This is a genomic window from Ruegeria sp. HKCCE3926 (genome assembly GCF_017872515.1).
Lineage (GTDB): Bacteria > Pseudomonadota > Alphaproteobacteria > Rhodobacterales > Rhodobacteraceae > Ruegeria.
Window position 1 is genome coordinate 1 of the sequence record NZ_JAEDOU010000001.1, and the last position, 55,988, is coordinate 55,988.

Annotated in this window: 56 protein-coding genes and 1 tRNA gene (1 of these 57 running past the window's edge); 36 read left to right on the forward strand and 21 right to left on the reverse strand. The window is 57.7% G+C overall.

The annotated features are described in order from the left end of the window. Positions 1–52: 52 nt before the first annotated feature. From I9184_RS00005 to I9184_RS00015, 3 genes are read right to left on the reverse strand one after another with little or no spacing between them, the layout of a single operon-like run. Positions 53–1,381, reverse strand: a complete 1,329-nt coding sequence (locus tag I9184_RS00005; RefSeq protein WP_171634614.1) for a HAMP domain-containing sensor histidine kinase — start codon at positions 1,379–1,381, stop codon at positions 53–55. Continuing rightward, positions 1,381–2,040, reverse strand: a complete 660-nt coding sequence (locus I9184_RS00010) for a response regulator transcription factor (RefSeq protein WP_171634612.1) — start codon at positions 2,038–2,040, stop codon at positions 1,381–1,383. Before I9184_RS00010 ends, I9184_RS00005 begins: the two co-directional genes overlap by 1 nt. 38 nt (positions 2,041–2,078) lie before the next feature. Then, a complete protein-coding gene (locus tag I9184_RS00015) occupies positions 2,079–2,738 on the reverse strand; it encodes a hypothetical protein (RefSeq protein ID WP_209832230.1) in 660 nt (219 codons plus the stop codon). Between the two features lie 210 nt (positions 2,739–2,948). On the opposite strand from I9184_RS00015, the gene I9184_RS00020 reads away from it, so the two are divergent. Beyond that, the gene (locus I9184_RS00020; protein WP_209832231.1) at positions 2,949–4,070 is read left to right on the forward strand and encodes a hypothetical protein; all 1,122 of its coding nucleotides are present in this window, start codon (positions 2,949–2,951) and stop codon (positions 4,068–4,070) included. 239 nt (positions 4,071–4,309) lie between these two features. Here the strand turns inward: I9184_RS00020 and I9184_RS00025 are convergent, their stop codons facing one another. Next, complete coding sequence (locus I9184_RS00025) at positions 4,310–4,495, reverse strand: hypothetical protein (RefSeq protein ID WP_171634610.1); 186 nt, start codon at positions 4,493–4,495, stop codon at positions 4,310–4,312. 597 nt (positions 4,496–5,092) lie between these two features. Here I9184_RS00025 and I9184_RS00030 point away from each other — a divergent pair. The 8 genes from I9184_RS00030 to I9184_RS00065 all read left to right on the forward strand — a co-directional run bounded on the left by I9184_RS00030 (position 5,093) and on the right by I9184_RS00065 (position 14,503). Further along, on the forward strand, positions 5,093–5,470 hold the full coding sequence (locus I9184_RS00030) for a nuclear transport factor 2 family protein (RefSeq protein ID WP_209832232.1): 378 nt from the start codon (positions 5,093–5,095) through the stop codon (positions 5,468–5,470). Between the two features lie 186 nt (positions 5,471–5,656). After that, positions 5,657–7,450 (forward strand): alpha/beta fold hydrolase, encoded by a 1,794-nt coding sequence (locus I9184_RS00035; protein WP_209832233.1) that lies wholly within the window; start codon positions 5,657–5,659, stop codon positions 7,448–7,450. A gap of 273 nt (positions 7,451–7,723) precedes the next feature. Beyond that, entirely contained in the window at positions 7,724–8,710 is a 987-nt protein-coding gene (locus tag I9184_RS00040) for a zinc-dependent alcohol dehydrogenase family protein (protein ID WP_209832234.1), read from the forward strand. 569 nt (positions 8,711–9,279) lie between these two features. After that, entirely contained in the window at positions 9,280–10,626 is a 1,347-nt protein-coding gene (locus tag I9184_RS00045) for a substrate-binding protein (protein ID WP_171634601.1), read from the forward strand. A 105-nt stretch (positions 10,627–10,731) separates the two neighbouring features. Continuing rightward, on the forward strand, positions 10,732–11,763 hold the full coding sequence (locus I9184_RS00050) for a branched-chain amino acid ABC transporter permease (RefSeq protein WP_171118891.1): 1,032 nt from the start codon (positions 10,732–10,734) through the stop codon (positions 11,761–11,763). A 3-nt stretch (positions 11,764–11,766) separates the two neighbouring features. Further along, positions 11,767–12,972 carry a branched-chain amino acid ABC transporter permease gene (locus I9184_RS00055; RefSeq protein ID WP_209832235.1) on the forward strand — a complete coding sequence of 402 codons (1,206 nt, stop codon included), beginning with the start codon at positions 11,767–11,769 and terminating at the stop codon, positions 12,970–12,972. A gap of 10 nt (positions 12,973–12,982) precedes the next feature. Continuing rightward, positions 12,983–13,738, forward strand: a complete 756-nt coding sequence (locus tag I9184_RS00060; protein ID WP_152459074.1) for an ABC transporter ATP-binding protein — start codon at positions 12,983–12,985, stop codon at positions 13,736–13,738. A gap of 9 nt (positions 13,739–13,747) precedes the next feature. Next, on the forward strand, positions 13,748–14,503 hold the full coding sequence (locus I9184_RS00065; protein ID WP_171634599.1) for an ABC transporter ATP-binding protein: 756 nt from the start codon (positions 13,748–13,750) through the stop codon (positions 14,501–14,503). A 490-nt stretch (positions 14,504–14,993) separates the two neighbouring features. Here the strand turns inward: I9184_RS00065 and I9184_RS00070 are convergent, their stop codons facing one another. From I9184_RS00070 to I9184_RS00085, 4 genes are read right to left on the reverse strand one after another with little or no spacing between them, the layout of a single operon-like run. Continuing rightward, entirely contained in the window at positions 14,994–15,791 is a 798-nt protein-coding gene (locus I9184_RS00070; RefSeq protein WP_209832236.1) for an ABC transporter permease subunit, read from the reverse strand. Further along, positions 15,788–16,540 carry an ABC transporter permease gene (locus I9184_RS00075; protein ID WP_152459071.1) on the reverse strand — a complete coding sequence of 251 codons (753 nt, stop codon included), beginning with the start codon at positions 16,538–16,540 and terminating at the stop codon, positions 15,788–15,790. Before I9184_RS00075 ends, I9184_RS00070 begins: the two co-directional genes overlap by 4 nt. Positions 16,541–16,549: 9 nt before the next feature. Next, on the reverse strand, positions 16,550–17,314 hold the full coding sequence (locus I9184_RS00080; protein ID WP_171634594.1) for a transporter substrate-binding domain-containing protein: 765 nt from the start codon (positions 17,312–17,314) through the stop codon (positions 16,550–16,552). A gap of 41 nt (positions 17,315–17,355) precedes the next feature. Beyond that, positions 17,356–18,153 (reverse strand): ATP-binding cassette domain-containing protein, encoded by a 798-nt coding sequence (locus I9184_RS00085; protein ID WP_171634592.1) that lies wholly within the window; start codon positions 18,151–18,153, stop codon positions 17,356–17,358. Positions 18,154–18,230: 77 nt separating this feature from the next. Here I9184_RS00085 and I9184_RS00090 point away from each other — a divergent pair, with 77 nt between their 5' ends. From I9184_RS00090 to I9184_RS00105, 4 genes are read left to right on the forward strand one after another with little or no spacing between them, the layout of a single operon-like run. After that, positions 18,231–18,887, forward strand: coding sequence for a TetR family transcriptional regulator C-terminal domain-containing protein (locus tag I9184_RS00090; protein ID WP_216598219.1), 657 nt, complete (start codon positions 18,231–18,233; stop codon positions 18,885–18,887). After that, positions 18,884–20,068: a pyridoxal phosphate-dependent aminotransferase gene (locus tag I9184_RS00095; protein ID WP_209832237.1), complete on the forward strand. Its 1,185-nt coding sequence runs from the start codon at positions 18,884–18,886 to the stop codon at positions 20,066–20,068. Before I9184_RS00090 ends, I9184_RS00095 begins: the two co-directional genes overlap by 4 nt. Further along, positions 20,065–21,669, forward strand: a complete 1,605-nt coding sequence (locus I9184_RS00100; protein ID WP_209832238.1) for a 5-guanidino-2-oxopentanoate decarboxylase — start codon at positions 20,065–20,067, stop codon at positions 21,667–21,669. Before I9184_RS00095 ends, I9184_RS00100 begins: the two co-directional genes overlap by 4 nt. Positions 21,670–21,672: 3 nt before the next feature. Next, complete coding sequence (locus I9184_RS00105) at positions 21,673–22,455, forward strand: arginine deiminase family protein (RefSeq protein WP_171722713.1); 783 nt, start codon at positions 21,673–21,675, stop codon at positions 22,453–22,455. A 265-nt stretch (positions 22,456–22,720) separates the two neighbouring features. On the opposite strand, the gene I9184_RS00110 is transcribed toward I9184_RS00105, so the two are convergent. The 5 genes from I9184_RS00110 to I9184_RS00130 form a co-directional block, all read right to left on the reverse strand. Continuing rightward, positions 22,721–23,554 carry a CopD family protein gene (locus I9184_RS00110; protein WP_348539494.1) on the reverse strand — a complete coding sequence of 278 codons (834 nt, stop codon included), beginning with the start codon at positions 23,552–23,554 and terminating at the stop codon, positions 22,721–22,723. Between the two features lie 44 nt (positions 23,555–23,598). After that, positions 23,599–23,940 (reverse strand): copper resistance CopC family protein, encoded by a 342-nt coding sequence (locus I9184_RS00115; protein WP_171634580.1) that lies wholly within the window; start codon positions 23,938–23,940, stop codon positions 23,599–23,601. Positions 23,941–23,950: 10 nt separating this feature from the next. Next, entirely contained in the window at positions 23,951–24,382 is a 432-nt protein-coding gene (locus I9184_RS00120; RefSeq protein WP_209832240.1) for a cytochrome c, read from the reverse strand. 1,029 nt (positions 24,383–25,411) lie between these two features. Next, positions 25,412–25,487, reverse strand: a tRNA-Ala gene (locus I9184_RS00125). Positions 25,488–25,630: 143 nt separating this feature from the next. Next, a complete protein-coding gene (locus tag I9184_RS00130; RefSeq protein ID WP_171634574.1) occupies positions 25,631–25,957 on the reverse strand; it encodes a TIGR02300 family protein in 327 nt (108 codons plus the stop codon). Positions 25,958–26,057: 100 nt separating this feature from the next. Here I9184_RS00130 and I9184_RS00135 point away from each other — a divergent pair, with 100 nt between their 5' ends. The 3 genes from I9184_RS00135 to I9184_RS00145 all read left to right on the forward strand — a co-directional run bounded on the left by I9184_RS00135 (position 26,058) and on the right by I9184_RS00145 (position 28,675). Further along, on the forward strand, positions 26,058–26,753 hold the full coding sequence (locus I9184_RS00135) for a SprT family zinc-dependent metalloprotease (RefSeq protein WP_245217951.1): 696 nt from the start codon (positions 26,058–26,060) through the stop codon (positions 26,751–26,753). A 30-nt stretch (positions 26,754–26,783) separates the two neighbouring features. Further along, positions 26,784–27,431 (forward strand): GntR family transcriptional regulator, encoded by a 648-nt coding sequence (locus I9184_RS00140; RefSeq protein ID WP_209832241.1) that lies wholly within the window; start codon positions 26,784–26,786, stop codon positions 27,429–27,431. A gap of 113 nt (positions 27,432–27,544) precedes the next feature. Continuing rightward, entirely contained in the window at positions 27,545–28,675 is a 1,131-nt protein-coding gene (locus I9184_RS00145) for a lytic murein transglycosylase (protein ID WP_171634569.1), read from the forward strand. Between the two features lie 3 nt (positions 28,676–28,678). On the opposite strand, the gene I9184_RS00150 is transcribed toward I9184_RS00145, so the two are convergent. Beyond that, on the reverse strand, positions 28,679–29,641 hold the full coding sequence (locus tag I9184_RS00150; protein ID WP_171634566.1) for an acetyl-CoA carboxylase carboxyltransferase subunit alpha: 963 nt from the start codon (positions 29,639–29,641) through the stop codon (positions 28,679–28,681). Positions 29,642–29,751: 110 nt separating this feature from the next. Here I9184_RS00150 and I9184_RS00155 point away from each other — a divergent pair, with 110 nt between their 5' ends. Next, entirely contained in the window at positions 29,752–29,904 is a 153-nt protein-coding gene (locus I9184_RS00155; protein WP_171722719.1) for a hypothetical protein, read from the forward strand. Here the strand turns inward: I9184_RS00155 and I9184_RS00160 are convergent. Next, on the reverse strand, positions 29,880–30,476 hold the full coding sequence (locus I9184_RS00160) for a LysE family translocator (RefSeq protein ID WP_209832242.1): 597 nt from the start codon (positions 30,474–30,476) through the stop codon (positions 29,880–29,882). The genes I9184_RS00155 and I9184_RS00160 overlap by 25 nt on opposite strands. A 73-nt stretch (positions 30,477–30,549) precedes the next feature. Here I9184_RS00160 and I9184_RS00165 point away from each other — a divergent pair, with 73 nt between their 5' ends. Then, a complete protein-coding gene (locus I9184_RS00165; protein WP_171634561.1) occupies positions 30,550–31,002 on the forward strand; it encodes an Lrp/AsnC family transcriptional regulator in 453 nt (150 codons plus the stop codon). 119 nt (positions 31,003–31,121) lie between these two features. Continuing rightward, positions 31,122–31,700, forward strand: a complete 579-nt coding sequence (locus tag I9184_RS00170; RefSeq protein ID WP_171722721.1) for a PA14 domain-containing protein — start codon at positions 31,122–31,124, stop codon at positions 31,698–31,700. Between the two features lie 42 nt (positions 31,701–31,742). On the opposite strand, the gene I9184_RS00175 is transcribed toward I9184_RS00170, so the two are convergent. Beyond that, positions 31,743–32,705: an L-malyl-CoA/beta-methylmalyl-CoA lyase gene (locus I9184_RS00175; RefSeq protein WP_171722722.1), complete on the reverse strand. Its 963-nt coding sequence runs from the start codon at positions 32,703–32,705 to the stop codon at positions 31,743–31,745. A 295-nt stretch (positions 32,706–33,000) separates the two neighbouring features. Here I9184_RS00175 and dgcN point away from each other — a divergent pair, with 295 nt between their 5' ends. The 3 genes from dgcN to I9184_RS00190 all read left to right on the forward strand — a co-directional run bounded on the left by dgcN (position 33,001) and on the right by I9184_RS00190 (position 35,914). Further along, positions 33,001–34,002 carry an N-acetyltransferase DgcN gene (gene dgcN / locus I9184_RS00180; protein WP_209832243.1) on the forward strand — a complete coding sequence of 334 codons (1,002 nt, stop codon included), beginning with the start codon at positions 33,001–33,003 and terminating at the stop codon, positions 34,000–34,002. A 75-nt stretch (positions 34,003–34,077) separates the two neighbouring features. Beyond that, positions 34,078–35,043, forward strand: coding sequence for an N-acetyl-D-Glu racemase DgcA (gene dgcA / locus I9184_RS00185; RefSeq protein ID WP_209832244.1), 966 nt, complete (start codon positions 34,078–34,080; stop codon positions 35,041–35,043). 10 nt (positions 35,044–35,053) lie between these two features. Continuing rightward, complete coding sequence (locus tag I9184_RS00190; RefSeq protein WP_209832245.1) at positions 35,054–35,914, forward strand: D-amino-acid transaminase; 861 nt, start codon at positions 35,054–35,056, stop codon at positions 35,912–35,914. A gap of 223 nt (positions 35,915–36,137) precedes the next feature. Here the strand turns inward: I9184_RS00190 and I9184_RS00195 are convergent, their stop codons facing one another. Continuing rightward, positions 36,138–37,040, reverse strand: coding sequence for a LysR substrate-binding domain-containing protein (locus I9184_RS00195; protein WP_171722725.1), 903 nt, complete (start codon positions 37,038–37,040; stop codon positions 36,138–36,140). A 172-nt stretch (positions 37,041–37,212) separates the two neighbouring features. Between I9184_RS00195 and ugpB the strand changes: the two genes are divergently transcribed. From ugpB to rpsD, 7 genes are all read left to right on the forward strand, one after another. Further along, positions 37,213–38,523, forward strand: coding sequence for a sn-glycerol-3-phosphate ABC transporter substrate-binding protein UgpB (gene ugpB, locus I9184_RS00200; protein WP_209832246.1), 1,311 nt, complete (start codon positions 37,213–37,215; stop codon positions 38,521–38,523). Between the two features lie 61 nt (positions 38,524–38,584). Further along, the gene (gene ugpA / locus I9184_RS00205) at positions 38,585–39,466 is read left to right on the forward strand and encodes a sn-glycerol-3-phosphate ABC transporter permease UgpA (RefSeq protein WP_152459032.1); all 882 of its coding nucleotides are present in this window, start codon (positions 38,585–38,587) and stop codon (positions 39,464–39,466) included. Between the two features lie 20 nt (positions 39,467–39,486). Further along, positions 39,487–40,323 carry a sn-glycerol-3-phosphate ABC transporter permease UgpE gene (gene ugpE / locus I9184_RS00210; protein ID WP_209833663.1) on the forward strand — a complete coding sequence of 279 codons (837 nt, stop codon included), beginning with the start codon at positions 39,487–39,489 and terminating at the stop codon, positions 40,321–40,323. Positions 40,324–40,326: 3 nt separating this feature from the next. Next, positions 40,327–41,382, forward strand: coding sequence for a sn-glycerol-3-phosphate import ATP-binding protein UgpC (locus I9184_RS00215; protein WP_171722727.1), 1,056 nt, complete (start codon positions 40,327–40,329; stop codon positions 41,380–41,382). Then, positions 41,382–42,317, forward strand: coding sequence for a glycerophosphodiester phosphodiesterase family protein (locus I9184_RS00220; RefSeq protein WP_209832247.1), 936 nt, complete (start codon positions 41,382–41,384; stop codon positions 42,315–42,317). The genes I9184_RS00215 and I9184_RS00220 overlap by 1 nt, the downstream gene beginning before the upstream one ends. Before the next feature lie 624 nt (positions 42,318–42,941). After that, the gene (locus tag I9184_RS00225; protein ID WP_209832248.1) at positions 42,942–43,262 is read left to right on the forward strand and encodes a hypothetical protein; all 321 of its coding nucleotides are present in this window, start codon (positions 42,942–42,944) and stop codon (positions 43,260–43,262) included. 240 nt (positions 43,263–43,502) lie between these two features. After that, positions 43,503–44,123 (forward strand): 30S ribosomal protein S4, encoded by a 621-nt coding sequence (rpsD, locus tag I9184_RS00230; protein WP_152459028.1) that lies wholly within the window; start codon positions 43,503–43,505, stop codon positions 44,121–44,123. A 129-nt stretch (positions 44,124–44,252) separates the two neighbouring features. Here the strand turns inward: rpsD and I9184_RS00235 are convergent, their stop codons facing one another. Further along, positions 44,253–44,714 carry an Lrp/AsnC family transcriptional regulator gene (locus I9184_RS00235; protein ID WP_171634539.1) on the reverse strand — a complete coding sequence of 154 codons (462 nt, stop codon included), beginning with the start codon at positions 44,712–44,714 and terminating at the stop codon, positions 44,253–44,255. Positions 44,715–44,816: 102 nt separating this feature from the next. Here I9184_RS00235 and I9184_RS00240 point away from each other — a divergent pair, with 102 nt between their 5' ends. The 4 genes from I9184_RS00240 (at position 44,817) to I9184_RS00255 (ending at position 49,129) form a co-directional block, all read left to right on the forward strand. Then, complete coding sequence (locus tag I9184_RS00240) at positions 44,817–46,232, forward strand: aminotransferase class V-fold PLP-dependent enzyme (RefSeq protein WP_209832249.1); 1,416 nt, start codon at positions 44,817–44,819, stop codon at positions 46,230–46,232. A 64-nt stretch (positions 46,233–46,296) separates the two neighbouring features. Beyond that, on the forward strand, positions 46,297–47,382 hold the full coding sequence (gene hisC, locus I9184_RS00245; protein WP_209832250.1) for a histidinol-phosphate transaminase: 1,086 nt from the start codon (positions 46,297–46,299) through the stop codon (positions 47,380–47,382). Beyond that, entirely contained in the window at positions 47,379–48,299 is a 921-nt protein-coding gene (locus tag I9184_RS00250) for a prephenate/arogenate dehydrogenase family protein (RefSeq protein WP_171634530.1), read from the forward strand. The genes hisC and I9184_RS00250 overlap by 4 nt, the downstream gene beginning before the upstream one ends. Further along, a complete protein-coding gene (locus tag I9184_RS00255) occupies positions 48,296–49,129 on the forward strand; it encodes an extensin family protein (protein WP_171634528.1) in 834 nt (277 codons plus the stop codon). The genes I9184_RS00250 and I9184_RS00255 overlap by 4 nt, the downstream gene beginning before the upstream one ends. Here the strand turns inward: I9184_RS00255 and I9184_RS00260 are convergent. Further along, positions 49,126–50,124, reverse strand: a complete 999-nt coding sequence (locus tag I9184_RS00260) for a DUF2125 domain-containing protein (RefSeq protein WP_209832251.1) — start codon at positions 50,122–50,124, stop codon at positions 49,126–49,128. The two genes, I9184_RS00255 and I9184_RS00260, sit on opposite strands and share 4 nt — an antisense overlap. Before the next feature lie 66 nt (positions 50,125–50,190). On the opposite strand from I9184_RS00260, the gene I9184_RS00265 reads away from it, so the two are divergent. From I9184_RS00265 to I9184_RS00275, 3 genes are all read left to right on the forward strand, one after another. Next, the gene (locus tag I9184_RS00265) at positions 50,191–50,721 is read left to right on the forward strand and encodes a gamma-glutamylcyclotransferase (RefSeq protein WP_209832252.1); all 531 of its coding nucleotides are present in this window, start codon (positions 50,191–50,193) and stop codon (positions 50,719–50,721) included. Positions 50,722–50,790: 69 nt separating this feature from the next. After that, positions 50,791–51,969: a biopolymer transporter ExbB gene (locus I9184_RS00270; protein ID WP_152459020.1), complete on the forward strand. Its 1,179-nt coding sequence runs from the start codon at positions 50,791–50,793 to the stop codon at positions 51,967–51,969. Between the two features lie 3 nt (positions 51,970–51,972). Further along, positions 51,973–53,715, forward strand: coding sequence for a peptidoglycan -binding protein (locus tag I9184_RS00275; RefSeq protein WP_209832253.1), 1,743 nt, complete (start codon positions 51,973–51,975; stop codon positions 53,713–53,715). Positions 53,716–53,763: 48 nt separating this feature from the next. Here the strand turns inward: I9184_RS00275 and I9184_RS20830 are convergent, their stop codons facing one another. Both I9184_RS20830 and clpA read right to left on the reverse strand, forming a co-directional pair. After that, positions 53,764–54,651 (reverse strand): YHYH protein, encoded by an 888-nt coding sequence (locus I9184_RS20830; RefSeq protein ID WP_209832254.1) that lies wholly within the window; start codon positions 54,649–54,651, stop codon positions 53,764–53,766. Positions 54,652–54,789: 138 nt separating this feature from the next. After that, on the reverse strand, positions 54,790–55,988 hold the 3' portion of the coding sequence (gene clpA / locus I9184_RS00285; RefSeq protein WP_171168952.1) for an ATP-dependent Clp protease ATP-binding subunit ClpA. Its footprint extends 1,126 nt past the window's final position; only the last 1,199 of its 2,325 coding nucleotides appear in the window; its start codon lies off the right edge, out of view — the gene reads right to left on this strand; it ends in the stop codon at positions 54,790–54,792.

Genomic DNA, 55,988 nt, shown 5'->3' on the forward strand with positions numbered 1-55,988 from the left:
GTTTTTCGAACCGTGAGTCACGCAACCCCGCTGAAATCAATGGGTCCTGACCCTAGCTCGAGATCTCGACCCGACATTCGAGACCACCGAGGGTACTGGAAGCGCCCAAAATCAGATGGGTGTCATAAGCTTTAAGCAAATCGACTGCTATTGTCAGTCCTAGCCCGCTGCCGGTGACCGATGTGTCCAAACGACCGCCGGACCGAAGTGCATCGCGGCGGGCGTCTTCCGGAATCCCGGGGCCGTCGTCTTCGATGCTGATTTCGATGCAACCGGGGTTGCGCTTGGCCGTCAAGCGTACACTTTTCCGGCACCACTTGACTGCGTTGTCCAGCAAGTTGCCCAACACCTCTTCAATATCTTGTGCATCCATGCGTACCCAGAGACCGGGGTCACGCACGATCTGCAGAGATTTGCCTTCGCGATCCGCTATTGTTGCAAACAGCCGTTCCAGCCTGTCGATAGCGTTTGTCAAATCCGTTCTCGAATGGGTTAAGTCCGCGGTATGCAAGGCTCTCAATCTGGCGAGAGATCGGCTCAATTGAGCATCGATCCGGTCCAACGCCTCCCGCGCGGTGCCCGTTGCAACTCCTGCACCGGAAAGCGTTTCCAGTTCGTTCCGCAAAATTGTGGCAGGAGTTTTCAAAGCGTGGGCCAAGTCGGCTGCCTGACGGCGAGATCCTGACACGATCTCACGATTCCGACGCAGAAGTTTGTTCAGGTCTTCAACCAGTGGAGCGACCTCTTCCGGATAATCAGCTGGTCTGAGATCTTCATCCTGATCCCAGCGATGCGCGACATCGGAACGCAATCTTCTTAAAGGCCCAAGTATGATAGTCATCAATAGAAGAGATCCGGCCACCCCTATCAGACCGACAAGGGCAAATACGGGCAATAGGCTTTGTTGTGCGGCACGGCGTTCGGCGGCAAGTTGAACCCGACTTTCGGCGACACTTACGCCCCAGACAGAGCCGTCTTCGTACGTGATTTTTTGAAAGGCACTGCGCAGGACCTCACCTTCGGGGCCATTCGTAGTCCACAGCGTTGGCGTATCTGGGTTGCCGGAAGGCTCGGCGATAACTTCGTCAAACAGTGACGCAGACGTAAAGATTTCTCCTTCGTCGTTGCTAACTTGCCAGTATCTACCAGAGTATGGAGAACTGTAAGCCGGATCGAACATCAGATCCCGGAGTGAATCGGGGCTTTGGGTGGTGACGCTCAATCCCACTACAAGCTGTGTGTGGCGGTCCAACAAAGCAGTGTCGAAGCGATCTGATACGCGGTTGTTGATGTAAGAAAAGACGGCAAGTGTACCTAATCCAACAGACACGGCTCCGGATGCAAAGCCTCCTAACAATGCCCGTTGACGCAGTGACAACATCAGGCAGAGTCAATCATATATCCGCGGCCCCGTACCGTTGTAATCAAGTCGGAGCCAAGTTTTTTGCGCAGACGGGTTATGAAGACTGCAATGGTATTGGAATCCCGGTCGCCGTCGTATTCATAGATATGTTCAGAAAGCTCGGTTCTTGAAATCATGCGCCCGGCATTGAGGGCCAGATAGGTAAACACAGCGATTTCCTGAGCCGTTAGATCGATCGGAACGCCATCAACCGTCACTCGCCCGTTGCGCGTATCCAGAACGACGTTACCCATCTCGATCACCGGGTTCAACTGGCCACTTTGCCGCCGCAAAATGGCGCGGACCCGGGCCGCCAGTTCTGGCATGTGGAACGGTTTGGTCATGTAGTCGTCCGCACCGGCATCAAGCCCGTCGACACGCTCACTCCAGCCATCGCGGGCGGTAAGTATCAGAACCGGGGTTTGCACGCCCGAACCACGCCACTCGCGCAGCACCGAGATACCGTCCCGTTCCGGCAGGCCGATATCCAGAATGATCACGTCGTACGGTTCGGTCGCGCCCAGATGTAACGCGTCGAGACCGTTGTTTACCACATCCACTACGCGACCTTCGGCATTCAACAGCTTTTTGATCTGATCGCAAAGGTGCGGTTCATCTTCTGCAAGCAAAACTCTCATGCACCAGCACTATATGCGCGTGTCTCGAAGTTTAAACATCATCTTTTTCCGCCGCTGTTTCCCCCGCCATTACCGCCGGAGTTTCCACCACCGTTGCCGCCGCTGTTTCCCCCGCCATTGCCGCCGGAGTTTCCACCACCGTTGCCGCCGCTGTTTCCCCCGCCATTGCCGCCGGAGTTTCCACCACCGTTGCCACCGCCATTACCGCCGGAGTTTCCGCCACCGTTGCCGCCGCTGTTTCCCCCGCCGTTACCGCCGGAGTTTCCGCCACCGTTACCACCGCTGTTACCGTTGCCGCCACGGTTTCCATTGATGCCATTGTTCGCCGACTTCCCTTGCGATGCAGCAGCAGGATTGCCTGGCGCTGTCTTGGCAGCTTCAGTTACCTGCCGCCCAACACTTGACCGATTGGGTACAACAACACCAGTTTTTGCATTGACGATAACGCTGATTATCTTTCCATTCGGCTTTTTGACCAGAATTCGATAATAGACTTCATCTGTCTGAAAGGCACGCGCATTAACTGGGGTGCCGCCAAAAACTCGCTCTACACCCTTGATAACCTTTTTAAGCCGAATGGCTTGTCCCGAACTTGTCGCCTTGCGTAACTCCGCCTGCTTCAGTTCGCGGGCAGCCGCATCGCTTTCTCCGGGCTGGAGAACCGCGAAAAGGCAGGCAAGGATCAAAAGCTTTTTCATCTTCGGTACTTTTTACGGCGCTGACGCCCGATCAACCTAACGAAGGTTACATGAACCGTTGATGAACGACCAGTTTCCCGTGGGTTCAACATCAATGGGGTTAGATGACAAAAACTAGGACAAGAACCCGGCAAGGACATACGGCCTGTCGGAATCAAGTTTGTAATAGCGCTGACGACAGAAACTCAAAATTGAACAACGAGAAACGCCATGAAAAACACAATGACCGGATTGTTGAAAACCTCAGCTGTTGCCATCGCCCTGATGAGTTCCGCCGCGCTCGTTGGGGCGGTCGCCTTTCCTGATTCTGCCTACGCGAAAGGCGGCAACGGAAAAGGCGGCGGCAACGGCGGAGGAAACAGCGGCGGCAACGGTGGCGGCAACGGAGGTGGTAACGGAGGCGGTAACGGTGGCGGTCACGGCGGAGGGAACTCTGGCGGTAATGGCGGTGGGAACGGAAATGGCCATGGTAGCGGAAATGACGGAGCCGGAAACAGTAGTGGCAAAGGTTTAGGAAAGGGCGCATCCAAAAATGCAGGAAAGTCTGCAACTGGCAAGACAAGTAACAAAGCAACTGGAATCTCAGGATCGCGATCCCAATCTTCAAAAGGGAAAAAATTCTCTTTGAAAGAGATATTTGGTGGCAGGAAGTCCAAGGCCAATAAACCCAAATCCAAAGCAACGAAAACCGCGCGAACAATCACGTCATCGCCTACGGTCACCAGTTCAGTGCGCCCGGAAAAGCGTCCGACAGGACACAAAATGGCTTCGTTACTTGGGGCTCATCCGTCAGAGTTGGGCGCGTTGAACGCAGCAAATGCGAGTGAGACGGCCCTACTGAACGCCGCACCCAACTCACGAGTCGGCCGAATTGCTACTTATCGTGAAACGGTATTGGCTGGCGATGATCTGCGGGCGGCGCTGGAGGAGCAGCAGGATCTTCTGGACGGGATGACGCCGCCAGATCGTTCTGTTTCTGAAATCGAACAGGATCTTGAAGCGGCACAAACTGATGTTCAGGAAAAGCAGGATCGTGTGACCGAACTTGAAGAGGCGCTGGAAGACGCTGGTGGCACCGACCCAGACATCGAGGCAGCGCTTGAGGAAGCAAACAACGATCTACAGGACGCCATCGACACGGCTGAAAGTTTGGAAACCGAGAAACAGGATGCTGTCGAATATGAAGAAGCGGTTGCTGAGGTCGAGGACTTGACTGAGGCTGTTGAAGATCAAGGGCTGATTGAACGCGAAGCACTGGAAAACGCGGCAAACAAGCCCGTTACAGACGAGGTTGAGGCGGCAGTAAAATCACTGCTTGGGTTAGATGGCTAACAGTATTGGCTTGTTATTCTGCAAGCCGATGGTGGCCGGGTCGACCATGTCTTTACCACGAGCATGGCCGGCCCGGCGTCGTGTCGACACCACCTGACTAGATGGATGGAGATACGCTTTTAGCGTCGTGAACGCATTGAGGTTTCTCAAAAATAGACCCGCTCCGATACGGAGCGGGCTTTGCAGTATCCTGATTTGGTCGCCGTAACCTGGAAGCGTGATGGCTTGTAATCGTCGTTTCAGGCGTCCTTGTTTGTCTCATCCAGTCGCTTGTTGTTAATGATGTCAGTTAGTGCATTCTCGATAGGAGGGAAGCGATTGGTGCTCGAATTTTCGGCGTTGGAACGCGCGCCGTGAACGGCGACATTTGAGGACTGCATAGTTGCAGGAACACAAGGCTCAACCCCAATGGCAGACTTGATCATTCTTTTCCCCTTCGACAAAGACGGGCTTTTTAAGATAGCCCTGCGGGGAGTAGTATGAGCTAAACACTTTGAACACTCAGAGAATACATTGTTCACGTTCGGTTAATGTTGTCGCCCCGGTGTGAACAAAAGGTTGGGGGTAATCTTGCTGCTTGGAATAACCCGCCAATCAGGCGAACCCATCCAGCAGTGGCATTATTTGAGCAGGACGGTTCAAATAATGCTGTTGTTTTTAATCGGTATTGCGCTTCTTAGCTGGTACCGTTGTTCTGGATTCATGGAAACCGCCTTGCCAGCGGTGACATGTTTATTCGAGATGCTGCGGTATTTTATGTGGTACTCTTAGATTCAGATTATTAAAAATCTAATAAAAACATAAAATTAAGATATAAATTCGAAGACTCCTCGGTCCGCCACTGGTTTCCTCTCGCCCAACGATTGGCGGCGACTTGCTGCGCCCAAATTCACAAGGCGCTGTTCTGCCTGTTCCTAAGCAAGTCCGGTGGCCAATCTTTGCAGGGCCGTCTCATTTTGATCTTTGTCAAGGTTGAACGCGGGCCGCCGAGATACAGTCACCAATGTATCAGGAGGTCTTGCATGGAAAGTCTGGTCGAAATTGGGCGGACATTTGTTCAGGCGATGCGTGATCGCAACGGCTTGGCAAGTGTTGACGAGATGTATGCGGAAAACGCTCAGTCCATAGAAGCGGTTGTGCCTCCGGTGCGGCAATTTCGGATTACAAAGGGTCGCGACGCCATCAAGGCAAAGCGGGAAGATTGGCTGAAAACGCATGAAATCCAAACGCTTACGGCAGATGGCCCTTTTGTTCATCCGCCCAATCGCTTTGGGGTGCGTTTCAATGCCGAGGTCGTGCAGAAAGACACCGGACAACGAATGAACCTTAGCGAAATTGCCATTTATTCAGTTGAGGATGGCAAGATTGTATTGGAAGAGTTCTTTATGTTGCCAAAATAGCGAACGGTACCTGGCAACACGGCTTCCCAAGCGCTCGCTGCCATTTCAGGAAGCCTCGCCAGGTCCGGCGCTGCAATCAAGTACGTCCAATCAAAATGGGCGGTTGACTGGTCGGTCCGGGGCCTGGTGGGCAGATGGAATTAGGTTTGCAGCATTTTAGCACTCTGCCCGGATCGGAGAACCTAGATGACCGAACTCTCACCTGACAAGCTGTCTGCCGAGGTCGGGGTTTGTGCGGCAAATACCGACGAGAATGCCCCGCCACACCCCTATGAGAAACTTGACCGCGCAACGCGCGCGGCCCTTGCCCGTGCCACCGCCGGTGTTTCCCCGCATTCGATAATGGCCACCTGGATCGATTGGACCCTGCACCTGGGTCGTTCCCCCGGCCGCCAGCTTGAACTGACAGAACGCGCGGCACGCGATGCGGCCAAACTCTGGGCCTATGCCAGCGAGATGGCGACCGGCGCGAAGGCCACTCCGCCTTTTCAGCCATGTAAGCAGGATCACCGTTTCAATGCGCCCGGCTGGCAAAAGGCGCCGTTTTCCCTTTGGCAGCAGGCCTTTCTGAGCGCGCAGGATTGGTGGCAGGCCGCAACGGACGAAATGCCCGGCATCGCCCCCCGCGACGCCGAACGCGGGCAATTTCAGGTTCGTCAGGCGCTTGATCTTGTCTCTCCTTCGAACTTCCCGTGGTCAAACCCGGAAATCATCAATCGCACCTTTCAGACCGGCGGTCGCAATTTGATAGAGGGCGCCGCTCACTTTCTTGAGGATGTTGCCCATACCATAACGCAACAGCACGAACCTGCCCCTGAGGGTTATGAAATCGGTAAAGACATTGCCGCGACCCCCGGCAGGGTTGTTTATCGCAACGCGCTGTTCGAGCTGATTCAATACACACCAAGCACCAAGCGCGTGCAGGCGGAACCGATCCTTTTCGTGCCTGCATGGATCATGAAATATTATGTGCTCGATCTGTCCCCGGAAAACTCCATGGTGCGGCATCTGGTCGAGCAGGGCTTTACCGTGTTCATGATTTCCTGGGTCAACCCCACCGCTGATCAGGCTGATCTCAGCCTCGAGGATTATCGCCTGAACGGTGTCATGGCCGCGATCGAGGCCATCGAGAAAATCGTTCCGGGCCAAAAGATCCACGCCAATGGGTATTGCCTTGGCGGCACACTTCTGGCGGTTGCTGCCGCGGTGATGCAACGCGATGGCGATGACAGGCTTGCAAGCGTTACGCTGATGGCGGCGCAGGTTGATTTTGCCGAAGCCGGTGAGCTTTTGCTGTTTATCGATGACAGCCAGGTCGCTTTTGTAGAAGACCTGATGTGGTTGCAGGGCTATCTTGACCGCCCTCAGATGACGCGAACTTTTACGACAATCCGCGCCGAGGATCTGATCTATGCCCGGGCTGTCCGTCGCTATTTTCTGGGTGAAGACGACCTGCCTACGGAGCTGACCGTCTGGAACAATGACACGACCCGGATGCCGGCGCGAATGCATTCCGAATATTTGCGCGGTCTGTTCCTGGAAAACCGGCTGAGCGCTGGGCGCTTTTCTGTCGAAGGTCGGGTCGTTGCGCTCAAGGATATACGCGTACCCATGTTTGTGGTCGGAACGGAATCCGACCATATTGCCCCGTGGCGATCAGTGTACAAAATTCGGCTGTTTACCGACGGAGACCTCACCTTCGTGCTGACCAACGGTGGTCACAATGGCGGCATCCTGAGCGAGCCGGGGCACAAGCACCGCCACTATCGGTTGGGCCACAGGCCGGCGGACGCGCTGTATACCTCGCCGGATGAGTGGTTCGAGTCGGCCGAAGTAAAGCAAGGTTCCTGGTGGCCTGCGATGGTGGATTGGATCAAAGACCGTTCATCGGGCGAAACCGCGCCGCCGCCGATGGGCGGAAAGCGAAGGGGGGCTGAAAACCTGCCCAAAGCGCCGGGCAGCTACATTCTTCAGGCCTGAAACCGGCGGCGAAGGTCAGACCCGTCAGTGCCCTGTCGATCTCCTTTGGACATCCTGCGCAAGCCCTTCAGGTGAAGTTGAGATTTTGGTCGCTCGGTTGGATCTGGGACTTTGCGATGGATCAAGCCTTGCTGCGGCGCAGGTGTGTTATCGTGCAGGTCGTCGAAACCCTGTGCCACATTTGCGGGTTAGTCGAAGGCCAAGCCCGCAATTTGCAACGAAAAGAGGCAATACACAGATGATTTCGGGCGGATGTATCTGGAGAGTTGGACCATGACACGCGCAATGGTTTTGAACGAGCCCGGCCGCGCGCTGAGACTGGAAGACATCGAACTTCCGACGCCGGGCCCTCATGACATCGAAATCCAGATCGAGGCTTGTGGTGTTTGCCGAACGGATCTTCACATCGTCGATGGTGACCTCGAACATCCTGAACTTCCACTGGTTCCGGGCCACGAAATCGTTGGGCGGATCATGCGAAAGGGGGATGCCGTTACAGGGCTGGATGCCGGTCAGCGCGTGGGTGTGCCATGGCTTGGATCCACATGTGGGAAATGTCCGTATTGCCATCGCGCACAGGAAAACCTGTGTGACGCGCCGGTGTTCACGGGATACACGCGAAACGGAGGATTTGCCGAAGCCTGCCTTGCGGATGCACGGTATGTTTTTGCCCTGCCAGAGGTTGCCGATCCGGTTGCACTGGCGCCGTTGTTATGTGCCGGGCTTATCGGGTTTCGCTGTCTGCGAATGGCCCAGGATGCCAAGGAAATCGGCTTTTATGGCTTCGGAGCTGCCGCGCATATCCTTGCACAACTGGCCGTCTGGCAGGGCCGGAATGTATATGCGCTGACCCGGCCCGGCGATATCGAGGCACAGGAGTTTGCGCGTGATCTTGGTGCGGTTTGGTCTGGTGGGTCTGACGAGCGACCACCGGTGGAACTGGATGCTGCAATCATATTCGCACCTGTCGGGGCCCTTGTGCCCAAAGCGCTGCAAGCTGTCCGCAAGGGCGGCCGCGTGGTTTGCGGCGGAATTCACATGAGCGACATTCCGTCCTTTCCCTACAGCGATCTTTGGGGGGAACGCCAAATCCTGTCTGTCGCAAACCTGACGCGCCAGGATGGTGAGGCGTTTTTTGCAATGGCCCAAGCCGCTGGCATCCAGACACGGACCCAAAGATATTCACTGAAGGACGCCAACACAGCCCTCGCGGATCTGAGCGCCGGACGATTGCAAGGGGCAGCGGTATTGGTTCCCTGACCAATGGTCTGTCGCGCCCCGCACCGGCTTGACAAGTCACAGCGGACGTCAGCATCCGAAATTAGGGTGGTGCCTTAGGCAAACGGATCCTGATCGTGGAATGGACGAAACACCGGAACACGAAAGACCGCTCAGCGTACTGGGATGTCGCCCACGCGTGCAGGATATGATCATACCGGCGGACTCGTGGACGATCATGCGCCAACAATCAAACTGGACCGTCAGATGAGCGAAGAGCTTGTTTCCATTCAGCGTGTTGAAAATGCTGGCTTTGTATTGCAAATCGGCTTTTGGTGACGCAGAGAACGAATATTGGTGTCATGCCTGACAACCGTGTCATTGATATTTACATTTAAATATATGAAAAATATGTATTTAAATTAAATCAAACAAAAAAGTTTTTCAAACGATCTTGGTTTTCGTCAATACGTTTACAAAATTTTGTTTCAAATCCAGTAATTTGTTGTGAAATTTTCCACCGCCTTTCCATTATTGAAATGCACATAAGTGCGCTTTCGTCTGCTGGAAGAGGAGCCAGACGACGAGAGAAAGGGAAATGGGAGGAATTAATGACCAATAAATCTGTCACACGCCGCGGCGTGTTGAAGTCTGGTGCCGTTGCAGGCACCGGTCTGGCCCTGCCTACGATCTTCACGGCTTCGTCGGCGGCCGCTTACACCAACGAACCAACCGGAGGGTCCGTGACCCTGGGCTTCAATGTTCCCCAGACCGGGCCGTATGCGGAAGAGGGCAATGACGAGCTGCTGGCGCAACAGCTGGCGGTGGAACACCTGAACGGAGAGGGTGACGGCGGTTGCCTGAACACCTTCACGTCGAAGGCGCTGAAGGGCAATGGCATCCTCGGCAAGAAGGTCGAGTTCGTCACAGGTGACACCCAGACCAAGTCAGACGCCGCACGTGCGTCCGCAAAGTCGATGATCGAAAAAGACGGTGCGATCATGATCAACGGCGGGTCGTCCTCGGGCGTGGCCGTTGCGGTTCAGGGCCTGTGTCAAGAAGCGGGTGTGATCTTTATGGCGGGTCTGACCCACGCCAACGACACGACCGGCAAGGACAAGAAGGCCAATGGTTTCCGCCATTTCTTCAACGCCTACATGTCGGGCGCTGCGCTTGCGCCGGTGCTGGCGGCCGAGATGGGCAACGACCGCCGCGCCTATCACCTGACGGCGGACTACAACTGGGGCTGGACCCAGGAAGAGTCGATCGTCGCCTCGACCGAAGCCCTGGGATGGGAAACGGTCAACACCGTCAAAACGCCGCTCGCGTCAACAGACTTCTCGTCCTACATCACTCCGGTACTGAACTCGGGCGCGGATGTTCTGGTTCTGAACCACTATGGCGGCAATATGGTGAATTCGCTGACCAACGCGATTCAGTTCGGCCTGCTCGACAAAGTTGCCAACGGCAAGGACTTCAAGATCGTCGTGCCGCTGTATTCGGAGCTGATGGCCGCCGGTGCGGGCGAGAACATCAAGGGCGTGCTGGGTTCAATGAACTGGAACTGGCAGTTGCAAGATGAAGGCACAAAAGCCTTCGTGAAATCCTTCGGCGAGAAATACGGCAAGCCGCCGTCCAACTCGGCCCAGACCTGCTATGCCCAGGTTCTGCTGTACGCGGATGCGTGCGAGCGCGCCGGCACCTTCAACCCATGCGGCGTCGTCGAGGCCCTGGAAGGCTTCGAGTTCGACGGGCTGGGCAACGGTCCGACCCTGTACCGCGCCGATGACCACCAGTGCTTCAAAGACGTGCTGGTCGTGCGTGGCAACATGAACCCGACCAACGCCTATGACACGCTGGAGATCGTCGAGATCACCCCACGCGCGCAGGTCGAATACGATCCGGAGCATCCGATGTTTGCCGGTGGCGCACTGGGTGAGTGTAACCCGGGCGCATAAGACCGCGTATCAAAGTCTGGCTGCCAAAATGGTGGCCAGACATCTACAGCAGGGTTGATCCTGTTGTGCCACTCAATTCACACTGACCAACCCTGAGGTGGGCCAATGGACGCCATCCTATTGCAAATTCTGAACGGTCTGGACAAAGGGTCGGCTTATGCGCTGATTGCGCTGGGGCTGACGCTTATTTTTGGGACGCTCGGCGTTGTGAACTTTGCCCATGGGGCCCTGTTCATGATCGGTGCGTTCTGTGCCGTCACTTTGCAAAAGCTCATGAACCTGAGCTTTGTAACCATCGACGAGAGCCAAACCGACTTTCTTGGCAACCCGCTGAAAGTGGAAACACCTTATGTCGAGGCATGGTTCGGCCCGGAGTTTGGTGCGACGATCATCGACTGGTCCGTTCCATTGGCAATCCTATTTGCGATCCCGATCATGCTGGCGGTTGGTTATGTGATGGAACGCGGGCTTATCAAGCATTTCTACAAGCGCCCTCACGCGGACCAGATCCTTGTCACGTTCGGCCTGGCGATCGTGTTGCAGGAAATCGTAAAGTACTTCTTCGGTGCCAACCCCATTCAGACGCCGCCGCCCGACGCGCTGAGTGGCTCTATCGACCTTGGCACGATGATCGGGTTTGATCCCAACGCGATCATCTACCCGATCTGGCGCCTGGTCTATTTTGGCTTTGCGGTTGCCATTATCGGTGCCGTCTTCTCATTCCTGCAATTCACCACCTTCGGCATGGTTGTGCGCGCCGGCATGGCGGATCGCGAAACTGTGGGTTTGCTGGGGATCAATATCGACCGGCGTTTTACGATCATGTTCGGTATCGCTGCCGCGGTGGCCGGTTTGGCGGGCGTCATGTACGGGCCGCTCAACCCACCAAACTATCACATGGGGATGGATTTTCTGGTCCTCAGCTTCGTTGTGGTTGTCGTTGGTGGCATGGGGTCTCTTCCCGGCGCGGTGCTGGCTGGCTTTCTGCTGGGCATTCTCGAAAGCTTCGCCTCTACGACCTGGGCCACGACGACGATCCCGGGCATCAACCAAATCATCATCTACCTTGTTGCCATTATTGTGCTGCTCACACGCCCGCGCGGTTTGATGGGACGCAAAGGCGTGATGGAGGAATAATCGATGTTGGGACTGAACAAAAAAGATACCAGCCTGCTGATCATCGTCGGCATCCTGACGATGCTGGCACCCTTCATCCTGAATCCGTTCCCGGAAGGCAGCGCCATGGCGCAGTTTAACGCGGGCTATCCGGATCTGATGCAGCGTTTTGTGATTTTCGGCATCTTTGCCATCGGCTTCAACATCCTGTTCGGCCTTACCGGATACCTGTCATTCGGACACGCGGCCTTTCTGGGCGTTGGATCCTATTCCGCCGTATGGATGTTCAAGCTGCTGAGTTACAACATCATCCCGGCCATCGCACTCAGCATTGTGGTCGCCGGGGTATTCTCATTGCTGATCGGATTTGTCAGCCTGCGCCGGTCGGGCATCTATTTTTCGATCCTCACGCTGGCCTTCGCCCAGATGAGCTTTGCGTTGGCTTACTCGGTGTTGTCCAACCCCAAGTTCAACTTGACGAACGGGGAAACGGGATTGCAGGTTTACGCGGATGATCCACAGATTCTGCAAGGGGCGAACTCGCCGGACCTGCCGCATCTGTTCGGGTTGCCGATGCGCGCAACCTACACGCTGGACGTGGGCGCATGGAGTTTTGATTTCAACGCGGGATACTATCTGTGTGCGGTGATCATGATGGTGGTATTCTATCTGTCCATCCGAATTTTTCGTTCACCTTTCGGGATGATGCTGCGGGCCGTCAAATCAAACCAGCAGCGGATGAACTACACTGGCCTGAACTCGAAACCGTACACGCTGGCAGCTTTTGTCATCTCGGGCATGTATGCCGGCTTGGCTGGTGGGCTGATGGCCGCAATGGACCCGCTGGCAGGTGCCGAACGTATGCAGTGGACCGCATCGGGCGAGGTCGTTCTGATGACGATCCTGGGCGGCACCGGCACACTGATCGGGCCGGTGCTGGGTGCAGGCTTCATCAAGTACTTCGAAAATATTTTCTCGAAGATCAACGACAACGTGTTGCACAGCTGGTTTGCATTCCTGCCTGACGGGCTGGAGGACGCGGTGGTTTTCTTGATCCATCCGTTCATCGGCAAGGGATGGCATCTGACGCTGGGCATTCTTTTCATGCTTGTCGTTATCTACTTGCCGGGTGGTCTTGTCGAAGGTGGTCAGCGTTTGCTGAACCGGCTCAAGCGCAAGAAATCAAAATCCGACGACGCGACGTCGGGCAAAACGGAACCGGCGGAATAAGGGGCGAGCCATGGCAATTCTAAGAGTCAAAGACGTCAGCAAGCGCTTCGGCGGCCTCAAGGCGCTCACGGATGTGAATCTCAGCGTCGAGGAGAATTCGGTTCACGCTATCATCGGGCCCAATGGTGCGGGCAAGTCGACCTTGCTGAATTGTCTGGTCGGCAAGCTCATGCCAGATACCGGGTCCGTATTGTTCGACAACGCATCGGTCTTGGGGCTTGAACCCTTCCAGATCAACCAGATGGGCATAAGCCGCGTGTTTCAAACACCAGAGATTTTTGGTGAATTGACGGTGATGGAGAACATGTTGATTCCGATCTTCGCCATGCGGGATGGCGCGTTCCGGATGCATGCATACGAGACCATCGCCAACGAAAAAGCTGTTGTTGAACAGGCCGAAGCCATGCTGGAAGAGATGAACATGGCCGACAAGCGTGAGATGCATGCAGCCTCGCTGTCGCGCGGCGACAAGCGCCGACTCGAGATTGGCATGTGCCTCAGCCAGAATCCGAGGCTGTTGCTGCTGGATGAACCGACGGCGGGGATGGCGAGGGCGGATACCAACAACACGATCGACCTGCTGAAACAGATCAAGGAAGAACGCGACATCACCATCGCGATCATCGAGCATGACATGCATGTTGTCTTCAGCCTTGCCGAACGCATCACTGTTCTGGCCCAGGGGACACCCCTGGTTGAAGATACTCCTGAAAACATCCGCGGAAACCCAAAGGTTCGCGAAGCCTATCTGGGCGAGGCTGCGTAAGGAAACGCTATGAACGAGAAACCTGACTTTTCGAAAAACGCCAATCTGGCCAGCACCGCCCCTGCGTTTCTTTCCGTTTGGGATATGCACTCCTATTACGGAGAAAGCTATATCGTGCAGGGTGTCAGCTTCAATGTGCATGAAGGCGAGATTCTTGCTCTTCTTGGGCGAAACGGTGCGGGCAAAACCTCGACACTGCGCTCGATTGCAAGGGTCGCAGAACCCGAAGTAAGACATGGCGAAATCTGGTTGGACCACAAACCGCTGCACAACATGACAAGCTATGAAGCAGCAGCGGCTGGCCTTGGCCTTGTACCGGAAGACAGGCGCATTATTCCCGGCCTGACAGTCGAAGAAAATCTGCAACTTGCACAGATTGCTCCTCCGATCGGATGGTCCCTTGAACGGCTTTACGAGCTGTTTCCGCGTCTCGGTGAGCGCAGGAAGCAGGAAGGGATTACATTGTCGGGTGGCGAACAGCAGATGCTGTCAATCGCCAGAGCGCTTGCCAGGGACATCAAGGTACTGCTTTTGGATGAGCCGTATGAAGGTTTGGCGCCTGTCATCGTCGACGAAATCGAAAAAACCCTCATACATGTCAAGCAGCAGGGTATGACCACGATCATCGTTGAACAGAACGCTGTGCGCGCATTGGAACTGGCGGACCGCGCGATCATTCTTGACACCGGTACCATCGTGTTCGACGGAACGGCAAAAGAAGTGCTTGAGGACACCAGTCTTCGTGAGGAGTATCTGGCGATCTGAGCGTTGTTCTGATTGGCAAACAGACCCGATGGGTATCACCAGTTCGTTGCTCACCATGACCCGCGTTCAGGGCAGATACTGCCCATTCGCGATCAAGGGTGTTTCACCCCGAAAAATGATGGTCGTCGGCTCAAATCCGAATGCGGGTTTGCGGCATTAGGTCCTGTCGGGCCTGCGCTGAATGCGCGCCTCGTGCAACGCGCCCCAAAGGACGAGGGGGCAAGTTTGCAATGCTTCGCGACATCCGCCACTGCGCCGACCAGAAGATTGCGCCGCGGTGTTCCAGGTCGTTGTGCAATGGATAAGAAAGTCAGGCTCTGCCCCTGGGCTGCCAGTGCCTTCGCCGCAGGGGCCTGCAAGCCGAACCTTCCCCAAATCATTTCGGGCAACCGTTTGATCGTGTGCCCATGGTTTCGATCGATCTGCAAACGCGCCGACGAAATCTGTGCCCGGAGTGGGGCAGTGGGTCTCGCTTTACTTCCGGCTTGTACTATCCGGCTGGCCCATTTCGGCTTCCGGTTCCCAGCACCTTCACTTCCAGCCAGTGGAACATCAGGGCAATAATACCGGCAACGAGAATGTAGAATACGGCCAGCAGGATGAGCGGCTCGTAGATGATGAACGTGTCGGACCGCACCCGCGATGACACGGCATAGATATCAACCACCGTAATCGTGGCGACCAAGGGCGTCGCCTTCAACTGGAGGATGGTTTCACCGCCCAGGGTCGGCAGAACGTTGCGGATTGCCTGCGGCAGCCAGATGCGGCGGAACATTGTCAGCCTGGGCATGCCAAACGCCTTTGCCGCCTCCAGCTGACCTTTGGCGACGCCTTTGAAGGCTCCGCGCATTACCTCACCTTCGTAGCCGGCATAGGAAAGCGTTAGTGCCAGCACCGCATAAGGCCAGGCCTGACGCAGATACGGCCAAAGCTCGGACGATCGTATCCAGGGGAATTGAGGGAACAATGAGCCGAGGCCATAATACAGCAACCAAAGCTGCAAAAGCAGGGGTGTGCCCCGAATGATGGTGCAAAACGCCTTGGCGGGGGCCGCAAGGTACCAGGGTCCAACGGCTTGGGCCAACCCGAGTGGTACGGCCAGCAGAAATCCGAGAACGACGGTGACAACAAGCAGCCAGAGCGTGGTCCAGATTCCCTGCAAGGCAAGCGGGGCGTATTTTGGCAACCAGTCCCATCGCAAAGACATGGCACACCAGATTACGATCCCGGCAAAGATCAGCATCATCACGATGCGATGGGGTTGCATCAAAGACCTGAGATCGATCATCTGCCACCTCCTTTCAGAGAAGGTTGACCGCGACGCGCCCATTTTTCGATCCGCGCGAAGATGGCGCCCGAAAACAGGGTGACCATGAGATAGAGAAAACCCGCCGCCAGAAAGAAGGTGAAATAGGCGCGTGTGCTGCTGGCGGCCTGCCGGGTTTCCAGTGTCAGTTCGTTGAATCCCACGACCGCGAGCAGGGCGGTGTCCTTGGTGGCGATCAGCCACAAGTTGGCCAGGCCGGGTACGGCAAAGCTCATCATGGCGGGGATCGTCACGCGGCGCATGGTCATGAAGGCGGGCATCCCGTAGGATTTGGCGGCCTCGATCTGTCCGGGTGGAACCGCCTGTATGGCTCCGCGCAGGATCTCGGTTGCATATGCGCCCTGTACAACGCCCAGAACCCAAATGCCCGCAGCGACGCCATTGACCTCGACCCGACCTCCGCCCATTGCAGCGGAGATTTTGTTGATGATGTCAGATCCCACGTAATACAGGATCAGGATCAGGACCAGTTCCGGCACGGCCCGGATCACGGTCGTGTAGATGGCAAGAAGATCGCGCGTGACCTTCCCGCCATAAAGCTTGCCATAGGCTCCGAACAATCCGATCACGAGGCCGAGCGCATATGCACCAAAAGCGATCTGCAATGAGTGGGACAATCCGCGCAGCAGATTGCCCCCCCAACCCGGTGGCGACAGCGACAGAAGCTCTGCGCTCTGCGCCAATCCAAGCGATTCCAACAGTCCGGTCACGGCAGCCGCTTAGTAGATGCTGGCCGAGAAATAGTTCGAAGTGATCTTCTCGTGCGTTCCATCGGCAAGAATTGCCGCGATGCCCTTGTTCAGCGCTGCAAGCAGGTCATCGTCGCCCTTGCGAACACCCGCACCAACACCCCGGCCCAGGATGGCCGGATCATCTGCGACGGCGCCTTTGATTTCACAACATGCCCCGGCATCCGAGTTCACGAAGTCCGCCATGGCGATACTGTCGGCCTGAGTGGCGTCAATACGACCTGCGAACAGGTCCTGGTTGGCCTCATCCTGAGTTTGATAAACCTTCAGTTCGGAATCCTTGAAATATTCCTGCGCGTAAGCCTGGTGGATGGTCGACGCCTGAACGCCGACAACCTTACCGGCCAGCGACTCGGGGGTCGCTTCGATATCCATCGATTTGTCCGCGACGATGACGGCAGGTGTGTTGTAGTAAGGATCGCTGAAATCAATGGTTTTCAGCCGCTCTTCGGTGATCGACATAGACGCCATGATGGCGTCGATCTGCTGTCCGGTCAGCGACGGGATGATACCATCCCAGGCGACCGGCGTGATAACACAGTCAAGTTCCGCAGCAGCGCAGACCGCATTGATGACATCGATTTCCCAGCCGACCCAATTGCCTGAACTGTCCAGCGACGCGAATGGCGGGTAAGGTTCGGCTGCGATGCCGATCTTGACCTCTTCTGCACTGGCGATACCAGCCGAAAGGACAGCGGCGGCAAGGCCGGACGCGAGCAGTTTCTTGACGTTCATTTTGATACTCCCTTTTGGTTTATTTGTTTTGTTATTCCGATTCAGGCGACCGAGCTGAGGAACTGCTTAAGGCGCTCTGATTTTGGGTTTCCGAAGACCTCGGCAGGTGGGCCCTGCTCTTCGATGCGGCCCTCGAAGAGATAGACAACGTGGTCTGCGACTTCGCGTGCGAATTTCATTTCATGGGTGACAAGCAGCATTGTGCGCCCTTCGGCGGCAAGATCGCGGATCACGGTCAGAACTTCGCCAACAAGCTCGGGATCAAGCGCCGACGTCGGTTCATCGAAAAGCATCACCGAAGGATCGACCGCAAGCGCCCGGGCAATGGCGGCGCGCTGTTGCTGACCACCCGAAAGATAGGCCGGATAGGTGTCAGCCTTGTCGCCAAGGCCCACCCGCGTCAGCAATTCATGCGCCCGTGCGATCGCCTGGGCCTTTGGCACCCTGAGCACATGCACTGGCACTTCGATCACGTTTTCCAGAAGCGTGCGGTGTGTCCACAGATTGAACTGCTGGAAAACCATGGCCAGACGCGTGCGGATACGTTCGATCTGGCGGCGGTTGGAGGGGCTGCCATCGGTGTGCATTTCAACGGGTTCCCCGCCGATGGTTATCTTTCCGGAACTCGGCGTTTCCAAAAAGTTGATGCAGCGCAGCATGGTGGATTTTCCAGAGCCTGACCCCCCGATAATGGCAACAACATCCCCCTTGTTTGCGGTCAGGGATACGCCTTTCAAAACCTCCAGCGTGCCAAAGGACTTGTGCAGATCCTCAACCTTGATCGCTTCGTCGGGCGTGGTTGTTTCGGGTGCGGGTGAAACTGCTTTGGCTGTGTCCATATCCAAGAATCTTCTGATTTCAGCTTGCAGTAAGCCCCGAATCTCGCAATTATGCAAGTGTATAATAACTCCGTGCCATGGATGACACTGACGTGCAGGACGAAAGCCGCAAATTCAAACGTGAGTCTGCCGAGGTTCGCCGCGAGGCGCTGATTCTGGCGACTTTGGACCTGATCGCCGAGATGGGCGTTCGGGGTGCCACGGTGCGCGAGATCGCAGCCCGTGCGAATGTGACCCAAGGTTTGATCCGGCACTATTTCTCATCCAAGGACGAACTGGTTCAGGCGGCGTATGAGCACCACATGAATACGCTGACGGACCAGACAGCGGCGTCATCAGGAACCGGAAGCGCGGTTTCTCAGTTGACCAACTTCGTCGACGCGTCACTGCGACAGCCGATCGTCGATCCAAGCGCCGTGGCGTTGTGGGCGGGTTTCCTGAACAAGGTGCAGCATGACCCGAAAATGCAGCGCATTCACCAGCGAACCTATGACTATTTCCGGGATCACCTCGAGAAGCTGATCGTCGCGGCATTGCAGGAAGCCGGGCGTTCGGTTGACGCGTCAGAGGCAATGCAACTGGCCATCGCCTGCAACGCGGTGATCGACGGCCTGTGGCTGGAAGGGGGCGCGCTTCCGGATGCGTTTTCCGAAGGCCAGCTGGCGCGGATCGGTTTGGATTCCGTCAGCGCCATCGTCGGGATTCCATTGACCAAAGGGGTGGAGCAGTCATGAAGACCACATCGGTGACAGAACGGTTGGCGGGCTTGGGTGGCGCCAAATGGGGCGTACATCTGAAAGCCCGCGACCTTATCAAGGCCGGAGCGGACATCGTCGAAATGACGATAGGAGAACCGGATGTTCCGGTGCCGGACGTGCTGGTCGAAGCCACCGTTGCATCATTGCGGGCGCAGCGGACAGGGTACTCCAACGGGCGCGGTGAAGCAGGGCTGCTTGACGCTCTGGCTGCGCGCTATTCTGCCTCTCGCGGGCGGGCTTTCGAGCCCGGGAATTTTCTGTGCTTTCCCGGCACGCAAACCGCCCTTTTCGCAGCCATGGCCGGGGTCGCCGAGGCGGGCGACGAAGTTCTGGTCGGCGATCCGATGTACGCGACCTATGAAGGTGTCATTCGTGCATCCGGGGCCGAGATGGTACCCGTACCGCTGCGGCCCGAGAAAGGGTTTCGCATGCAGGCCGCAGATATCGCGGCCCGCATCACTCCGCGCAGCCGCGCCATTCTTCTGACAACTCCGCATAACCCGACTGGCGCGATCCTGACCGCCGCGGACATTGCCGAGATCGGGCAGCTGGTGATTGCGCGTGATTTGTGGATCATCTCGGACGAGGTCTATGAAGAACTGATCTTTGACAGTGCACGATTTGTTTCACCATTGGCAGATCCGGAACTGGCGGATCGTGTCATTGGCGTATCATCCATCTCGAAGTCTCATGCCGCTCCGGGGTTCCGCAGTGGCTGGTGTGTCGGGCCCGCCGCGTTCTGCGAAGCGCTGCTGCCCTATTCCGAGACCATGCTTTTTGGCAATCAGCCGTTCATCGCGGACATGACCGAAAAAGCGATCCGTGACGGGTCCGAGGTTGCCCCTGGGATGGCCGCCCGCTTTTCTGGCCGCGCCACCCTGTTGGCCGATCGTCTTGAAGCTGAAACGGATCTGATTGTTCACCGGCCCGAAGCGGGAATGTTCGCACTCATCAATGTCTCTGCCACCGGGCTGGATGGCGAAGCCTATGCCTGGGATCTGCTACAGGCCGGGGTGGCCGTCATGCCGGGATCCGCCTTTGGTGACAGCCTGAAGGACTGGGTGCGGGTCGCTTTGACGATCAATGACACGGATTTTGGTACTGCGGTTTCCCGTATCATCGATCACGCCAACAGCAAATCACGCGAGGTCGCATGAGCAGTATGACAGTTGGCGAAGCTCTGGTTGCCGGGCTGCGCCAGCGGGATGTGACCTGCGTCTTCGGAATTCCGGGCGTTCACACGGTGGAACTGTACCGAGGGCTTGCGGCTTCGGGCATACGACATGTGACGCCCAGACACGAACAGGGGGCGGGTTTCATGGCCGATGGCTATGCCCGTGTGTCGGGCAAACCGGGTGTTGCCTTTGTGATCACCGGCCCCGGATTGACCAATACGCTGACGCCGATGGCGCAGGCGCGGGCCGATTCAATACCGATGCTGGTGGTGTCCGGCGTCAACAAAACCGGATCGCTTGGCAAGGGCTTGGGGCATCTGCACGAATTGCCGGACCAAATCGGGCTGGCGAAAACGGTTGCGTTGGTGTCCGAACAGGTCACCGGCCCCAGCGCTCTGGCCCCGGTTTTGGACCGCGTTTTTCACGGCCTCAGCAATGGTCGCTGCGGGCCGACGCATATCGAGGTTCCGTTGGATGTCGCAGCGGCGGACTATCAGGAAACAGCAGTCGAGACGCCTGACCCTGATCCTCCGGTCAGCCCGGCATTGATTAGACAGGCCGCAGGGCAACTGGCTGAGGCAAAGAAAGTCGTCATTCTGGCGGGCGGCGGCGCGAAACGTGCCGAGGCGGGATTGCAAGCACTGGCCGAAGCTCTGGGTGCCCCTGTTGTGCAAACCGTCAACGCGCGCGGCTTGATGCACGGACATGCCCTGACCGTTCCGGCCAGCCCCAGCCTGAACGCGGTGCGCGCATTGCTGGAAAGCGCCGATTGCGTTCTGGCCTTGGGAACCGAGCTGGGGCCAACTGATTATGACATGTATGCCACCGGCCAGTTTGCGAAACTGCCAAAACTGATACGGGTTGATCGGTGCAGCGATCAGCTTTCGCGGCATGATGCAGCGATTGCCATTCAAGGTGACGTAGGCTTGGTTGTGCCAGCGCTGTGTGAGGCCCTGCCGCAGAGGGCACGGCAAAGCGACGGTGCGGACCGTGCCAGAAAAACGCGCGATGCGGCCTGGCAGGAGATTGGTCCGGATTATCGCAAACAGGTGGAGATACTGAATGCGATGCGCTCGGCGTCTCCGGATGCTCTGATGGTCGGGGATTCCACCCAGCCAATTTATGCCGGCAATCTTTACTATGACCACGACCGGGCTGGCGGCTGGTTCAATGCGGCAACGGGCTATGGTGCGCTTGGTTATGGCATACCAGCAGCCATCGGTGCGTCGATTGCCGATCCAACGGCGCGGGTAATATGCATCGTCGGCGATGGCGGGGCGCAGTTTTCTATGCCGGAAGCAATGGCCGCAGTAGACGAAAACCTGCCGGTCACGTTCGTGATCTGGAACAATCGCGGGTACCGGGAAATCGCCACATCGATGCAGGATGCAGGCGTGACGGTCATTGGATGTGACCCCACACCCCCCGATTTTGCAGCAACGGCCAGATCCTTTGGCATTCCACACACCAGGGTTCCCGATAAGCCGCAGTCCATCGCGCAAGCGTTACGCGAAACGGCGTCCATGGGCGGGCCCGCGATGATCGAAGTCACCGCCCGAAAATTCGAACCTCAGAGAGATTAAAGCATGTCAGACCCAACTTTTGAGTTTTCCCGCGCCATCACCCGCCGCCCGGCCCCGACCATCGCTGACGGATTGCGCGCAGAAGATATCGGAAACCCGGATTTCGATGGGATGACGGCCGCGCATGGGGCATACGTGGCAGCACTGAAAAGCACCGGGGCCGAGGTGATCGAGCTTGATCCCCTGGATGCGTTCCCTGACGCGCAGTTTGTGGAAGATACGGCCCTGTGCCTGCCGCAAGGTGCTGTGCTGATGCGGCCGGGCGCGCCTTCGCGGATGGGGGAAGTGGCCGAGATCGCCCCGGCACTGCGGACCTGCTATGAAACGGTCACACAGATCAATGGTCCCGGCCATATCGAGGGTGGAGACATCCTTGTAACCGGCCGCGAAATTCTTGTGGGCCGGTCAGACCGCACTGACGCGGAAGGTGTTGAAGAACTGGCGAAAATCACCTCGGAATGGGGTCACAAACTGCGGGAAGTGTTCACACCCGAGGGCGTTTTGCACTTCAAAACGGATTGTTCGCTGATGGATGCCGAGACAATTCTAGCGACCCGGCGATTGGACGCTTCGGGCTGTTTTGAAGGCTACCGGGTGCTGCATGTAGCTGACGGAGAGGAAGCAGCGGCAAACGCGATTAGGTTCAACAATCTGGTGCTGATGGCCGCTGGGTTTCCGCGCACCGCAGAGATGCTGGACCGCGAAGGCTATGAGGTCGTTGAAATTGACAATACCGATTGCGCAAAGCTTGATGGTGGCATGTCCTGTCTTTCATTAAGGTTCTGAGGGGCAGCTGCAGGGTTCAGACCCCAGTGAATTCGGCAGGTCACGTGTTGATGGTTCGAAAGACGGGCGGTGAACAAGCTTGATTTCTTCCGGTTGACCAGCGCTCGGATAACACTGCTTGAGCCCTGTTTGCCAAAGCCCAATGGCTAGGCCCCGCGGCAAGGGTCGGCGGGCCCTGAGTGGGATTGTCTTCCTTGTTCGCATCGGATCGTGCACCGCCGCTGCCGTTGCTGCACACTGCGCGCGCACCGGTGTCTGGCCCGCTCTAATGGCCCGAATTCGGAAGCGCCAGAACACTCGTGAGTGTTGCCGTTGTTGCCAGCACCACCAACACCATCAATGCCTCAACCTGGATGGAGCGGGCGAGGCGTTGCGCTGCCTTGACCTCTCCACCTTGCATGGCCGGAACAAATCGGAGCTTGTTTGCGGCGGCAAGAAACAACAGCAGCGCCACAAAAAACACTTTGAGCAACAACGCCTGCCCGTAGCCAGTGAACAGCAGCTCTTGGAGATTGCCGACAAGCAACCAGGCCATCCAAAGGCCCGCCACGATCAACGCCGGCACAAGCCAAGTGGCAGCTTGCCCAAAGACATGACCGAGTTCAGCAGCATCCTTCAGGTGTTCAGGAGCAAGGGCCATATTCCGCAGCGGGCTGAAGATGCCCACCCAGAAAGCTACACACAACAGGTGCAGCAGGAGCAGGAGCTGGATACAAAAGCTCTCCAGTTCCGGCACGTGCCCGATCTGCGCAAACGACCACAGAGCGATCGTGCCACCCAACAGCGCGATCCACTGACCAAAGCGAGGAACGGACAGCCCCACAAGGATCAACACTGCGCCAGAAAGGCGATAAACAAGTGCGTCGCCCACGGATGTCTGCCACAGCAGGCCAAGCATCTTCGGATCGACCATGCCGTCAACCCCGCCTGTCAAGGCGGCCCCACGAAGCAAGAAGCCAACTGCTGTCGCGACAAGAGCAAGCCATGCCAAGGCCCTGGCATGGCGCGTCATCGCAAGGTTCACCGGCGCGACAAGGCCGGAATAGAGGCATCCAACAATCACAAGCCCGGCGGAGCCCGCAAAGCCGATGTAGAGCACCAGCTTTGCGAGGATCGCGCCAATCGCCCAGATGTCTGGCATGCTCAATCCACGGTAAAGGAAAACGCGCCCTGCATCGCATGGCCGTCTTCACCCAAACCGCGCCATTCGATGACATAGGTGCCCGTTCCATTGCTCGGCAGTGGGATCGTGAACGCCTGACCAAAATTTGTCTGGTCACCCAAATCCAAGCTTACTGCCGAGTGTTCTTCATGGGCCATCTCTATCCGTGTCAGCCGGATGTTTTTTGAGAAGTTGAGGCCAATTTCAGCAGGCACATCCGTTATTCTGGAGCCGTTGGCAGGGGTTGTTTCTTCGACCTTGGAATGCGCCAGTGCGCCGTTGGCAAGCGCAACCATAAGCGCAAATGTCATGATCTTCTTCATTGGGTTACCCTCAGTTTATTCCGTTGGCACGCTGGATTTCGCGAATGTAGGCGATCACCATGGCAACGTCACCTCGTGTCAGCCCCTCCACGGGCGGCATGTCGCCAAATTGCCAATGGTGGCTTCTTACACCTTGTGAAACCGCCCTCTGAAAGGCTTCATCCGCATGGTGACTGGGTTCGTATATTTTGTGGATCAGGGGCGGCCCCGCACCCTCTACACCGACCGCGTTGGCGCCGTGGCATGACGCGCAGGAGACCTCAAAAACACGCTGGCCGATTGCGGCATTGCCTTCGATGGTCGGCATCCGAATTGCGACCATGGCGGCGCCTATGCGTGTTTCATGCGGTGTGGCTTCTTCGATTCCACCGGGGCGAAGAGTTATGAAAGCGGCGACCGCAGCGACAGTGCATGCGCCGATTAGAAAGTGACTTTTATTCATGGATTGGTCCTGACATTTTGGAAGCTAGTAACGCTGCGGCACATCGCGAACAGCCGCACGTGCTGGTCGCGTACATCCGCAGGGAATTGCGCTGCTTCAAAGGTCAGGGGGCCTGTAGATTGCGCCCGGTTCACTCAGCTTGACTTGGGTTCCAGCATGGAGCTCCGGGTCAGTATCACGCCGACCCTTGGCATCTTCACTGACTTGGAACGGCAATGCAACGGCTTGGCAGATAAAGGGATTGCACTCTCCGGTTTCGGAACTCTCCGGATCATGATGATGACCTGAAGCCAAGACGTCTTCGCTCGTTGCCAATGCAGAGTGTTCGGAAGGTTGCGTATGGTGCTCACAGTGAAGGCCCACGCAGCCCTTCGACAGCGCGTGCGCAACACCGCCAATGCCGGTCAGGATGACCAGAACGCCAACCAATAGAACAAGTGAATATCGCCGGATGACCATGGTGCAGGACGCTAATGCACGGGAGCGCCCGTGACAACGCCATACAGTTCATCCCCCGGAACAAGATCGCTTACTGGTGGTCTGAGATGCAAAAAAGCAAACCGTGTCTGCGATGCGGTTTTGTGCGCTGCATTCTCACCTTAGTCTTCATGGCCCAATTCGCAGTATCGAATGGTATCAATCATGCGCTCCCTCTGAGTCTCATTGAAAAGGCTGAATTTATCCCACGCGCCTTTGTCCTTGCCAAAGCACTCTTGAGACCCCGGGCATCATTGTGCGTAGTTCATGCCCGACTGTTATTTGTGCTTTTTTATTGCGTCGCCGCACGCTGCAAGACGCCGTGCCAGAGTACCAGCCTCTTTAGGGCATCTTGTACGCAAAGACATACGAAGGGTCCTACGTGTGGTGTTTGGTCTAGTGTGGGGTTTTGGTTTTGTGTCGGGCAGGGGGCCAACGGAAGTAATAGATCCCATGTCTGGACAGTGAGAGATACGCACGCAGCTTCATTTTGCGTCACACCTGTGTGTCACACCGCCCTAATGCTTGCTATCTAGTTGTATTGTTAGGTTTTGGTGGAGCCTAGGGGAGTCGAACCCCTGACCTCTTGCATGCCATGCAAGCGCTCTCCCAACTGAGCTAAGGCCCCATCTAAGTACCGCTGATGCGGTGGACGGACGTTTAGGAGACAGTGACGACGAGTGCAAGTCCAAAAATGGAATCGAACGCGAATTTCCGCACTAAGCTGTCCGTGGAACGAAAAAGGCGACCCTGTGGTCGCCTTTGACTTGATCAGTTTTCGTCTTCCGAAGACATGTCGGTGATATCATCCAGCGACACGTCATCACTGGTGTCATCATCGTCATCCAGCAGATCGTCATCCAGTTCGACGTCGACAGAGTCGTCGTCATCCAGAACCAGATCCTCTTCCGACGCGTTTTCACGCGCTTTGACCGAGGCGGCATCTTCTGCATCCGCCGCGATCATGCGGCTTTTGGATGTTTCAAGCTCCACGATCTCGCCAGTGTAGGGGCTGATGATCGGGTCCTTGTTCAGGTCGTAGAATCGCTTACCGGTGGTCGGGCAAACGCGCTTTACGCCCCATTCTTCCTTGGGCATGTCAAATCCCCTTGATATCAGGTGAGTCGTCTAAATGATTCAGCTCACCTGCCACAGGCAGAGAGCACTGTCAAAGTCTTTGCGCAAGAGAGGTCGCGATATGGGAGAGCATGCACTGCCAGGGACACCACCGGTGCCGCTGAGGCTGCGCAAATCCGCCCGGGCGCGGCGCATCAGTTTGCGAATTTCTCAACTGGATGGCAGGGTTACGCTGACCTATCCGGTCGGTGTGCCTGAATCCGAGGCGCTGAGTTTCGCACGTACCAAAGAAGAGTGGATTCGCCAGCATTTGCAGGACAGGCCGGAAACGGCCGTGGTGCAGTTCGGACAGAAGATACCGATTGAAGGCGTTGTCCGGCGAATCGTGCCCGCCAAGGGTCGGCGTGTTCAGTTGATGGCGGATGAGGTCGCAGTGCCCGAAGGGGCCGAGGCACGCAGATTGGCCCGGTTTCTGAAGGAATTGGCGCGGGACCGATTGATTGGCGCGTGTGATGATTACGCGGCAATGCTGGGGCGGTCGTACAGCACGCTCGGCCTGCGCGACACGCGGTCACGTTGGGGATCATGCAGTTCACAGGGTGGATTGATGTTCTCGTGGCGGCTCATTCTCGCGCCGTCCGAGGTGCTGCACTATGTGGCCGCGCATGAAGTGGCGCATCTTGTCGAGATGAACCACTCGCCCGCGTTCTGGGAACAGGTGGAAAGCATTTTCGGCCCCTGCCAGCAACCCCGCCGCTGGTTGCGTGACAATGGGGCAGAGCTGCATCGTTACAGGTTTGACGCAAAGCCGAGTTGACCTTGCACTGTTTTGTGATCACATAAGCGGATGTTGAGCACACGCCCGTCTGACACCCAAACTGCCACTCATGACTGGGTATACCGAGCCCTGAGGTCTCGAATCATGCATGGTGAGATGGCGCCGGGACAGGCGCTGACCTTGCGTGGCATCGGCAAGGAATTCGGCGTCTCGATGACCCCGGCGCGAGAGGCCGTGCGCCGTCTGGCCGCCGAGGGGGCTTTGTTCTTGTCCAATTCCGGCCGGGTCTCGACACCTGAGTTGACCAACGACCGGATAGAAGAATTGGCGGCGTTGCGCGCGTTGCTGGAAGTCGAGCTGGCCAGCCGGGCTTTGCCCCGGGCGCATATTGCGCTGATCGACCGCTTGCAGACCATCAACATGACCGTTGCCGAGATGGTGACCAAGCGGGACGCGGTTGGGTACATCCGTTCAAATCTGGAATTTCACCGCACCCTTTACCTGCGCGCTCAGGCGCCCGCGATGTTGGCCATTGCCGAAACGGTCTGGCTGCAACTCGGGCCGACGATGAGGGCGCTTTACGGGCGTCTCAGGCGCACTGAGCCACCGCATTATCACAAGCTGATCATTGCGGCCCTCAAGGCCGGGGACGAACCGGGCTTGCGCCTGGCGGTCCGTTCGGACGTGACGCAGGGATTGCGCTTGCTGGTGAGCTGAGCGGCATCCCGCCGACATTCCCGCGCCTACTGCTCAAGGTTTCACCGTTCTGGCCTGTTCAGTCCGACTGGGTTACTCTTGAGGCAAATCACAAACAAGAGCAGACCACAGCCATGATCACTCGACGGACTTTTTCCATTTGCCTTGGATCAACATTGTTGGCCGCCTGCACGGGTGGCGGTGCGCCATCCAGCGCGCCTGCATCGCGTATGCGGGCTGTTCCCAATGCGGGTTGGGATGCCTGGGTTGCCGGGTTCAAGGGCAGGGCGGCATCGCAAGGTATTTCACAATCCACGATTGACCGCGCCTTTCAGGGGGCAGGGTATCTGCCCGATGTGATCGAGCGCGACCGCAATCAGGTAGAGTTCAAACGCTCGCTTGAAGACTACCTGGCCATTGCCGCCTCGGACGAGCGGATCAGCACCGGCCAGAAGATGCTGCGGCAATACAACGGGACGCTGTCGCAGATCGAGGCGCAGTACGGGGTGGACAAGGAAATCGTCGTTGCAGTGTGGGGGCTGGAAAGCCGCTATGGCGCGCGTCGCGGCGATGTGCCCGTTGTGTCAGCCCTGTCGACGCTGGCCTATGACGGGCGGCGTGGTCAGTTCTTTGAAAGCCAGTTGATCGCGGCGCTCAAGATCCTTCAGAATGGTGACACCACGCCAGACAGGATGACCGGCAGCTGGGCCGGTGCGATGGGGCACACGCAGTTCATTCCAACCTCTTACCTGGCCTATGCCGTGGATTTCACCGGCGACGGGCGGCGCGATATCTGGTCGGACGATCCGACGGATTCGCTGGCTTCGACCGCTGCTTACCTGTCGCGCGCAGGCTGGGTGCGGGGGCAACCCTGGGGGGGCGAGGTCGGAACCGTTTCCGGCACGCCGGTCGCCGTGCTGCAACCGCAGAAACCCGGGCCGCGCATTGCCGTCTTCCGCAATTTTCAGGTCATCAAGCGCTATAACAATTCGGACAGTTACGCGATCGGGGTCGGTCATCTGGCGGACAGAATCGCCGGTGGCGCGCCGTTTCAGGCCTCGTTCGGGCCAGATGCAAACGGTCTGACATTGGACGACCGCAAGGAATTGCAACGGCGGCTGACATCCCAAGGGTATGATACGAAAGGCGCGGATGGGGTGATCGGCAAAAACACGACGTCTGCCATCAGCGCGTATCAAAGCGCCAATGGCCTGGCGGTCACCGGAGAACCCTCGGTTGCGTTGTTGCGCAGGTTGGGCGGCTGACGGTTACGCCGCCAACCCTTTCGAGCCGATATCGAGGAATTTTTGACGGCGGTCCTGTATCAGGGTCGCCGCGTCTTTGCCGTCCAGTTCCGCCAGCATATCGGTGAGAGCCGTGCGTACAGCCTCGACAGCGGCCGGACGATCGCGATGCGCGCCGCCCTTGGGTTCAGGGATGATCCGGTCGCAAACGCCAAGCTTGTGAAGATCCTGAGCGGTCAGACGCAGCGCCTCGGCCGCTTCACGCATCTTTTCTGCATCTTTCCAAAGAATCGATGCGCAACCTTCCGGCGAGATCACCGAATAGACCGAGTGTTCCAGCATTGCCACGCGGTTGGCGGAGGCAAAGGCCACGGCCCCGCCCGAGCCGCCTTCGCCGATGATGACCGACACCAGGGGCACGCCGATCTTCAGACACATCTGGGTCGAGCGGGCAATCGCTTCGGACTGACCGCGTTCCTCGGCGCCTTTGCCGGGATAGGCGCCCGCGGTGTCGATCAGGGTGATCACTGGCAGGCCGAACCGCCCGGCCATCTCCATCAGTCGGACCGCCTTGCGATAGCCTTCGGGACGGGCCATGCCGAAATTTCGTTCGATCCGCGATTTGGTGTCGCTGCCTTTTTCATGGCCGATCACCATGACGGGTTGATCGTTGAAACGTGCAAGCCCGCCGATCACGGCCAGATCATCGGCAAAATTGCGATCTCCGGCCAGAGGGGTGAATTCGGTGAACAGGGCATTGACGTAATCGTTGCAATGCGGGCGTTCCGGGTGTCGGGCGACCTGGCATTTCCGCCATGGGGTCAGGTCGGCATAAAGCTCATCCAGAAGCTTGGCGGCTTTGGCGTCCAACGCGGCGGCTTCTTCGGTTACGTCCATCTCTTCGTTGGTGCGGGCCAACGCACGCAGTTCTTCAGCCTTGCCTTCAATTTCAGCCAGCGGTTTTTCGAAATCCAGATACTGGGTCATGACGCCTCTCAACGCGAAAGTTCCCTGCTATATGGCCTGACGGTGCTCCGGATGCAACTCGGCAAGGAAGATGTTCGATTTCAGATGGGCGACTGGAAAAACGGATACTGATGGCCACCGCCAAGAAAGACCCCGCGCTGCGCGCTCTGGCCTGCACCCACGACAAACTAACGCGGCGTCTGACCCTGTACCCACCCGACACCGCGCCCGAGGATGTGCTGGCCGAAACCTGTCTGGGTCAACTGGGCCAGAGAACGGGATAGAGCGAGGCCACAAGCAGCACCGCCATTGTCCAGTTGAACGCAACCAGCCTGCGCGGGTTCGTCAGCACCCGCGACATCTGCTGCCCGAGAAAGGTCCATGTGCTCACCGATGGCAGGTTGACCGCCCCGAAAACCAACGCCACAAGCGCAATCGCATGCAGGGTCTGATTGGGCGTGTAAGCGGTTGTGGCGGTCAGGGCCATGGCCCAGGCTTTGGGGTTCACCCACTGAAAGGCGGCGGCTTGCAAAAACGTCATGGGTGTCCCCGCTGCCAAATCGCCTGCGGCTGGCGCGGCATGCGCGATCTTCCATGCCAGATAAAGCAGATAGATCACCGATACGACCTTCAGCACTGAATAGCTGACCGGGTACTGGTCAAAGACCTGAACCAGCCCTGCACCGACCAGCAGCACCATGAGCGTGAAGCCAAGGCCAATGCCCAGCATATGCGGGATCGAACGCCGAAAGCCGAAATTCGCACCCGATGCCATCAGCATCAGATTGTTCGGCCCGGGCGTAATGGATGTCACGAAGGCAAAAGCGATGAGCGCCAGAAGGATGTCGTAAGTCATGCTGCGAAGTATCGTCTGACCGGCAGCAAATGAAATTGCTTTTTCGTGCGCATTTCCGCTATTTCTGCAACTTATGATGAAGAATGATCGGATAAATCGCCAGATATTGCACGAACTGACCCGTGATGGGCGCATCAGCAATCTGGAGTTGGCCGAACGGGTCGGACTGTCTCCGTCCGCCTGCCTGCGTCGCGTTCAAGAGCTCGAGAAGGCCGGCGTAATCACAGGCTATCGTGCGGTTCTGAAACCGGCCGCGATGGGTGTCGGCTTTGTCGCCTATATCGGGGTCGGTCTTGGTGAACACACGAAAGCGGCGCAAGAGGGGTTCGAGCGGGCCCTGCAACAAGCCCCCGAAGTGGTCGAATGCCACAACATAACCGGTACAATCGAATACCTGCTGCGTGTCGAATGCGCTGATCTGCCGTCCTACAAGACCTTCCATACCGAGGTGCTGGGAACGCTGCCTCATGTCACGTCGATCACATCCTATGTGGTCATGGGGTCACCCAAGGATCTGCGTGCTTAACCACTGGAAATGTGAAGCCACACTCTCTTGCAGCGCAAATTTTCAGGGCCTAGTGTCATTGTAATGACGTTGCCAGGGGAAACGCCCAGCCAAAACGGTACGCAAACAGGGAGATTACGATGAAACTCGTTCGAACAGTGGCGACCGCAGTTGCCATCTCGGTCATTGCCGGGGCTGCTTTGTCTGCCCCGTTGAAACTGCAACCTGCCAATCCACAGCCATCTCCGAAGGCGGGGTTGAATGTCAAATACTCTGGTACAGGCAATCAACACAAGAAGATCCGGGATCTGAGTCAGGCAAAAAGCATGCTGTCTAAGGCAAAGCCCGGAAAGCCGTTGCGCGGGTTGGACTACAGGGACACCAGCAAGGGTGAGGATGTCTTGACCTTCGACCAAGCCTACAACGTTGCCGCCGAGGTCACAGGCTATATGCGCTTTGACTCACCTGGCGTTTACGAGCTGGAAACCTGGTCGAATGACGGGATAGAGGCTTGGGTTGGCGGTCAGCAGATTGGCCGGGTAAATGGCATTCAGGGCTGTGAAGCCAATCAACGCACCGAAGTGGAAGTGCCCAAGGCGGGCTGGTATCCATTGAAGATCGTCTATTTCCAGAAACTGGGAACCTCTTGCCTGATGATGAAGTCAGGAAAGAAGGGGGAACGCTTCACATGGACGCCCAATGACGTTTTTGGCCGTTGAAGAATTTGAAAGGGGCGCTCGATGGAGCGCCCTTTTTATGGCTTAGCAGCCCGCCGCAATCAGTTCGGCCTGCGCCACGATGACTTCGGCCTGCTTGATTGAGGCGATGTCGACAAGGCGGCCTTTATAGACGGTTGCACCCTCACCGTTGGCTTTGGCCTGTTCCATTGCGGCCAGGATTTCGCGCGCCTCGGAAACGGCCTCATCCGACGGGGTAAAGACCTGATTGGCCAGTGCAATCTGCTTGGGGTGGATCGCCCATTTGCCGACCATGCCCAGCGTGGCCGAGCGTTTCGCCTGAGCGATGTATCCCTCATCATCGCTGAAATCCCCGAATGGCCCATCCACTGGCAGCACCCCATGGGTGCGGCAGGCGGCAACGATGGCGGCTTGGGCCCAGTGCCACGGATCGGACCAGTGTTTTTCACCCTCGCGCAGCATGTAATAGTTTTCCTGTGTGCCGCCGATGCCCGTGGTCTGCATTCCCATCGAGGCCGCAAAATCTGCGGCTCCAAGGCTCATGGCCTGCAAGCGGGGAGAGGAGGCTGCGATCTCTTCCACATGCGCGATACCGGCTGCGGATTCGATAATGACCTCGAAGCTGATCGGTTTGGTCCGGCCCCTGGCGCGTTCAATGGCGGTGACAAGGGCATCCACGGCATAGACATCCGATGCGCAGCCGACTTTGGGAATCATGATCTGGTCCAGACGGTCGCCTGCCTGCTCCAACACGTCGACAACGTCACGATACCAATAGGGGGTATCCAATCCGTTGATGCGAACGGACATGTATTTGTTGCCCCAATCAACAGTGTTCAGGGCTTCGATGACATTGGCGCGGGCTATGTCCTTGTCCGAAGGAGCAACCGAATCCTCAAGGTCAAGGTTGATCACATCCGCAGCAGAAGCTGCCATTTTCGGGAACAGTTTGGTATTCGATCCCGGACCAAACAGTTGGCAGCGATTGGGTCGTGCAGGCGCGGCGGGTTGGATGCGAAAGCTCATCTGGACCTCGTGTGGGTAATGAAATTGCGATATTCTCGCCCAATGAGGTATTAAATTGCGCAACCTGGCGCAAGGGAGATTGTGCATCTGCGGCAATGCGGGTGCAGAATGCTGCGTGTCAGCAGCTGGGAAGTGGTGATTAAAGTTTAATCATTTTAAAAACTTCGAAGAATTTTGCGTCTTTTGTGTCCGTGGCGCAAGAATGTCGCGTACCTGCCGTGTTTGGCGGACCAAAACGCGAAACGCTCGTTAAAACGCTTCTCTAGCTTAGGCCGGAATCAAAGGAGTGACCGCAATGATCGAGACACCGTACCTGCTGTTTTTGGGCGATGCGCCCGACCAATTGGCGGCCAAAGTGGCTGTGGGCATCAAGGATTGGCGCCCGGAAAACGCCGTCGGCCAATATCGTATGGACGGCTGCAAGGCTGATCTGGGTCTGAAGGATATGACCCTGACCGAGGCCAAAGCGGCCGGCGCTAAAACGCTGGTTATCGGTGTCGCCAACCGTGGCGGTGTGATCAGCAACGCCTGGAAAGAAGTTTTGATTGAAGCGCTGGAAATGGGCTTTGATCTGGCTTCGGGCTTGCACAACCTGCTGCGCGATGAAGGTGATCTTGTTGCCGCGGCACAAACGCATGGTTGCACCTTGCATGACGTGCGTGTGCCGACTGTCGGATACCCGATCGCAAATGGCCGCAAGCGCACTGGCAAGCGTTGCCTCGCAGTCGGAACCGATTGCTCGGCAGGCAAGATGTACACGGCGATGTCGATGGATGCCGAGATGCGCAAGCGCGGCATGAAATCCACATTCCGTGCCACAGGCCAGACAGGCATCCTGATCACCGGGCAGGGTGTTCCGCTGGACGCGGTCATTGCAGACTTCATGGCTGGCTCGGTCGAATATCTGACACCGGACAATGACGAGGATCACTGGGACCACATTGAAGGGCAGGGGTCGCTGTTCCATGTCTCTTATTCGGGTGTGACCATGGCGCTGATCCATGGCGGGCAGCCCGACGCACTGATCCTGTGCCACGAACCGACCCGGACCCATATGCGTGGTCTGCCCGAGTATTCCCTGCCGACACTGGCGCAATTGCGTGACACGGCCCTGCCGCTGGCGCGGATTGCAAATCCGGCCTGTCAGGTTGCGGGTGTGTCGGTCAACACGCAGAACCTGAGCGAAGACGACGCCAAGGCTTATCTGGCCAAGGTCGAGGAAGAGCTGGGTCTGCCCGCAACCGACCCGTTCCGCTTCGGTTCCGGTAAGCTGGTGGACGCGCTGGCCGCAATGTGATCTGAACAATGCGCCGGTGGCGGGGGTGTTTCGCCTCCGGCGTGAGTATTCCGGAAAAGATGAAGGAGCGGGTGCGTGCAGATAGAGGTCTCTCGCGATGTGTTTCAGTTGGCGCAGGTGTTTACCATCTCGCGCGGGTCACGGACCGAAGCAAAGGTGCTGACGGTGCAGGTGTCGGACGGAACGCATCAGGGCTGGGGCGAATGCGTCCCTTATGCGCGTTATGACGAAACGCTCGAGTCGGTCGAGGCCGAGATCGCCGGTCTGCCTGCTGAGTTTAGCCGTCGGTCGCTGATGGACCTGCTGCCTGCCGGTGCCGCTCGGAACGCCGTGGATTGTGCTTTGTGGGATCTGGAAAGCAAGCGCGCAGGAAAACGCGCCTGGGATTTGGCGGGCCTGCCGGTGCCCGGACCCGAGATCACGGCCTATACTTTGTCGTTGGATACTCCGGAGGCAATGCAGTCTCAGGCGGCCGAGAACGCGCACCGCCCGCTTCTGAAGATCAAGCTGGGCACGCCAGATGACATGCCCCGGCTCGAGGCCGTGCGCGCAGGTGCTCCGAACGCCAGGATCATCGTGGATGCGAACGAAGGCTGGTCGGCCGAGGTTTACGCCGACCTCGCCCCGCATCTTGTGCGTTTGGGCGTGGCACTGGTCGAGCAGCCATTGCCGGCCGGTGACGACGACGCTTTGATCGGAATGGACCGCCCGGTGCACGTCTGCGCCGACGAGTCCTGCCATGATCGCGCCAGCCTGCCCGGGCTTAAGGGGAAATACGATGTCATCAACATCAAACTCGACAAGACCGGTGGCCTGACCGAGGCGCTTGAACTGCGCAAAGCCGCAATCGCGGAAGGGTATGACATCATGGTCGGCTGCATGGTTGGCAGTTCGCTTGCCATGGCACCCGCGACACTGTTGGCGCAGGGTGCGGTGGTGACGGACCTTGACGGCCCGCTTCTGTTGGCCGAAGACCGCGACACCCCGCTGATTTTTGACGACGCCGGAGTTCACCCGCCCGAAGCGGCGCTCTGGGGCTGAGGAGACAAACATGACCCGAACCGTTTATGTAAATGGCGAATACCTGCCCGAGACCGAGGCCAAGGTATCCATCTTTGACCGTGGCTTCCTGTTTGCAGACGCGGTTTACGAAGTGACCAGTGTGCTGGATGGCAAGCTGATCGATTTCGAGGGCCACGCGGTGCGCCTGAAGCGGTCTCTGGACGAGCTGGAGATGGCCGAGCCCTGCACCAAGGAAGAGCTGCTGGAAATCCACCGCAAGCTGGTTGATCTGAATGGCGTCGAAGAGGGCCTGGTCTACCTTCAGGTTTCGCGCGGCAGTGACGGCGACCGGGATTTTGTCTTCCCTTCGGCCGATACCAAGCCAAGCCTTGTTCTGTTCACCCAGAACAAGCCCGGGCTGGCTGACAGCCCGGCGGCACGGAAAGGTGCTAAGATCATCTCTATCGAGGACATCCGTTGGGGCCGCCGCGACATCAAAACCGTGCAACTGCTTTACCCTTCGATGGGCAAGATGATGGCCAAGAAAGCGGGGTGCGACGATGCATGGCTGGTCGAGGACGGCTTTGTAACCGAGGGCACCAGCAACAACGCCTATTTCGTCAAGAACGGCAAGATCGTGACTCGCCCGCTGTCCAACGACATCCTGCACGGGATCACTCGCAAGGCCGTGCTGCGCATGGCAGCCGAAGCACAGATGGAAGTTGAAGAGCGGCTGTTTACCATCGACGAAGCCAAAGAGGCTGATGAGGCCTTCACGACCTCGGCCAGTGCTTTCGTGATGCCGGTGGTGGAAATTGACGGAGTCACGCTGGGTGATGGTACACCCGGTCCGATTGCCAAACGCCTTCGTGAAATTTACCTGGATGAAAGCCGAAAGGCCGCGATCTGAAGAAACACCATGTTGGACGGCGTTGCAGCAGACTGCAGCGGCGCCGTGTCGACATCAATCGGGTCCAAGGGGCCGTGAATTTCGCTGTAAATCCCGCCAAGCATGAACAGTTCACATACGGCTTTCGGCCGAAAGGCAGGTCACTTACAAGGTTGAGCCGGAACACTGGTATTATCGTCGGACCAGTTCCTGCTGTGTCACAGGAATATGGTTGAAGGCGGGGTTACCCGACCTTGAAAGGGCTCAGGCTTTCCTGAAACTGTTCGATGAATTCCAGCGTTACCAATGACGGTTGCTTCAAAATTGGACGCACTAACGAGAGGGTATGCGTCAAAGACGGCTTGAATGGCCGATAACTCAATCCCCTCGACGTGTATTGGACAGCATCCAGTTCGCTAACGACCGAGACACCGACACCTTCCAGCGCCAATTCACATGCTGCCGTGAACTGCCTGACCTCGATATGCGAGTTCAATTCGACATTGGCATGTTGAAACACTTTTGAAAGCCGCCCGAAAAAGTCGCTGTCGCGTCGGGTGTGGATGATTTTGCTGTGTGCAAGATCCGCCGGAGTAATTTCGGACAGGCCTTCCAACTCGTGCCCAGTGGGGAACACGCACACCGTGCGAACGTCGATGTTCCTGCTTTCTACGGCCGGATGACCGTGAAAGCTGTCAGTGATTCCGAAATCATACTGCTCGCCGATCATCCATTCCAGAATGCGTTCAGGTCTGTCAGGTTCGATCGTCAGGGTGACACCGGGCCGATCCTTCAGGAAACCGGCAACGACTTTGGGCAAATGGCTGGTGGCAAATCCCGGCAGGCACGCGACACGGATGTGCCCTGCTTTGCGTTGCGTGATATCCTGGCTGACATCCGAAATCTGTCTCATTAATTCGAGAACGCGCTCGACACTTGGCAAGAGATAGCGAACCTCCTGCGTTGGCACCAATCGGCCTTCCCGGCGGTCAAAAAGCTGAAACCCAAGCGATTTTTCAAGATCGGACAGCAATCTGCTGACAGCTGGCTGGGTCACGCCCAGATCAGCCGCTGCGGCCGTGACAGACCCGTTGGTGGTCACGGCCATCAGGGCCTCCAACTGCCGAACTCTCAGAATTTGACTCATTGCTGATCCCGATCTGCTGTGCCATTTCATAACACTATGTTATTTTTTCACCAAGTAGATAGGCCTTGAATTATATTTTTGTAACGTTAACGTCGTGAAATCGTCATGTGGGCCGTTTACGCGTTGCGGTCGGTATTCAACGAAGCATCAACCCTGATGCATGGGAGGAATCATGAAAAAGAATCTGCTTGGCGCTCTTGCCATCACCACGGCCTTGTCCCCCTTGGCGGCAATGGCGCAAACCGAAGTCCAGTTCTGGCATGCCTTCACCGGTCGCCTTGGGGAACTTGTCAAAGGACAAGTTGAAGAATTCAACGCCAGTCAGGATGAGTTCGTCGTGGTCGAAAGCCACAAGGGCAACTACTCGGAAACCCTGAATGCCGGGATTGCTGCATTCCGGGCCGGTGAACAACCACATATTCTGATGGTGTTCGAAGTCGGCACGGCGACAATGATGTCAGCCAAAGGGGCGATCAAGCCGGTCTATGAGGTGATGGCCGAAAGCGGCGCGTCTTTTGATCCCGACGCGTATATTGGCGCCGTAAAAGGCTACTACACAACCACAGACGGAGAGATGCTGTCGCTTCCCTTCAACTCCTCGACGCCGGTCCTGTGGGTTAACCGCGATGCCATGCAAGCAGCAGGCGTTGATCCGGACACGGATCTGTCCACTTGGGAAAAAGTCGGCGAAGTGCTCGAGCAACTGAAGGCAGGTGGCGAGGATTGCCCGCTGGTGACAGCATGGCAAAGCTGGATTCACCTTGAAAACCTTTCAGCCTATCACGATGTTCCCTTTGCCTCACGGGACAACGGATTTGCCGGTCTGGATACCGAGCTGATGCTGAACGGTCCGGTGCAGGTCGCACACCTGACCGCGATGGGTGACTGGGCCAAGGATGGCAAGTTCATCTATACCGGCCGCAGAAACGAAGGTGGTGCGAACTTCCGGTCAGGCGAGTGCGCATTGTTCACCGAAAGTTCGGCCGGATACGCCGGCATCAAGGCAGAGGCTGAGTTCGATTTCGACGTGCGTCCGCTGCCCTATTGGGAATCCGTAACCAGTGAGCCGCAAAACACCATCATCGGTGGCGCGTCTCTTTGGGTAATGGAGGGTCATGAGCCGGAAGAGTACAAGGGCGTCGGAGAGTTCCTGAGCTTCCTGTCATCACCTGATGTACAAGCGGCCTGGCACCAGAACACCGGTTACCTTCCAATCACGACAGAAGCGGGTGAGGTTACGCGTGCCGCCGGTTTTTATGACGAAAACCCGGGCACCGACGTCGCAGTGATCCAGATGACCACGAAAGAGCCGACCGCAAATTCGAAAGGCTTGCGCTTGGGATCGTTCGACCAGATCCGGGGCATCATCGACGAAGAGCTTGAGGCGATCTGGTCCGGTGAGAAGACCGCTCAGGAAGCGATGGACAGCGCGAAGGAGCGCGGCGATGCGTTGCTGCGCCGGTTCGAATCCGCCAATCAATAAGTCGTAACGTCATGCGGGCCCTTTCGGGGCCCGCATTTTCTTTCTTCGGTGGGTTTTCAGGATGGAAAAACGCGTCACCTTTCGCGGCTGGCTGTTGCCATTGGCGTTGATCGCCCCTCAGGTCATCATTTCCGCTGTTTTCTTTTTCTATCCCGCCGGTCAGGCCATCTGGCAGTCGCTGTTCATACCTGACCCGTTCGGGCTGTCGTCCCAGTTCGTGGGGCTCGGCAACTTTGAATTCCTGCTGAGTGACAAGTTTTATCGCGCCTCCTTCGTGACGACGGCGGTGTTTTCCACGCTGGTCACGTTGTGCTCGATGATCCCTGCCTTGTTTCTTGCGGTCATTGCGGATCGATTGATCAAAGGGTCCGGGGTCTATCGGACGTTGCTGATCTGGCCCTACGCTGTTGCCCCTGCGGTTGCGGGCGTTCTGTGGCTGTTCATGTTCAACACGCGCGTCGGCGTCGTGTCATGGTATCTTGGCCAGCTTGGATATGACTGGAACCACGTTCTGAACGGCACCGAGGCCATGGGGCTGGTGGTCGTTGCCTCTGCCTGGGGGCGCATAAGCTATAACTTCCTGTTCTTTTTCGCTGCCCTGCAATCCGTTCCAAGATCCGTGATCGAGGCGGCGGCGATTGACGGCGCGCATTTCTGGCGCCGATTCTTCACGATCGTGCTGCCGCTGCTGTCGCCGACGGCGTTCTTCTTGCTGGTGGTGAACGTCGTTTATGCCTTCTTCGAGACCTTTGGCGTGATCCACACGATCACCGGCGGCGGGCCGCAACAGTCGACAACAATTCTTGTCTACAAGGTATTCTCGGACGGGTTTGTGGGGCAGGACCTCGGCTCGTCTTCGGCGCAATCGGTCATCTTGCTGATCGTCGTGGGCCTGTTGACGGTCATCCAGTTCAAATACGTGGAAAAGAGGGTGCATTACTGATGGCGGCCCAACAACACGGAATGGTCGAAAAAAGCGGCGCGGGCATCTGGTTGTCCCATGCCCTCATGATCCTCGGTGTCCTGATCATATTTTTCCCGATATGGCTTGCCTTCGTGGCTTCGACCGTGACCCAGGCCGAGATCGTCTCGCCACCGATGCCTGTCGTGCCCGGCGATCAGTTCTGGGTGAACTACAAGGCGGCGCTGTTCTCGGGGGTAAATGTGCCCGTTGCCACGATGCTGTTCAACAGTCTGGTGATGGCAATCGGAATTGCAGTCGGCAAAATCATCATCTCACTGCTGTCCGCTTTCGCGATTGTCTATTTCCGCTTTCCCGGACGAACGACGTTCTTCTGGCTGATCTTCCTGACCCTGATGCTGCCGGTCGAAGTCCGCATCGTTCCGACGTTCGAAGTTGTCGCCGGGTTCGGCATGCTCAACAGCTATTACGGGCTGATCTTTCCCCTGATTGCCTCGGCCACGGCAACCTTCCTGTTCCGTCAGTTCTTTCTGACCATCCCCGATGAGCTTGCCGAGGCAGCCCGGGTCGACGGCGCGCGACCGATGCGGTTTTTCATCGATATCGTCGTCCCCATGAGCCGGACCAACATCGCCGCACTGTTCGTGATCCTGTTCATCTATGGGTGGAACCAATATCTTTGGCCGCTGCTGATCACGACCGATCCCGAAATGAATACCATCGTGATGGGTATCAAGCAGATGTTCCCGTCCGGTGACGACTTTGCGCATTGGCCGACGATCATGGCGACGTCCATTCTGGCGATGATCCCACCGGTCATCGTGGTGGTGTCGATGCAAAAGCTCTTTGTCCGTGGCCTTGTCGATAGCGAGAAGTAAGAAATGGCAACAGTTACCCTAGAGAATGTCAAAAAGAGCTTTGGCCCGACGGATGTGATCCACGGCGTTGATGTCGATATCGCCGATGGAGAGTTCATCGTGATCGTCGGCCCGTCAGGCTGCGGCAAGTCCACATTGTTGCGGATGGTGGCGGGGCTGGAAACGGTCACGTCCGGGGAAATCCGGATCGGCGGTGAACGCGCCAATGACAAAGAGCCCATGGATCGCGACATCGCCATGGTGTTCCAGAACTACGCGCTCTATCCACATATGTCCGTGCGTCAGAACATGGGGTATGGCCTGAAGATCGCGGGGCTGCCCAAGGCTCAGATCGATCAAAAGGTGACCCAGGCGGCTAAGCTGTTGCAGCTTGAACCTTTGCTGGATCGCAAGCCCAGGCAATTGTCCGGCGGTCAGCGCCAGAGGGTCGCGATGGGCCGGGCCATTGTCCGCGAGCCCGCTGTTTTCCTGTTTGACGAGCCGCTCTCGAACCTGGATGCCAAGCTTCGTGTTCAGATGCGTCTGGAAATACGCGAACTTCAGGAAAAACTTGGGATCACGTCACTTTACGTCACGCATGACCAGGTCGAAGCAATGACGATGGCGGACAGGATGATCGTGATGAACGGCGGCATCGCCGAACAGATCGGCACGCCGCTCGAGGTCTATGAAACTCCACAAACGCTGTTTGCCGCGCAATTCATCGGCAGCCCGGCAATGAACATATTCGAAGCACGGCGCCAAAACGGGGCGGTCAAGATCGGAGAAATCGAAGTCGGCCCCTCTGGGGGTCCGGACTGCGCCGTGAAGCTTGGCATAAGACCGGAGCACCTGTTGTCGGATGACAACGGCCCGCTTGAAGCCGCGATTCAGATGGCTGAACCGCTTGGGGCCAACACGTTGCTGCACGGTCACCTGTCGGGCTCTGAAAGCGCGATCACGGCAAGCCTTCCCGGTGTCCACCCGATCGAAGGACGCCATCCGATTATGCGGTTCTCGGTGGCACCTGAGAACATGCATTTGTTTGACCACGCGACAGGCAAAAGGCTGGAAGGCTGATGGCGTCTCAACAGGTTGAGGCCTTTCGCGGCGGGGAGAACCTGATCCGGGTCGTGGGGCATCGAGGGGCACGGGGCGTGTTGCCTGAAAACAGCATGATCGGCTTCGACTTTTCACTTTCCATCGGCGTCCCGCTTCTTGAATTTGACGTTGTCCTGACAGCCGATGATGTGCCGGTCATTACGCACAATCATCGTCTGCATTCGGCCAGTTTCCGTGATTGCAATGGCCTGTTTCTGACCGGGGAAGAGCCAAAAGTTTCCTCGCTGACTTACGAACAGATCCGACAATTCGATATTGGGCGTCTGGACGGCCATTCCGCCTATGGCCAACGCTTCCCGGATCAGGCGCAAATAGACGATGTTCGTGTTCCAAGGCTGTTGGATCTGCTCGATTTGGTCAATGACCCGAATTACAGTGATGCCCATTTGATGCTCGAGCTGAAGTCGGACCCCGACGTGGCCCATGATGCGCTTTACCGGGAAAACTTTGTCCGCAGAGTACTTCGGGATGTTCGCGGCAAGGGTTTATCTTCGCGCGCGGTGCTTCACAGTTTTGATTGGAACCTGTTGGCGGAGTGTCAGAGGCAAGCTCCGGAAATACCTTCATCCTACCTAACGCAACTTCCGGATAATGCCGACGATGTTGGCGAGGATTCCTCAAAATCCGTTTGCCCGGACTTTCGTGGCCGTCGCGACGAAATTCCAAACTTGGTAAAGCAGGCTGGCGGTTTGCTTTGGTGCCCGTACTTTGCGGATGTAACACCCGAAAACGTCAAGCGCGCAAAAGAGCTGGGCCTGTGCGTCGTCGCGTGGACAGTCAATGAACACGAAGATATCGGCAGGATGATCGATCTGGGAGTGGACGCAATCGTATCCGACTATCCCGGGCGGGTTCAAAGACAACTGTCGGAGTCAGGCTTCCGTTGGCAGTAGCGTACCGGTGATCCCGGCACCCCGAGGGTGACGTGGATGAATTTCTTGCGCCGATTGAAAATTGCCTCAAACAAAGGCCCTTCAGCCCGTTATCGCTCAGGATCAGTATGTTTTTTCAACATGATTTGATGAGAGCCTTTGCTCAGGACACCGTTCTTGGGCCCGCGGCTGACGGAAATCCGGACCGCTGCCCCCATTTCTCTGAGCGTCACGCTTGCGGTTGTCGGGATAGTGTTCCGTACCTTTGGGCGATGAAGAAGAATTGATACCTGCACATCAGTTCGTTCAATGCCATCAGGTTTTTTTGGTATTGGTTTCGGCCATCGCTGGTCACAACCGTCATCGACGGGCCGGCGCCCCTGACGAACAGCGCCAAAAATTGAGTCACATTAACAACAATCTTGGGTTTGCTACAGTTCTGTCTCTTTTCCGCCGGAATTTGTGCTGATAAGGAAAAAATTGAGTGTTGGGGTGTTGGTAAGTGCGAGTGGGCAGATGAGAGCCGGAACAAACGGTCAAATAGCTATTACTTGGTGTCAGACGGAAATTGATGGGCTAGAAGACGCGCCCCTTTCCTGTATGACGGTCGGAGCAGCATGGTCATGGCGTGGACAAGCAATCGTCATGAGTGAGACTGCCGAGCAAAGCATCGGAAAAATCGGAAATGTCGGGGGCCTTTCCAGCCCGGTGACCAGCCACTTTCCTATTGTCCGTGAGATTTCGGGCGATGTGACCGGAACCCTTACCCTTACCAACGGTGCGCAGAAGTTCTCTGCCAAGCTTGTTGCCGATGGCAACGATACGTCGCGGGCTCTTGTGTTCGAAGGCGCTTGCCCGCCACGGGACGAAGAGTTCTGGATTGTCGATGTGACCGAGCTTGCGATGATCCCAAACCCCGCCGCGAAAAGCGGCGCGACGGTAGTTTCTTTTCCGGCCTCAAACTAGGATTTCAAGGCGCCGCCTGGCGGTTTGGGTGCGGAGCCCGGTCCGCTGGTTGTCTGCCCTGATCGTTTTTCTGAACTTTGCGGGATGTTGTGTTGACTCCGCCAGCATTGCGGATATAAGCGCGGTTTCATTGGTGTTGGTGGCCCCCGCAAGGGGATGCCTGTCATGGGGGAGACCTCAAGAGGACAACGCCCTTCATAGTGGCCCGTCAGGGCTTCGACCTAACGAAGGAGATCAGCCGTGACCAAACGCACGTCTGCCAAGTACAAAATCGACCGCCGGATGGGCGAAAACATCTGGGGTCGTCCGAAATCCCCGGTCAACCGTCGCGAATACGGCCCCGGCCAGCATGGCCAGCGCCGCAAGGGCAAACTGTCTGACTTCGGTCTGCAACTGCGCGCCAAGCAGAAGCTGAAAGGCTACTACGGCGACCTGACTGAGAAGCAGTTCCGCCGCATCTACGCTGAAGCCGAGCGTGTGAAGGGCGACACTGGTGAGAACCTGATCGGCCTGCTGGAACGCCGCCTGGACGCTGTGGTCTACCGCGCCAAGTTTGTCGCAACTGTTTTTGCCGCGCGCCAGTTCGTGAATCACGGCCACGTCAAAGTGAACGGCAAGCGTGTCAACATCCCGTCCTACCGCGTCAAAGAAGGTGACGTGATCGAGGTGCGTGACAAATCCAAACAACTGGCTGTTGTCCTGGAAGCCGTCGCACTGGCCGAGCGTGACGTTCCTGACTACATCGACGCCGATCACTCGAAAATGACCGCGACGTTCGTGCGCGCGCCGGGCCTCAGCGATGTGCCTTACCCGGTCGTCATGGAACCGAACCTGGTCGTCGAATTCTACGCGAAGAACTGATCTTCGCCGAAATCGAATTCCGAAAGGCCGCGCTTTTGCGCGGTCTTTTTTTGGTTTGCCCATGGCGCAGCCGTCATCGCGACATTGCCTGCGACTCCTTAGGGTGTTTTTGGGCAAATGAAGTGCGTGTCAGATCGGCAGGGGCCTGCCTTCGGCGATCGCTTCCATCGCGAAATACGAGGTCACGCTGTCCAGCTCGACCTTTTCGATCAATCGTTGATAGACCTTGTCATATGACGACATGTCCTGCGTTACGACTTTCAGCTGATAGTCGTAATCCCCTCCGATCCGATGAAAATCCACGACTTCCGGGATTGTCAGAACATGGCTCCGAAACGCCTGAAGCCACTGGGCAGAGTGGTGTCGGGTGCGGAGCATGACGAAGACCACAAGGCTCAACCCCAGTTCTTCTCGTGCTATGCGGGCCGTGGATCCGATCAGCACACCGTTTTCGTTCAGGGCCTTCAAGCGCCGCCAGCAGGCATTTTGGGACAGGCCAACCCGATCCGCCAATTCCCGCTGTGACAGGGTGGCGTCCTTTTGCAGCTCTTTCAGTATGCGTGTATCAATTTGATCTATTTTTGATGCCATAATTGATCATATGACACAAAAATTCAAAAATCCACGCAAAGATATGTGAAGTTTCCTCGGGTCAGAAATATCACATTGGTATGGCAGTAAGGAGCCAATGCCATGACCCTGTCCAAATTCCGTGCGGAACTCTGTTCCACCGCTCACAATTCAAATCTGCGCGATGGGCTGATCGGCGAGAACGTTCTGATCCCGGGTCTGCTTGGAGACGTGCCGCTTGTCTATGCGGATTACGTCGCTTCGGGCCGCGCGTTGCGGCAGGTCGAGGATTTTGTGGCGCAGGACGTTTTGCCGTTTTACGCAAACAGTCACACCGAGGCCTCCTACTGTGGGTCCTACATGACACGTCTGCGCCGCGAAGCGCGGGCGGAAATAGCCCGCATTGTTGGTGCTCGGGAAGAGGACGCGGTGATCTTTACCGGGTCCGGCGCCACTGCGGGGCTCAATCGGTTGGTCAGCCTGCTAGGGGTGGCAGAGGCTGACCAGCCGATTGTCTTGATCGGCCCGTATGAACATCACTCAAACATTCTGCCGTGGCGCGAAAGCAAGGCACGTGTCATCGAAATCCCCGAGGCCGAGGGCGGTGGCGTGGACTTGCGTGCATTGAAAGCCGCGCTGGAGGCCCATGTGGATGCCGATTTGGTGGTCGGATCGTTTTCTGCCGCGTCCAACGTAACGGGCATTGTCACCGATCCTGATCCGGTCACGCGGATGCTCAAGGCGTATGGTGCCTTGGCCGTTTGGGACTATGCCGGTGGTGGGCCTTATCTGCCGATGGACATGGGGTCCGAAGGGGCCCGCAAGGATGCGATCGTGGTTTCGCCGCACAAGTTTCCCGGTGGCCCGGGCGCGTCAGGCGTTTTGGTTGTGAACCAATCGGCCGTAAAACGGACGTGCCCCAGCTGGCCCGGCGGTGGAACCGTAAGTTTCGTTTCACCGTGGCGGCATGACTACAGCACCGATCTGTCTACCCGGGAAGAGGCCGGGACGCCCAACGTGATCGGAGACATTCGTGCGGCGCTGGCCTTCATCGTCAAGGATGTCGTCGGAACGGACGAAATCGCCCGGCGTGAAGCGCAGTACAATCAAATGGCGCTGGACGGCTGGAAGAACAACCCGAACCTGACCCTGCTTGGGGTCGAAAAAGCGCACCGTCTGCCGATCTTTTCCTTCCTGGTGAGCGACAATGCGGGCCAGCCCGTGCACCAGCAGCTGTTTACGCGGATGCTCAGCGATATCTACGGCATTCAGGCGCGGGGCGGCTGTGCCTGTGCCGGACCCTACGCCCACCGCTTGCTGGGGATCGATCAGGCAACGTCAGAGGCGCTGCACGCTGCCTTGTCCGCTGGGGAAGAAATGAAAAAACCCGGCTGGGTGCGCCTGAATTTCTCATATCTGATGAGCGAAGAGACGGTTCAGTTCATCATCGACAGCGTCAATGACCTGTCGCACCGGACCGAAGAATTCACGCCTTACTACAACGCTGACCCGGCAACAGCGCGCTTCAAGGCCGCATGAGGGAATTGCCGCTTTTCTCAACCCTTTGAGACAGGTATGAGAGGCCCATTCAACGGAGCCTCTCATGACCAAGATCACCCCACAACCCGGCATTATGGACATCGCGCTGTATCAGGGCGGTCAGTCGCATGTGGCGGGAGTGGAGCATGTGATCAAGCTGAGCTCGAACGAGAACCCGTTTGGACCCAGCCCCAAGGCCATAGAGGCGGTGCGCGACAGCGCGGCCACTCTGCATCGTTATCCCAGCACCGACCACGCGAGCCTGCGCGCGGCCATCGGCGCACGCCATGGGCTGGACCCGGCGCGGATCATCTGCGGTGTCGGCAGCGACGAGGTATTGCAATTCGTCGCCCAGGCCTACGCGGGGCCGGGGGACGAGGTGATCTATACCGAGCACGGGTTTTCCATGTACCCGATCATCGCCCGCATGGCCGGCGCGACGCCGGTCATGGTGGCCGAACGTGACCGCAAGGTGGATGTGGATGCCATTCTCGCCGCGGTGACGGGGCGGACGCGGATCGTGTTTGTCACAAACCCCGGCAATCCAACCTCGACCATGATCCCGAACGACGAACTGGAACGTCTGGCGCTGGGTCTGCCCGACACCTGCCTGATGGTTCTTGATGGCGCTTATGCGGAGTTTGTCGATGGGTTCGATGGCGGGGCATCGCTGGTTGACGCCCATGAGAATGTAATCATGACGCGCACCTTCTCAAAAGTGTACGGGTTGGGCGGTATGCGTGTCGGATGGGGCTATGCGCACCGCCCGATCATCGACGTGCTGAACCGGGTGCGCCAGCCCTTCAACCTGTCAATGACCGCATTGGCGGCGGCTGAAGCTGCGGTAAACGATGTGGAATTCCTGACCTTCTGTCAGGCCGAAAACGCGCGCCTTCGTGTGTGGCTGGCCGATCAATTGGCCAAGACAGGCGTGCCGTCGGACCCGTCCTGCACCAACTTCATCCTAGCGCGTTTCGCCGATCAGGCCGAGGCCGAGGCCTGCGATGACTACCTGAAAACGCAGGGTTTGATTGTCCGCCGGGTTGCAGGCTACAACCTGCCGAACGCCTTGCGGATCACCGTGGGCGACGAAGAAGCCTGCCGCCGTGTGGTTGCGGCGATCACTGCATTCAAAGAGGGCGCAGCATGAGCCAGATTTACGACCGCGTTGCGCTGATCGGGCTGGGCCTGATTGCTTCGTCCATGTTCTGGGCGATGAAACGTGCAGGGCTGGCCGGGGAAGTGACGGGTTATGCCCGGTCTGAAAAGTCCCGTGAAACCGCGCGCAGGATCGGATTGTGTGACCGTGTTTGCGACACGGCACGCGAGGCGGTTGAAGGCGCCGATCTTGTCGTGCTCTGCGTGCCTGTGGGGGCTATGGGCGCAGTTGCAGAAGAAATTGCACCCGTGCTGAAACCCGGTGCCACCGTTACGGATGTGGGTTCGGTCAAGCGGGGCGTCATTCGGGCGGTACAGCCTCATATCCCCGACGGAGTGCATTTCGTTCCCGCGCATCCCTTGGCAGGGACCGAGCATTCCGGCCCTGAATCCGGGTTTGCCGAACTGTTTGACAATCGCTGGTGCCTGTTGGTCCCGGTCGAGGGTTCGGACCCGGATGCCATTGCCCGTCTGCGCGCGCTCTGGGAGGGCATGGGGTCGAATGTCGATGAGATGGATGCGGATCACCACGATCTGGTCCTCGCCGTAACGTCCCATGCGCCGCACCTGATTGCCTACACGATGGTTGGCGTGGCCGACGATCTGCGACGGGTAACCGACAGCGAAGTCATCAAATATTCGGCCGCCGGCTTCCGCGACTTCACCCGGATTGCCGCGTCCGACCCGATCATGTGGCGGGATGTGTTCCTGTCCAACAAGGATGCGACGCTGGAAATCCTGGGCCGGTTCACCGAAGAGCTTTTTGCCCTGCAACGCGCCATACGCACTGGCGACGGCGATCATTTGTTTGACTACTTCACCCGCACCCGTGCTATTCGTCGCGGCATCATCGATGCCGGGCAGGATACGGATGCGCCGGACTTTGGGCGGGGAAAGGCAAGTTCATGAGACTGCGCTGGGGGCATATTCTGATCGGGGTCGTGGCTTTGAGCGCCGCGCCGGTTCATGCCGCGCCCCTTGACCAGTCTTTGGTGCCCCTCATGCGCCCTTTGACTGTTCAGCAGGCTGTCAGCGCGCCTGCCCCTTCTGACATTGCCAACCTGCGTCCGGTTTCGCGTCCGGTTTCGCCGCAAGTCACGGCTGCGGCGGCGCGCCCGTCGGAGCTGCCACTTCTGGGGCCGGACACATCCTTGATGCCTTATTTGCGACCCGAGTCTGTCGAGCAGCAGGTGTTGTTCAAAAGGCGCAAGCTGCGCAAAGGGTCTGTTTGCGGGGATATTGCCATTCAAGGCAAACCTGTTGGCCGTGTGGGCAGCAAGAATTCAGCCTGTGGTGTCAAGGATGCGGTGCAGATCACCTCGGTTTCGGGTGTGATGCTCAGCCGCCCCTCGACGATGGATTGCGGCACCGCCATTGCGTTGAACAAGTGGGTCGACAAGACCGTCAAACCCACCTTCAAACGCCGCGGGCCCGTGGTCGAGCTGCAAATCGCCGCCCATTATGCCTGCCGAACCCGCAACAACCGCAAAGGTGCGCGGATATCCGAACATGGTAAGGGTCGTGCGATCGATATCTCAGGTTTCAAAATGGCTGACGGTGAGGTGGTGACCGTCCTGAACGGGTGGCGCAAGAACCCGTCTCAGAAACAGCTCAAGAAGATCTGGCGCGGGGCGTGCGGCCCGTTTGGTACCGTGCTGGGGCCGAATTCCGATCGCTATCACAAGGATCATTTCCACCTTGATACGGCCCGCTATCGCAGCGGACCTTACTGCCGTTAACGCAGGATCAGGCGCGGGGCAGGGCCCAAAGGCAATGGCCCGAGCGCCACGAAACCATCGCGGAAATTCAGTTGCAGATCCAGCGCGTTGGGGTTTCCGCCCAGCCCTGCCAGAAAGTTCAGCCCTCGGGTGACGGGATCAACGGCCTGATCGGGCAGGGCACCCGCCGCGTTTGCCATTGCGATCATATCCCGCCAGTTTTCGGCTTTGACGGCAATCTCTCCGGTCGGGATACCTTGGGCGTCCACATCCAGATCGCCGGTCGCGAACAGGCGCAGCTCACCCCATTTGATCTCGGCCAGACGCAGATCGATGGCCACGGGCTGCGGACGGCTGTCTTCGAGGGCGGACCGGCTCCAAACCTTGTCGAAAGTGGTGACCATATCCAGTTCCAGCGTCTCAAAGCTCTGCGGTAACGAACTTGCGGAATGCATCAGGGCCCGCAGTTTTTCCCCCGGTGTAAACCCATCCGCGCGGGCCGTGATGGAATAGGTTTCTGAAATTGACGTTTGTTCCATGATCAGGCTCAGCGTGTCGCCCGAGGCCAGCGTGGTGGAGTTTTCCGTCACCGACCAGGCCTCGGCCGTCAAAGCCATTTTCTCCAGCACGAGCGAGACGCCGGGCTGCAATTGCAGCTCGGCCAGCAATTCGTCGGCCACGATTGTTGATGTCTGGTCGAAATATGACAGGCGTTGCGGTGTGTCCGCGAACCGCAATATCTGACGGCCGGGCCAGATGGCGGGGCTTTTGAATTCGATCCAATCCGCGCTCCATGCCGTGCCGTTCACCGGATCCGCCAGCGCCGGATTGTTCAGACGGGTCATGTGGTGGGTCGGATAGCCCGCTGTCGCGACATTCGAGAAATCCGCTTGCCAGCCGCGCGCCTCCTGCTGTTCGAACCAGCCAGTGATCGCAGAGCGCAGGCCATACCCGGCCACGAACCAATAGGCGCTCCATGCCAGGGAAACAAAAATCAACACTCGTATTATACGCATTCGAAAGGCCCTTTTTCCCGCCTTGGAATTGATGTTTATAGGCCGAAACAGGCGAGGACCAGTGCAATGACGATGTGGGTATTCGGATATGGATCGCTGCTGTGGAATCCGAGCTTTCCGGTGGCACGCAGTGAACGCGCGACACTTCATGGTTATTCCCGCTCCTTCTGCATGAGCTCGATCCACCACCGCGGGACCGAAGAAAAACCGGGCCTGGTGCTGGCACTGGACGAACAGGAGAACGCAAGTTGCACCGGTTTGGCCCTTGCGGTCGAGGCGGGTCACGAAGACCGTACGCTGCACGAGCTGCGCGAGCGCGAGCTGATTTCCTCGGCCTATGTTGAACGTATGCTGGATGTGCACCTGGAAAACGGCGAAATCGTCAATGCCGTTACCTATGTGATCGATGCCGACCACGTCCAGTATTGCGGCGGGATGCCGTTGGAGGAACAGGCCCGGATCATCGCTCATGCGGTTGGCGGGCGCGGTCCGAATGACGAATACCTTTACAACACCGTAGAACATCTGGCCGAGATCGGGCTGCGTGACCATGATCTTGAGTGGTTGGCGCAACGGGTGCGCGACATCACCGCATAAACTCTTGGCGTCACGCGCGGAATCCCGCTAGATTCGACGCAAAGCAGGCAAATACCGGGAACCACGCGCATGGCGCAGGCACATCAGGGCGCGAGACCCCATTTCTCGCATCCCATTCGACAAATTCTGTTGATGTTGATGGCGATCGGCTTGTCCGGGCTGGGCGTGTTTCTGGCACTGCCTTACGTATTGCCAGTTTTCTATGCCAATCCGTATCTGAATGGTTTCATTCTGATCGTATTTCTTATCGGCGTCCTCGCTTGTTTTTATCAGGTTACGCAACTGATCGGGTCCGTGCGCTGGATCGAGGCCTTTGTCGGGGGCGTCGTTCGCGAAGATGCGCGTACACCGCAATTGCTGGCGCCTTTGGCTTCGCTGCTGCGGGAGAGAGGCGCGCGCTCACAGATCAGTTCCACCTCAACCCGGTCCATTCTGGACTCCGTGGCCGAGCGTGTCGAAGAAGAACGGGAAATCACGCGTTATATAACCAATGTTCTGATCTATTTGGGTCTGCTGGGTACATTCTTTGGCCTGGCGACAACCGTTCCAGCCATTGTCGACACCATCCGCAGCCTGAACCCGCAGGAAGGCGAAGAGGGGCTGGCCGTCTTCAATCGCCTGATGACCGGACTCGAGGCGCAGTTGCAGGGGATGGGCGTTGCGTTCGGGTCCTCTCTGCTGGGTTTGGCGGGATCGCTGATCGTTGGTCTGCTCGAAGTGTTTGCCGGGCACGGGCAAAACCGTTTCTATCGCGAGCTCGAAGAATGGCTGTCCTCGATCACCCGCGTCGGATTTGCCGGCGGTGAAGAGGGCGGGGCAGAGATCGCCGTACTGACACCTGTGCTGGATGCCATGTCCGAACAGATGGATGCGTTGCAGGATCTGTTTGCCGCTCAGGAAAGCGAGCGGGCTGAGGTTTCGGCCAAGCTGGGGCAACTGGTCGATGTGATTGCCGAGATGAACAATCGCCAGGCCAATACCGAAAGCGTCACTTCGGCTCTGGAGCGTGTTGCGCTGGGGCAGGATGCGTTGCTTGATCACATGCGCGAACACGGTGCAGGCGATGGCATCGATGCCGAAAGCCGGATGCGCCTGCGCTCGATGGACGTGCAGTTGCTGCGCATTCTCGAAGAGATTTCGGCGGGTCGCCAGGAAAGCATGAACGAATTCCGCAAGGATATCGAACTGCTGGTCAAGGCCCTGACCCTGCCGCGGGGCGCGGTGCGCACCACGCCGGAAGGAGAGTAACCCATGGCGCTGTCCCGCCGCACCGGTCAACGCTTCCAGGGCTCGGTCTGGCCCGGATTCGTGGACGCGATGACCGGGCTGCTGATGGTGCTGACATTCGTTTTGACCATCTTCATGGTGATTCAGTTCGTTCTGCGCGAAACCATTTCGGGTCAGGAAGACGAACTGACGACGCTGGCAGACGAGGTTGCTGCGCTTGCGGGCGCGCTGGGTTTGGAAGAGCGTGAAAACAGCCGCTTGCAGGCACGGCTGGGTGCGTTGAACACGACGCTGTCGCTGGCCGAAGACGATCTGGCGCAAGCGCAGTCGCTGATCGCCTCACTGACCACCGAACGCGACCGTCAGGCCGCCGCGCTGGATAAGGCGCAGACCCGGATCACGAATTTCGAAGCACAGGTTGCGGCGCTGCTTGCCGAGCAAGAACAGGCTTTGGGCGACATCGCAGCGCTTGAGACTGTGCGCGAGCGATTGCTGACGGAACAAGAGGCGCTGAACCTTGCCCTTGCACAAAGTCGCGAGGAAATCGATGCGCAGACGGAAGCTGCCCGATTGGCAGCCGCCCGCCGCGAGGCACTGGAAGCATTGGTTGCGGATCTGGAGCAAAGCGGCGATGAACGCGCGGCGGAAATCGCCACCCTTGAACAGCAACTGAGCGATGAAGAAGCCGCCCGCCTGGCCGAAGCCGCTGCCGCCGAGGCATTGCGAAACCGCCTTCAGAATGCGGATGCCGAGCTGACGGCCATGACGCTCGCGTTGGAGGCACAACGCAAAGAGGCCGAAGATACGCTGACTCTTCTGGCCGCCGCGCAAGCCGCGCGGGCCGAGCTTGAGCGGCAATTCGGCGACGTGAATCCTGATGAATTGCGCGCCCAGCTTGAAGCCGCCCTGGAGGCGCAAACGCGAGCGCAGGCGGATGCTGATGAACAACGCACCCTGGCCGAACAAAGGCAGGCTTTGCTGGCTCTGGCAGAATCGACATTGTCGGAAGAGAAAGAAATCTCAGCCGAGGCCCAGCGTGAGGCGGCTCTTCTCAACCAGCAGATTGCCGCGCTGCGCGGGCAGTTGGGGTCCTTGCAGGCCCTGCTGGACGATTTCGAAGAGCGCAACGAGGCTGCCGAAATCCAAATCCAGACTTTGGGTCAGGACCTGAATGCCGCGCTGGCCCGTGCCGCTTCGGAAGAACGCCGGCGCCGCCTGCTGGAAGAAGCCGAGCGCCTGCGTCTCGAGGCCGAGGCCGAAGCACTGGCCGGTCAGAATGAGGAACTGGCAGCGCAGGCGGAAGATCTGCAACGCTATCGTTCGGAATTTTTCGGACGTCTCCGGGATGTCCTTGGCGATCAGGAAGGTGTGCGGATTGAAGGTGACCGCTTTGTCTTTTCATCCGAGGTTTTGTTTCCGACAGGATCAGCCGTGCTGTCCGCGGAAGGGCAGCAGGAGGTTGCGAAAGTTGCGAACATCCTGCGCAGTGTCGCCGCTGAAATTCCGCCCGGTCTGAACTGGGTGATCCGGGTCGACGGCCATACCGACAACGTTCCGCTGGCCGGTTCGGGCCGATACCGGGACAACTGGGAACTCAGCCAGGGTCGCGCGTTGTCTGTTGTGCGCTTTATGGTCGACGCGCTGGGCATCCCACCCAATCGTCTGGCGGCAAACGGGTTTGGTGAATTCCAGCCGGTCAATCCGGCTGACACGCCCGAGGCGCGGGCACAGAACCGCCGGATCGAGCTGAAACTCACGGAAAGATAGCAAACCTTGCCTCTTGCCTCGGTAATCTGCGTGATGGGGTCAAACCGATTACCGTCTGCCAAAGCGAAAGCTTTGATCCGGAGTGCCCATGAAGCAGCGGGGTACCACGGGGTAATCTTCGGTCAGAAAATACGCATAGGTTCCTGAAGGGTATTCTGCTGAAACGGTGAAGGCGCCGTTGCATTGGTCCAAATTGCCGTGACCCTGAACAAAAACGTAGTCCTCGTTGAAGGTGCCGTCATGCCGCCCGCCCGGCGCAGCGCCACCCGGCCGGTTGCCGGGTTTCAGACGATAGGACGACGTCATTTCGGTCACTTTGCCCCCTACGACGCCAGTGACGGCATATATCGGGAAACCATCTGCGGCATAGCCGATCAAGGGTGAATGCTCGGTCGGTGACCATCCCAGCAGCTTGACCAACCCTGTCGGTACACCGTGATAGTGATACTTTCCATTCGGCTGTACATGGGCATAATTGGCGTCCAACCCCAAGGAAACAGCGCCACCCAAGGCATTGTAGGACCACCCGGACCTGGGGTCGCCATGCCAGAACTCGGCCGCCTGCGGGTCGAACACAACCCCGTTGAGTGACACGCCAAAGTTCCACCCCATTTGCAGCGGCGTGATTGCACCTTTGGTCGTTGGATTTGCAGGCAATTTCAACTTGACCTTCTGCTGTTCGATCTGGTGCGGATTGACTTGGTTTGGAAACCGGCCAACCAGATGATCAGGAATGCCGTTGCCCGTCACTTTGATTTTTCTGCCTTTTTCTTTCACCGAGGCGCTGCTTTTCCCGGGGTTTTCGGTTGCGGGCACCAACCTCAGCGTTTCTGCGGTCGTTTCGTCGTGATAGCGAAACCTGTGCTGTGCAGTTGCCACAGCGGCAACGGCGGATAGGGCAAAGGCGGCGCCCCAGAGAATTGAAATTTTGCTCACGTGTCGATCCCTGTCTTGCGTTCATCATTGAAGATGACACGCGGCAGAAGTCTTTTTCCGTCGCACTTTATGCTGCCAGCAGAGAAAAAGCCCGGCGATGGGGATCGTCGGGCTTTGAAGGAGTTGTCTGTTTTCCGGTCAGTCTGCCGTCAACAGAGGTGGTTTGTCTCCTGAAATGCGCCGTTGGTCCGGGCCAAGAATTTCAAGATCCAGTTCGCCCTTCTTGACCGAGACACGAACCACGCCGCCCTTGGCCAGCTTGCCGAACAACAGCTCTTCGGCCAGCGGCTTCTTAATGTGCTCCTGAATCACGCGACCCAGCGGGCGTGCACCCATCTTGTCGTCATATCCCTTGTCGGCCAGCCACTCGGCAGCTTTTGGGGTCAGGTCGATGGTCACGCCACGATCCAGCAGTTGTGCCTCAAGCTGTAGGACGAATTTCTCGACCACCTGCAAAATGACCTCTTTCGGCAGCGGTGCGAAGGAGATCACGGCATCCAGACGGTTGCGGAATTCCGGTGTGAACATACGCTCGATCGCGGCCGTGTCTTCGCCTTCGCGCCGATCGCGACCGAAGCCGATGGCGGCCTTGGCCTGTTCCTGCGCGCCCGCATTCGAGGTCATGATCAGCACTACGTTGCGGAAATTCACCGTGCGACCGTTGTGATCGGTCAGCTCGCCATGGTCCATCACCTGCAACAGGATGTTGAACACGTCCGGGTGGGCCTTTTCTATCTCATCCAGCAACAACACGCAGTGCGGATGCTGGTCAACACCGTCGGTCAGCAAACCACCCTGATCAAACCCGACATAGCCCGGAGGGGCACCGATCAGGCGGCTGACGGCATGTTTCTCCATGTATTCCGACATGTCGAAACGCAGCAGTTCCACACCCAGGGTATCTGCAAGCTGTTTCGCCACCTCGGTCTTGCCAACCCCCGTCGGACCGGCAAACAGATAGTTGCCGATGGGTTTTTCAGGTTCACGCAGACCGGCGCGGGCCAGTTTGATCGCGCTGGACAGCGCCTCGATTGCCAGATCCTGACCAAACACCACCCGTTTCAGCGATGCTTCAAGGTCTTTCAGCACCAACGCATCATCCTTGGTGACGTTCTTGGGCGGAATGCGCGCGATCTTGGCGACAACCGCCTCGATCTCTTTGACGCCAATGGTCTTGCGCCGCTTGCTTTCCGCGACCAGATGCTGCGCCGCGCCGGCCTCGTCGATCACATCGATGGCCTTGTCGGGCAGCTTGCGGTCGTTGATGTAACGCGCCGACAGTTCGACCGCCGTCTTGATCGCATCGGCGGTGTATTTGATGTCATGATGCTCTTCGA

What these genes read in the sequence shown, in the direction of transcription:
- I9184_RS00005 (WP_171634614.1), bottom strand. Translation starts at nt 1,381, where the DNA reads ATGTTGTCACTGCGTCAACGGGCATTGTTAGGAGGCTTTGCATCCGGA.
- I9184_RS00010 (WP_171634612.1), bottom strand. Translation starts at nt 2,040, where the DNA reads ATGAGAGTTTTGCTTGCAGAAGATGAACCGCACCTTTGCGATCAGATC.
- I9184_RS00015 (WP_209832230.1), bottom strand. Translation starts at nt 2,738, where the DNA reads ATGAAAAAGCTTTTGATCCTTGCCTGCCTTTTCGCGGTTCTCCAGCCC.
- I9184_RS00020 (WP_209832231.1), top strand. Translation starts at nt 2,949, where the DNA reads ATGAAAAACACAATGACCGGATTGTTGAAAACCTCAGCTGTTGCCATC.
- I9184_RS00025 (WP_171634610.1), bottom strand. Translation starts at nt 4,495, where the DNA reads ATGATCAAGTCTGCCATTGGGGTTGAGCCTTGTGTTCCTGCAACTATG.
- I9184_RS00030 (WP_209832232.1), top strand. Translation starts at nt 5,093, where the DNA reads ATGGAAAGTCTGGTCGAAATTGGGCGGACATTTGTTCAGGCGATGCGT.
- I9184_RS00035 (WP_209832233.1), top strand. Translation starts at nt 5,657, where the DNA reads ATGACCGAACTCTCACCTGACAAGCTGTCTGCCGAGGTCGGGGTTTGT.
- I9184_RS00040 (WP_209832234.1), top strand. Translation starts at nt 7,724, where the DNA reads ATGACACGCGCAATGGTTTTGAACGAGCCCGGCCGCGCGCTGAGACTG.
- I9184_RS00045 (WP_171634601.1), top strand. Translation starts at nt 9,280, where the DNA reads ATGACCAATAAATCTGTCACACGCCGCGGCGTGTTGAAGTCTGGTGCC.
- I9184_RS00050 (WP_171118891.1), top strand. Translation starts at nt 10,732, where the DNA reads ATGGACGCCATCCTATTGCAAATTCTGAACGGTCTGGACAAAGGGTCG.
- I9184_RS00055 (WP_209832235.1), top strand. Translation starts at nt 11,767, where the DNA reads ATGTTGGGACTGAACAAAAAAGATACCAGCCTGCTGATCATCGTCGGC.
- I9184_RS00060 (WP_152459074.1), top strand. Translation starts at nt 12,983, where the DNA reads ATGGCAATTCTAAGAGTCAAAGACGTCAGCAAGCGCTTCGGCGGCCTC.
- I9184_RS00065 (WP_171634599.1), top strand. Translation starts at nt 13,748, where the DNA reads ATGAACGAGAAACCTGACTTTTCGAAAAACGCCAATCTGGCCAGCACC.
- I9184_RS00070 (WP_209832236.1), bottom strand. Translation starts at nt 15,791, where the DNA reads ATGATCGATCTCAGGTCTTTGATGCAACCCCATCGCATCGTGATGATG.
- I9184_RS00080 (WP_171634594.1), bottom strand. Translation starts at nt 17,314, where the DNA reads ATGAACGTCAAGAAACTGCTCGCGTCCGGCCTTGCCGCCGCTGTCCTT.
- I9184_RS00085 (WP_171634592.1), bottom strand. Translation starts at nt 18,153, where the DNA reads ATGGACACAGCCAAAGCAGTTTCACCCGCACCCGAAACAACCACGCCC.
- I9184_RS00090 (WP_216598219.1), top strand. Translation starts at nt 18,231, where the DNA reads ATGGATGACACTGACGTGCAGGACGAAAGCCGCAAATTCAAACGTGAG.
- I9184_RS00095 (WP_209832237.1), top strand. Translation starts at nt 18,884, where the DNA reads ATGAAGACCACATCGGTGACAGAACGGTTGGCGGGCTTGGGTGGCGCC.
- I9184_RS00100 (WP_209832238.1), top strand. Translation starts at nt 20,065, where the DNA reads ATGAGCAGTATGACAGTTGGCGAAGCTCTGGTTGCCGGGCTGCGCCAG.
- I9184_RS00105 (WP_171722713.1), top strand. Translation starts at nt 21,673, where the DNA reads ATGTCAGACCCAACTTTTGAGTTTTCCCGCGCCATCACCCGCCGCCCG.
- I9184_RS00115 (WP_171634580.1), bottom strand. Translation starts at nt 23,940, where the DNA reads ATGAAGAAGATCATGACATTTGCGCTTATGGTTGCGCTTGCCAACGGC.
- I9184_RS00120 (WP_209832240.1), bottom strand. Translation starts at nt 24,382, where the DNA reads ATGAATAAAAGTCACTTTCTAATCGGCGCATGCACTGTCGCTGCGGTC.
- I9184_RS00130 (WP_171634574.1), bottom strand. Translation starts at nt 25,957, where the DNA reads ATGCCCAAGGAAGAATGGGGCGTAAAGCGCGTTTGCCCGACCACCGGT.
- I9184_RS00135 (WP_245217951.1), top strand. Translation starts at nt 26,058, where the DNA reads ATGGGAGAGCATGCACTGCCAGGGACACCACCGGTGCCGCTGAGGCTG.
- I9184_RS00140 (WP_209832241.1), top strand. Translation starts at nt 26,784, where the DNA reads ATGTTGAGCACACGCCCGTCTGACACCCAAACTGCCACTCATGACTGG.
- I9184_RS00145 (WP_171634569.1), top strand. Translation starts at nt 27,545, where the DNA reads ATGATCACTCGACGGACTTTTTCCATTTGCCTTGGATCAACATTGTTG.
- I9184_RS00150 (WP_171634566.1), bottom strand. Translation starts at nt 29,641, where the DNA reads ATGACCCAGTATCTGGATTTCGAAAAACCGCTGGCTGAAATTGAAGGC.
- I9184_RS00155 (WP_171722719.1), top strand. Translation starts at nt 29,752, where the DNA reads ATGGCCACCGCCAAGAAAGACCCCGCGCTGCGCGCTCTGGCCTGCACC.
- I9184_RS00160 (WP_209832242.1), bottom strand. Translation starts at nt 30,476, where the DNA reads ATGACTTACGACATCCTTCTGGCGCTCATCGCTTTTGCCTTCGTGACA.
- I9184_RS00165 (WP_171634561.1), top strand. Translation starts at nt 30,550, where the DNA reads ATGATGAAGAATGATCGGATAAATCGCCAGATATTGCACGAACTGACC.
- I9184_RS00170 (WP_171722721.1), top strand. Translation starts at nt 31,122, where the DNA reads ATGAAACTCGTTCGAACAGTGGCGACCGCAGTTGCCATCTCGGTCATT.
- I9184_RS00175 (WP_171722722.1), bottom strand. Translation starts at nt 32,705, where the DNA reads ATGAGCTTTCGCATCCAACCCGCCGCGCCTGCACGACCCAATCGCTGC.
- dgcN (WP_209832243.1), top strand. Translation starts at nt 33,001, where the DNA reads ATGATCGAGACACCGTACCTGCTGTTTTTGGGCGATGCGCCCGACCAA.
- I9184_RS00190 (WP_209832245.1), top strand. Translation starts at nt 35,054, where the DNA reads ATGACCCGAACCGTTTATGTAAATGGCGAATACCTGCCCGAGACCGAG.
- I9184_RS00195 (WP_171722725.1), bottom strand. Translation starts at nt 37,040, where the DNA reads ATGAGTCAAATTCTGAGAGTTCGGCAGTTGGAGGCCCTGATGGCCGTG.
- ugpB (WP_209832246.1), top strand. Translation starts at nt 37,213, where the DNA reads ATGAAAAAGAATCTGCTTGGCGCTCTTGCCATCACCACGGCCTTGTCC.
- ugpA (WP_152459032.1), top strand. Translation starts at nt 38,585, where the DNA reads ATGGAAAAACGCGTCACCTTTCGCGGCTGGCTGTTGCCATTGGCGTTG.
- ugpE (WP_209833663.1), top strand. Translation starts at nt 39,487, where the DNA reads ATGGTCGAAAAAAGCGGCGCGGGCATCTGGTTGTCCCATGCCCTCATG.
- I9184_RS00215 (WP_171722727.1), top strand. Translation starts at nt 40,327, where the DNA reads ATGGCAACAGTTACCCTAGAGAATGTCAAAAAGAGCTTTGGCCCGACG.
- I9184_RS00220 (WP_209832247.1), top strand. Translation starts at nt 41,382, where the DNA reads ATGGCGTCTCAACAGGTTGAGGCCTTTCGCGGCGGGGAGAACCTGATC.
- I9184_RS00225 (WP_209832248.1), top strand. Translation starts at nt 42,942, where the DNA reads ATGAGTGAGACTGCCGAGCAAAGCATCGGAAAAATCGGAAATGTCGGG.
- I9184_RS00235 (WP_171634539.1), bottom strand. Translation starts at nt 44,714, where the DNA reads ATGGCATCAAAAATAGATCAAATTGATACACGCATACTGAAAGAGCTG.
- I9184_RS00240 (WP_209832249.1), top strand. Translation starts at nt 44,817, where the DNA reads ATGACCCTGTCCAAATTCCGTGCGGAACTCTGTTCCACCGCTCACAAT.
- hisC (WP_209832250.1), top strand. Translation starts at nt 46,297, where the DNA reads ATGACCAAGATCACCCCACAACCCGGCATTATGGACATCGCGCTGTAT.
- I9184_RS00250 (WP_171634530.1), top strand. Translation starts at nt 47,379, where the DNA reads ATGAGCCAGATTTACGACCGCGTTGCGCTGATCGGGCTGGGCCTGATT.
- I9184_RS00255 (WP_171634528.1), top strand. Translation starts at nt 48,296, where the DNA reads ATGAGACTGCGCTGGGGGCATATTCTGATCGGGGTCGTGGCTTTGAGC.
- I9184_RS00260 (WP_209832251.1), bottom strand. Translation starts at nt 50,124, where the DNA reads ATGCGTATAATACGAGTGTTGATTTTTGTTTCCCTGGCATGGAGCGCC.
- I9184_RS00265 (WP_209832252.1), top strand. Translation starts at nt 50,191, where the DNA reads ATGACGATGTGGGTATTCGGATATGGATCGCTGCTGTGGAATCCGAGC.
- I9184_RS00270 (WP_152459020.1), top strand. Translation starts at nt 50,791, where the DNA reads ATGGCGCAGGCACATCAGGGCGCGAGACCCCATTTCTCGCATCCCATT.
- I9184_RS00275 (WP_209832253.1), top strand. Translation starts at nt 51,973, where the DNA reads ATGGCGCTGTCCCGCCGCACCGGTCAACGCTTCCAGGGCTCGGTCTGG.